Genomic DNA, 57671 nt, shown 5'->3' with positions numbered 1-57671 from the left:
CCGAGCGGTGCGATCCGGGCGGCGATCGCCGCGAGATCCTCTTTCGGCGCGGCGTCGACCAGACGCTTCAGGAAGTTGAACCGGACCCCGCGCACACCGGCCGCGTCCAGCTCGGCGAGCTCGGCGTCGGTGATGCCGGGACGGACCGTGGCGATGCCACGCGCCCGGCCGCCGGACGCGCGCACGGCGTCGACCATGGCACTGTTGTCGGCGCCGTGGCAGGTGGCCTGGACGATGACGTTACGGCTGCTGCCGAGGTGGTCACGGAGCGCGAACAGTTGGTCCTTGCTCGCGTCGCACGGGGTGTACTTCCGCTCCGGGGCGTACGGAAATTCGGCGCCGGGCCCGAAGACGTGGCAGTGGGTGTCGACGGTCCCCGCTGGGAGCGCGAATGTGGGCGTGGACGGGCCCGCGTACCAGTCGAGCCATCCGGGGCTCTTGGTGAAGGGACCGGACGGCCCGGACGGGCCCGGGAGAGTGGACGCCGTGCTCATGAGGTCCGCTCCGTCCGTCCGCCGACGTAGCGGAGCCCGGCGGCCCGCAGCGGCTCGCGCATCCCGTACATGTCGAGCCCCAGCTCACCCGCGGCGAACCGGCGCCGTTTGTCCTCCTCGTTCGCCTCGCGCTTGTGCCCCGCCTCCGCGACCTCGCCCGCGCGCCCGGCCGGTACGACGGCGACGCCGTCCGCGTCGGCGACAACAACATCACCGGGGTGGACCAGGGCGCCCGCACAGACCACGGGGATGTTGACGGACCCGAGTGTCGCCTTCACGGTGCCCTTGGCGTGCACGGCCCGGCTGAAGACGGGGAAGTCCATCTCCTCCAGGGCCGCGACATCGCGGCAGCCACCGTCGATGACGAGCCCTGCGGCGCCGCGTGCGCGCGCCGACGTCGCCAGCAGCTCGCCGAAGAAACCGTCCTCGTTCTCGGTGGTGCAGGCCGCCACGAGGACGTCGCCGGGCTCCAGCTGCTCGACGGCGACGTGCAGCATCCAGTTGTCGCCGGGCTGGAGCAGCACGGTGACGGCGGTCCCGCAGAACGCGGCACCGTGGTAGACGGGCCGGATGTAGGGGCGCATCAGGCCGGTGCGTCCCATCGCCTCGTGGACGGTGCTGACGCCCAACGGAGCCAGCGCCGCCACCTCCGTACCGGAGGCGCGGGAAATGTCCTGATGGACGACTCCCAATTCATACATGGTTCGTTGCTCCCTCTGCGTCAACGCCCCTGCTGCGACAGCAGGGCGTCGAGACGCGGGTAGACGGCGCGGACGTTGTGTTCCTGGATGTCGGCGACCTCGGCGGAGGTCAGCCCTGCGGTCTCGACGTAGCGGCGCGTGTCGTCGAAGTGGTGGCCCGAGCACGGGTCGATGTCGCGGACGGCGCCGATCATCTCCGACGCGAAGAGGACGTTGCGGCGGGGCATGACGTCGAGGAGGAGGTCGATACCCGGCTGGTGGTAGACGCAGGTGTCGAAGAAGACATTGCCGAGGAGGTGCTCCTCCAGCGGCGGCTTCTTCAGCGCCATCGCGAGGCCCCGGAACCGGCCCCAGTGGTACGGGACGGCGCCGCCGCCGTGCGGGATCACGAGGCGCAGCGTGGGGAAGTCGGCGAACAGATCGCCCTGGATGAGCTGCATGAACACCGTGGTGTCGGCGTTGAGGTAGTGCGCGCCTGTGGTGTGGAAGGCGAGGTTGACGCTGGTGCTGACGTGCACCATCGCCGGGATGTCGTACTCCACGAGCTTCTCGTACAGCGGGTACCAGGAGCGGTCGGTGAGCGGCGGCGCCGTCCAGTGGCCGCCCGAGGGGTCCGGGTTCAGGTTCACCGCGACGGCCCCGTACTCCTCCACGCACCTGACGAGCTCCGGCACGCAGGTGGCCGGGTCAGCGCCGGGCGACTGCGGCAGCATCGCGGCGGGCACGAAGCGCTCCGGGTGGAGTGTGGCGACGCGGTGGCAGAGTTCGTTGCAGACCGCCGCCCAGCGGGAGGACGTCGCCAAGTCGCCTATGTGGTGCGCCATGAAGGAGGCGCGGGGCGAGAAGACGGTGACGTCGATGCCCCGCTCGTCCATCATGCGGAGCTGATTTCCCTCGATGCTCTCCCGCAGCTCGTCTTCGCTGATGCGCAGGTCGGCGCGGTCGGGCACCGCCGAGGGGTCCGTGAGCCCGGCGATCTGCCGCTCGCGCCACGCGCCGAGAGCCGGCGGGGCGGTGGTGTAGTGGCCGTGGCAGTCGATGATCATCGCAGTTCTCTCTCGGGCGCGGGCTCGGGCTCGGGTGATAGGGGGCCGCCCGTACGGGGAAGTACGGTGCCCGTACGCGGAACGGAGTGCGGGAGGTGGTTCGGGACCATGGCGGCGCCGGCCATGATCAGGCGTGCGGTGCGCAGCAGCGCCGACCTCGTGACGCGCTGGGACGGGTCCAGGCCGAGCTGGACGCTGAACTCGCCGGCGGGGTGCTCGACGGACACGGTGATGTCGGTGGGCCGGGCGCCGGTGCCGCCTTCCGTGCCAGCGCCGCCGTCGGTCGCGACCTGGTGGGCGACCGTCCCTTCCAGTACGCATGCCGTGGCGACGGTGACGGCGGCCAGGACGCCGATCGACTCGTGGCAGACCCGCGGGATGAAGCTGCGCGTGGTGATCGTGCCTCCGTGGGCCGGGGGCGCGACGAGCGTCATCTTCGGATAGTTCTTCCCGGTCACGTCCCCCAGACCCATCAGCTTCCCGCAGGTCAGGCGCAGGTTCTCGACGCGCTCCTTGAGCTCGTCGTCTGCGTTGAGGTCGGCCACGGACTCGTAACCGCTGCGGCCCAGCGCGGCGGCCTCCACGATCACCAGGGGCTGGCCGTTGTCGATGCATGTCACACCGACCTGGCCGACGCCCGCGATCTCGACGCTGTCCCGGACTCGGCCCGTGGGCAGTAGGGACGCGCATACCGATCCGGCCGTGTCGAGGAAGTTGATCATTATCGGGGCGGCGGTGCCCGGGACGCCGTCGATGCGGGCGTCGCCCTCGTACGCGACAAAGCGGCGGCCGTCCTCGCCGAGCGGGGTGCGCACGGTGATATCGGCGGTCAGCCCGGTGTTCAGCGTCAGAACGCGTGCCGTGGTGGTCTCGCCGCCGGGTGCCAGCAGGCCTGACTCGACGGCGAACGGGACGACGGCGGCGAGCATGTTGCCGCAGTTCGGCGTGGTGTCCACGGTGTCGCTGTCGGGTTGCAGCTGGCAGAACAGGAACTCCAGATCGATGCCGTCCCGGTCGCTGCGGTCCACAACCCCGGCCTTGCTGGTCAGCGGGTGAGCGCCGCCGAGCCCGTCGATCTGGCGTGGGTCGGGCGAGCCCATCACGGCCAGCAGGACGGCGTCCCGGTCACCGGTCACGGTGGGCAGGTCGCCGGCGCGGAAGAACGGGCCGCGCGAGGTGCCGCCGCGCAGGAACCAGCAGGGGACCGCGATCTGCCCGCCCGCTGAGGGCGGTTCGGAGACGTCCGCAGGGCGGACCGTCGTGGGCTGCGTCATTGCTCTCCCGTCGCTGGTGATGGTCGTCAACTTAACCATCAACTAGATCGTTGACAATAACTTCGATGAAATAGTCACCATGGTGGAAGTGGATACACTTCGACGGACGTGAGTGTGACCAACCACGGAAGACCGAGGGGGAGACGCGTGGCGGACAACCGGGTGACCGGTCAGGAGGGTCGCCGCTTGGTGAGTTCGGGGATCCGCCAGGCGCTCTCGGAGGGGGATCTGGTGCCGGGGCAGCGCCTTGTGGAGCAGGAGCTCTCCGAGACCTTCCACGCGACTCGCGGCTGCGTCCGGGAGGCGCTACAGGACCTCGCGGCAGAGGGCCTCGTGGAACTCGTACCGCGCCGAGGCGCGCGCGTCCGAGTCGTCTCAGTCGAAGAGGCCATCCAGATCGCCGAGTGCCGGGCCGTGTTGGAGGGCCTGTGCGCGCGCCGGGCCGCTCAGCGCACCTCCACCGAGCAGCGCGAGAGCCTGCGGGAGATCGGCGACAGCATGCGGGAGGCCGTCACCGGCGGCGATCTCAACGCGTACTCCGCACTCAACCGCCGACTGCACTCGCGCATCGCCGAGATGAGCGGTCAGAAAGTGGCCGACGGGCTGCTGGACCGGCTCAAGGGCCAGATGGTCCGTTACCAGTTCCGGCTGGCCCTGCGCCCCGGCCGCCCCACCAAGTCACTGCCCCAGCACCTGGCGATCATCGAGGCGATCGTGGCGGGCGACGGCCCAGCGGCCGAGGCAGCGGCACGAGCCCATCTCGCCAGCGTCATCGAGGAGCTGCAGGCCACACCGGCCGTTACGAGCTGACCGGCCCGGCCGAGCGTCTGGCCGCCGCCCCCGGTCCGCCCGCACGGCCTGCGCCACGGCGCAGCCACCCTCATGCTCGCCGTCGGCGTCTTCGCATGATCTCTGGCGTGGCGGAGTCCGTAGCGCGACGAATCCGCCCCAGGAGGGCGTGCCCACGAACGCGGCTGCTCCCGGAGCCTTTGGGTGTCTGTCGCCCGCCGATCAGCCGATCAGGATGGCCTCCGCCTGTCGCGCAGGCCGATGTTCCGTTCAGCGTCGTGTACCGCCGGCCGTTCCTGCGAGGCGTCCGCTCCCCAACTGGTCAGCAGGCGCAGCGCCTCCTCCGAGGGGGAGCCGCGCCCGGCGTGGTAGGCCGTCAGCGACTGCTCCTGGTCGCCGGGGGAGCGCGAGAGTCTCGTAGCGCAGCGTCAGTTCCCCCACCAGCGGATGCGACAGGCGCATGCTGCCGTACCCCTTTTTCTTCACGTCGTGGGCGTGTCGCCTTCGGCGGCACGCCCACCCTGCTCATCGCGCTGCTCGCCGTGGTGATCAGCACACAGACGTAGCCGATACTGCGCCCACTCAGCTCCGACCAGGTTCCGCGCGGTCACGACCCGGCTCCCCAGGTGCCGCCCCGAGCAGCGGGGCGCCGCCCTTCGTCCGGTACCAGGCACGGCCACGGGCTGCCGGCCGGCACTGAATGCCCCCGACGTCTCCAGGAGGAGCCACCCGCGCTCCGCCAGACGTCTGGTCTTCGACCGCACCCCCTTGACCCTCGCCGGCGTCGTCCCAAGGCCCAGCTCCACCGTGATCTCCCTGGCTCGAAGCGACCCGTGACCCGCTGACCGCCGCTGTTCCAGCACGCCGAGAATCCGCTGACAGTCCGACGCCAGAGCCGTCACCGGCAGCCCCTCCCGCCAAGGCGGCACCATTGAGCCCGGCACCGGCGCGAGCAGGGGCGCCGCTTCCTTCTCCGCCTCGGACACGGCAGTGGCCTCGGCCGCGGAGACTGCCAGGGCCTCGACCAGTTCCTCCCCTGTGATCACCCGCCGGTCCAGCTCGATCTCCGCGGCCTCCAACACCTCAGCCAGCCGCGCGACTTCCTCCCGCAGGCCCTCCACCCGCACACGGGCAGCCGCCCCCTGCTCCTCCAGCATTCCCAGCACCGACGCCACCACGCACCCCTCGACCACGAAGCGGACACAAGACGGCGCATGCCTCCCTCACCCCAAGCGAAACCATGCCTGACCAGCAGGAATCAAACAATCAAGTTCGGTTGGGATACGGCTTCTGATGCCAGGCCAGATTCTCGACGGCGTTCAGGTAGTCGACGGTGGCCTGCTCAAGAACCAACAGCGCCCCGGCGTACCGCCTTCGTGATGCCCGGGTCCACCCGGTGCGGCGGCGCGACATTCTGGTGCGCGGCGAGCGCGCGGCGGTACCCGTCGCACGCCGTTTCCCGCGTCCTCACCGGGCCTGTGGAGGCGTCGGCCGTGGCCGCCGGGGTGGTGTCGGCGGGTCGGGCGCGGTCACCGAACCGGGCGCCAGGATCCGCACCGCGCGGACGACCGTCCGGCCCGCCGCGGCGTTGACGGCCTCGATGACGCGGGTCTGCTCCAGGCGGGCCTTCGTCGCCCAGGCCGACGACTCCGGGCACACGGTGAGCTGGCCGGAGTGCGCGTCGTACGCCGCGGCGGCGACGTGCCGGGCCAACTCGGGGGCGATGGCCGCCCATCGCTCCCGCAGCGTGGCGCCGACTGCCGGGAGCTCCCGGGCCCGCTCGGCCACCAGCCGGTGGCTGAACAGACGTCTTGCCGAGATCTCGCCGTACTGGTCGATGTGGTCGAACACGACCTGGTGGTCCTTCATCGCCCGCCCCCGCCACTCGCAAACCTCCTCGCGGGTCAGGTCCAGCCGATGAGCACCCGGTACGTGGCGGTGTTCGTCACCTCGGAGTATGCGTTGGACGGTTGCGGCGCTGGTTGTGTGACCGAGGCGATGTAGTTCTCCGTGAACACGGCGGAAACCCCACGATGGGTTCTGGGCGCCGAGACGGATGATCAGTTCGCGTAGTTCTTCCGGCAGGGGTGGGCGTCCTGGGGATGGTGGTTGGGTCCACTTCCGTTTCCCCGGACGTGCAGCGTTCGACAAGGCGCCGGCGGCCTTCGACCGACAGGGGCGCATTGCGGTGGTGCGTGAATGGTCTTTCCGGTCAGAAGCGCCTGATGGCCGTCAGCGGCACCATCGGATGCCCGATCATGCCCGATCGGTTCCGCGGCCCGTGCGCAAGGGAGGAACGGGCCGCTACACAGCAGCCGCACCGTCGGCGGCCACTTCCTTGCGCCCCCTCTCCGACCTCCTGACCTCCAAGGACAGTTGCCTTGTTGGTGGCGCCCGCGTCTGCTGTCCCAGGCCATATGGACGAGAATCACCCGCCGTCCCGATGACGACCAGGTCACCGGCTCAAGCAGATTCTCGCCCCCGCCGAAGCGCGAGCGTGTCGGGCGAGCGGCCCTCGGCTCTCGTCGGGCCGCTCGGATGCGGAACAGCGAGATCAAGGTGCTGTGGGCCACAACCGTGGACACACGGCGGGATCCGCGTAGTCGGGGGTGCCGTCGGGACGGCCCGCGGTCAGGTCGTCGTTGCCGTGCGTGGCGATGGTGCCGTCGGGGTTGTGCGCGGTGACGTGGTGGTTCTCGCCGGGCTGCAGGTGAATGGCGATCGACCGGCGTGGGTCGCCGCTGTGGTTGGGGCCACTGCCGTGGACGGTCCTGCAGTGGTGGAAGCTGATCTGCCCTCGGGTGAGGGTGGCGCTGACGATGCGCAGGTCGTGCTCGGCGGCGTAACGGTCGAACGTGGTCAGATCCTGGTCGAAGAAGCTGAGGTCCGTCTGCTCGTCCGAGCGGTGGCTGCCCGCTGCGAACATCACTGGTCCATGGCTCTCGGTGATGTCGTGGAACGGAACCCACGCGGTCAGCATCGCCTGGCTGGAGCAGCCACGCCAGTACTGCCGGTCCGTGTGCCAGCCCACGTTGCCCTGCCGCGCCGAGCCGCTTGGCTTGTACAGCAGTTGGTCGTGCCACAGCCGGATCTCCTCAATTCCGGCGAGCCGTGCGGCACACCCGGCGATGACGGACTGGCGGACCAGGAGGGCCAGTTCGTCAACCCTCAGCGACGCGTAGTCGTTCTTGCGCAGCACGTCGCCGTCATCAGATCGCCATCCCCAGCGGCCACTGTCTCGGTCACCGGGCAGCTGATGGTCCACATCGCCCGAGTGATGGCGGCGCATGCCCCGCTCGGCGGTGTCGAGTACGTCGTCGGTGAGGATCGGCGGGGAGATCCAGTACCCGTTCTCCCGGTAGAACGCCACGTCCTCGTCGGTCGGCAGGAAGGTGTCAGTCTTGTTCGCCATGCCCAGGACGCTACGAGGAGATCCCCTGCATCTGCGTGCAGGAGCCTTGGGCACTTGTACATAATTCTCGGGTGTCGATCGATCGCCCCACGGGACTCAGTGCCGGATTCCATGCTCATCTGCGGCACGCCGGAGTTCCCGGACTCCTCCACGCCGGCGATCAACACGCCCCGACCAGCTGGGTCATCCGCACGCACACCCACGAGGCGTGGGAGCTGTATCTGCAGTTGGCCGGCCCGCCGACGCAGTGGACCGTGGCAGAGCGGACCTGGCAGGTTCCTGCGCGTGGGCTGCTGGCGGTGCCACCGCACGTGCCGCATGCGATGACAGCCTCCAGCACGGCGCCGTACCACTTCTACTTCGCCGCGCTCGCGCCCGCGGAGATCGTGCCGCCGGACACCCTGCACCCGATCTGGCGGCAACGCCGGCCGCTCGTCATCACAGATGCCGGGTCGATGATCACGCCCTTCGAGCTGTTCCTGCGCGAGGTGACCACACACCAGCCGTTGCGCACGGCTGGACTGACGTACACCGCAGCCCTCCTTGTGACAGAGGCGTCGCGGTTGGCCGAGGGCCGGCCGCCAGGCCGCCATCTGGCCATGCACCCCGCCGTGGCAACGGCCAAAAGACTCATCGAGGACCGCCTTGCCGAGGGCGTCACGGTCGACGCCCTCGCCGATGCGGTACACCTGTCGCCGGCCCACTTCGCCGAACTGTTCCGCACGGAGAGCGGCGAGACACCGGGCCGGTACCGTGCCCGCCTGCGGATGGAGCGCGCCCGGCTGCTGCTGGCCGAGACCGACCTGCCGATCACCATGATCGCGGCCGACCTCGGCTACTCCTCATCGCAGCACTTCGCCACCGCCTTCCGCCGTGACACCCGCACCACACCGTCGCGGTACCGAGGCGCGGCTGCCGGCTCCCCGTCATCAGCCGGGTAGGGGGCCACGTGGTCGGCTCGCTGCCGATGATCCCCGGTGGCCTTCTCTCGCGCCGGCAGACGGTTGGCAAACAGCTCTGATTCGTCCTCTGCTCAACCTTTTTTGTTCGATGCGCTGACGGTGGACCAGTCCAACGATAAGTTCCACAACCAGCGTTGGACTGGTCCAACAGCCAAGTGACAGCGTCTCGTTGGACCAGTCCAACGGAAAGAGAAACGAATGGCAAAGCTGACGATCCGCGATATTGCCCGACTCTCCGGACTGTCGAAGTCCACGGTTTCCCTGGTACTGAACGAAAGCCCCAAGGTGGACCCGGCTACACGACGCCGGGTGCTCGCCGTAATGGAACGGCACAATTACGTGCCGAGCTTCGCCGCCACCGCGCTCGCCAGAGGAAACACCGGTCTGATCGGCATGATCGTGCCCGGTCTGACCTGGCGCTTCATAGCGGACATCAACTACGGCGTCGCGAAGGTGGTCGAGAACACCAAGTACGAGATCCTCCTGTTCACCAGCACCAACGAACGTGACTACGGAGGTGCCATCGACCGGGTCGTGAGCTCCGGCCTGTGCGCCGGGCTGATCGTGGTGGCCCATGACCAGCAACCGATGGACCGCCTGGTCGATCTGCACCACGGAGGGATGGCCATGGTCCTTGTCGACACCCTCGGCGCCGAGAGCGAGCTGCCCGCGGCCGGGGCCGACAACTACAGCGGGGGGCTGCTGGCCGGCCGTCATCTGCTCGGCCTCGGCCACCGCCGGATCGCCAGTATCCTCGGTCCCCTCGACCATCCGTACGTCCAGGAGCGGCGGCGCGGGCTGCGGGACGCCCTGCGCGAAGCCGGCCTGGAACCCGAACCCGAACTGGACGTCGACACCGGCTTCGAGGACGCGGTGATCCGCACCCGTACCCGAGAGTTGCTGCAGTTGCCGCCGGACCGTCGCCCTACGGCACTGTTCGCGTACCACGACTCGGCGGCCTTCACCGTGCTGGACGAGCTCGCGATGGCCGGCGTGCGGGTGCCGGAGGACATGTCGGTGATCGGGTTCAACGACATCGACGCCGCGGCCCATGTGCGTCCGGCCCTCACCACGGTCCGGCAGCCGTTCGCCGAGATGGGGCGGCGTGCCGCCGCCATACTCCTCACCGCGCTGGACGACAACCCATCCGGCGAGTCACAGCGCATTGTTCTGCCCATCGAATTGATCGTCCGGGACAGCACCGCTCCCGCACCGGAAATCCATTAGCCACCTTCCGCAGACTGAAATCCATGTACCGCCTCACACGTCCCACCGGTGGAGCCGCAGCACGATGCAATAGGGCATCGTGCCCACCAAATACCCGGAAGGGTCATCCATGAGGCATTGCATAAATCCCAGGAATGCCCGCCGCAGATCCCTGGTGGGAAAGCCGGTGTATTTTCTCGCCGCGCTGTTTCTGACCGTCTTCTGCCTCCAGTCGGTCCCGGGCGCGGATACCGCCGCCGCCGACCCGGTCGAGATCATGGGCTCGGACCCCTTGACCGGCTTCACCGAGGTGAAGGGAGATCCGGCCCCGCAGCACGAGATCGTTCCCGTCTCCGGCTCGCCCGACTTCGCCCAGGCGCTGCAGATCGCCACCACATCGGCCCCGAAGAGCGCGGGTCTCGACGGCGAGTACGAGATCACGCTGGGCGCGCCAACCGCCGCTGCGGTCAAGGCGGGGGACGCGGCCGTGGCGACGTTCTGGGCTCGCTCGGTCACAACGCCGGCCGGCTCGGATGCCGGCAGCGCCACCTTTGTCTTCGAACGTAACGGAGGTTCGTACAAGAAGTCCGCGAACGCGGCGCTGCGACTGACGTCCGCCTGGCAGAAGTTCACCTTCCCCTTCCGGATCGCCGAGGACTACGCGGCCGGCGAGGCACACGTCAACTTCTGGCTCGGCTACGGCGCTCAGACACTCCAGGTCGCCGGTGTCTCGGTGCGGGACTGGGGCCCGGGCGACCCGGCCGGCTTCCCGAAGGTGACCTACGAGGGCCGCGAGGCCGGTGCCGCGTGGCGCTCGGACGCGGACCGGCGGATCGACGAGTACCGCAAGGGCGATCTGAAGGTGAAGGTCGTCGACGAGAACGGCGACCCCGTGCCCGGCGCAACAGTCAAGGCGGACATGCAGCAGCACGCCTTCAAGTTCGGCACCGCCGTGGACGCCGCCCAGATGATGAGCGGGACCACGGACGGCCAGAAGTACCGCCAGGCCCTCAGCAACGGCGACTTCAACCAGCTCACTCTCGCCAACGACCTCAAGTGGACGCGTTGGGAGAACAGCGTCTACCAGCAGACCGTCACCCAGCCGGCCCTGAAGTGGATACGTCAGCAGGGCTTCGCCTTCCGCGGCCACAACCTCGTCTGGCCCTCATGGGGGTATCTCCCCGCCGATCTGCAGAACCTGCAGGACGACCCGACCGCGCTGCGGGCCCGGGTCGACGGCCACCTCGCGGACGAGACCGGCTCGCTCACCGGGAACGTCGAGAGCTGGGACGTCGTCAACGAGCCGTACTCCGAACACAATCTGCAGGACATCCTCGGCCCCGACGAGATCAACCGCTGGTACGTCCTGGCCAAGCAGGCCGACCCCAAGGCCCGCATGGTCCTCAACGACTACGGCCTGCTGGAGAACAACGGCTGGAGCAAGCGCCACCAGGACTACGTCTACAATCTGGTCAAGCGGATCAAGGACGGCGGCTACCCGGTCGAAGGGATCGGTCTGGAGGGCCACTTCACCGCTCTGCAGCCCACTGCTCCCGCGGACATCTACCAACTGCTGAACCGGTACGCCTCCCTCGGACTGCCCCTGGAAGCCACCGAGTTCGACATCACCACCGCCGACCAGCAGCTGCAGGCGGACTACACCCGTGACTTCCTGACCATCCTCTTCAGTCATCCCGACGTGACCGGGATCAGCACCTTCGGGATCTGGGAGAAGGGCATCTGGGACCCGCTGGCCGCGCTCTACAACGCGGACTGGTCCCTCAAGCCCAACGGCCAGATGTGGCACGACCTGGTGACCAAGGAGTGGTGGACCAACGCTTCCGGTACCACCAACGCCTCGGGTGACTACGACACGCGCGGCTTCGTCGGCGACTACCTGGTGACGGTGACGGCCAACGGTGCCACTGAGAAGGTGCGCGTCCGCATGGGGTCCAACGAGGGCAGGACGATCACCGTGGTCGCCGACGGCAAGCCGTCCGACGACTCCGATCTGCTGGGTAACGGCAACGCCGAGCTGGGCAGCGTCGGTTGGTACGGCTTCAGCCCGAGCACGGTGAAGCCCGACACCAGGAACGTCCACTCCGGCTCCGTCGCGATCCGCTCCACCGGCCGCACCGCCGAGTGGCAGGGACCGGCCGAAGGCGTGCAGGTCACCGACGGCGAGAGCTACACCTCCAGCGCCTGGGTGCGGCTGGCCTCGGGCGCCGACACCACCGCACAGGTCAAGCTGAAGCTGTCGTACACCGACGGCACCTCCGAATCGATCCCGCTCGCCTCCGGTACCGCCTCGACCAGCGGCTGGACGAAGTTGTCCACCTCCTCTGCCGTGTCGCTGGACTTCGACGGCAAGACCCTTTCCAAGGCCGAATGGTGGGTCAGCACCACCTCCGGCACCGGTGATCTCCTCCTCGACGACGCATCGCTCAAGAACGGAGCGTGAGCCCGCATGTCACACTTCTCCAGACGGGGCTTCCTGGCTGCCTCCGCCGCCCTCGGCGGCACCGCACTCACCACCGCCGTCGCGGGCTGCTCGTCGTCGTCCGGCTCCACGGCACCCGGCACCACGACGGTCAACCACTGGGACTGGTACGTCAGTCAGGCACCGTGGTTGGAGCGCGAGATCGAGCTCTTCCAGAAGAAGTACCCGAAGATCAGGATCAAGCGCACGGTCCAGGTCAGCGACAAGTACCCCGACCTGGTCAACCTCGCCTTCCGCGGCGGCAACGCCCCGGACATGCTGATGATCCCCAAGAGCCCGCAGTTCGACGCGCAGGTGAGCAAGGGCTGGCTCCGCTCGCTGGACAGCTACGCCACCACGCAGTGGCGCAGCCGATTTCCCGACGGGAGCTTCTTCAACGGCGTGAACATGGTCGAGGACAAGGTGTACAGCGCGCCGTTCGGCGGCACCTCGGCCTGGCTCCAGTTGTACATCCACAACGGCCTGTTCAAGGAAGCCGGGATCACCAACGCGGACGGCTCCGTGAGGATCCCCAAGACCTGGGACGACGTCACGTCCGCAGCGGATGCGATCACCAAGAAGACCGGTGGTAAAGCGTACGGCCTCGGATTCGGCAACGCGCAGAACGCCATGCTTCCCTGGTGGGTCGAGTTGTTCGTACGCGGCGCCGGCTCACCCGCCGGCTACGGCGTGGACGGCCTCGACTACCGGGTCGGCAAGTGGACGTTCGGCTCCGACCGCAATTACGCCGACTTCGTCGAGTTGCTGCTGGAGTGGAAGAAGAAGGGCTACATCTACCCGTCCTCGATGTCCATAGGCGACGAACAGGCCCGTGCGTTCTTCGAACGCGGCAAGTTCGGCATGATCGTCGGTGGCGTGTGGAACCAGTCGACCTGGACCGAACACAAGTTCACCGACTACAGCCTGACCACGCTGCCGTCGCCGACCGAGACTCCGGAGGCGTTCTTCTACTACCAGCCGGGCGGCCAGGTGTGGGCAATGTCCCAGGACTCGAAGGTCTATGACGGGGCCTGGGAGTGGTTCGACTGGCTGCACAGTCCTGCGGCCGGACAGCGCTGGGTGGAGGCGGAGCAGGGGCTGTCGATCTTCCCGCAGGCGAACCAGAGGGCCAGGATCGATTCCAAGGTCTTCCAGGCATTCGTCGACCTCCGCAAGTACGCGCTGCCGTGGCCCGTCCCCGCGATCCGCAATCCCGAGGTGTCGAAGGTCAGCATCGCCTCTGTCACACCGGACCTGCCCGACGTGCTCACCGGCCTGTACACCGGGCAGCTGAAGAACGTCAGCGACTCTCTCACCGCCCTGGAGGACCGCCGGAACAAGGCCCTCGCCGACGGTGTGCAGGCGGCCCGCGCCAAGGGTGCAAAAGTCAGCCTGGACGACTGGCTGTTCAAGGACTGGGATCCCACCAAGCCGTACGAGCCCAAGCCGGCGTAAACCGGAGGAAGTTGTGCAACTCCTTGACACCGCCGCCCCGAGCTCGCCCACCGGCGGGCCCGAGGCGGCCCTCCCGGCAGCAGCACCGAAGCCCAGCCTGTGGCACCGGCTCCGCGCGGGCGGGTGGAGCTACCTCTACCTCGCCCCCCTGCTGATACTGCTCCTGACCTTCGTCATCTACCCGATCTTCGGCTCACTCGCCTACACCTTCTACCACTGGAACGGCATCGGCTCACCCGGTGACTTCGTCGGCCTCGACAACTTCCGGCAGATCGTGCACGACTCGATCTTCTGGCGAGCCGTCGGTCACACCTTCGTGTACGCCATCGTCGTGGTGCCCGTGCAACTGGTCATCGCACTCGCGCTGGCGCTCGTACTCAACAACAAGAGCCTGCGCTTCTCCGCCTTCTACCGCACGCTGTTCTTCCTGCCGGTGGTAACCTCACCGGCCGTCGTCGGTGTCGTCGTCCAACTGATGCTCTCCAACTTCGGCGACACCCTGAACGGCTGGCTGCTGGACGCCCACCTCGTCGACCGGCCCGTCGACTGGCTCGGCAACCCGAAGATCGCGCTGGGGATCATCGTCGTGGTCGGCATCTGGCAGACCCTCGGCTACAACCTCGTGTACTTCCTCGCCGGGCTGCAGACCATCCCCGAAGAGGTCTACGAGGCGGCGAAGATCGACGGCGCGGGCCGCCTGCGCACCTTCGTGAACATCACGGTGCCGTTGCTGCGCCCGGTCGGACTGATGATCGTCATCCTCGCCTTCATCGGCGCGTTCCAGGTGTTCGACCTGGTGCAGGTGATCACAGGCGGCGGCCCGTACTTCGGCACCGAGGTGGTGAACACGTACATCTACCACCTGGCCTTCGGCGGCAACCAGGCCCAGGCCACCGAGCCGAACGTCGGCCTGGCCTCCGCCGCGTCCTTCTTCTACGGCCTGCTCCTCATCGTCTTCGCCGTACTGCAGGTGCTCATCTTCCGGTCCATCGCCAAGCGCCGCGCCGCCGGGCGCGCCTGAAAGGAGACAACGCAATGGCAGCTCTCGTCTCCTCTGCCCGCCGGGGCCGGACACCCGCGCGCCGCCGCGCGGTCGTCCGCCGCACGGCGGGTCGGTCCCTGACCCATCTCCTGCTCCTCGGTGGCGGTCTTCTCTGGCTCTTCCCGTTCCTGTGGATGCTGGGCAGTTCCCTCAAGAGTGCCGACGGCTTCTTCTCCAAGGGCCTGAACCCGTTCCCGGACGGAATAAATCTCTCCAACTACAGCAGCGCCTGGAAGGGCGCGTCCTTCGGTACCTACTTCTTCAACACGCTTGTCGTCGCGGGCGGTTCGGTCGTCCTGACCCTGTTCGCCACCTCCATGGCGGGCTACGTCCTGGCCCGCACCAAATTCCCCGGCCGCAAGGCCTGTCTCGGGCTGATCTCGGTCACCCTGTTCCTGCCGCACGGCTACACGATCATCCCGATCTTCGACATCGTGCGCGAACTCCACCTGCTCAACACACTGTGGGCCGTCGTCATCGTGCAGTCCTCCAGCGGCCTGGTGTTCGCCACCTTCCTGTTCATGGGCTACTTCTCCACCATGGACCGGGAGATCGAGGATGCGGCGAAGGTGGACGGTGCGAGCTTCCACCAGACCTTCTGGCGTGTGATGCTGCCGCTGTCCGGGCCGATGCTCGCCACCGTGGGGCTGTTCACCTGCATCAGCGCCTGGAACAGCTTCTTCATCCCGCTCGTCTTCACCCTTTCCACGCCCGAACTGCGCACGCTGCCGGTGGGGATGTACTCGTTCCTGGGCGAGAACTCCACGGACTGGACGTTCCTGTGCGCGGGCTCCGTGATCTCGCTCGTGCCGATCGTGGTGGTCTTCGTGCTGCTGCAGCGCTACTTCGTCAACGGCCTGGCCGGCGCTGTCAAAGGTTAAGGGCTGTCCCGTGATCCCTGGCGGGCGCACGGTGTCAGCTACGGCACCTCGCCGGGTTGTCGGAACGCCCGAATACATCCCGTACGCGGACGTCCCTCCGCCGTGCGACGCACCGCATCCGACGCCGTGCACTGATCCACCAGGGATTACGGGACACACCTCAGGAAGGAGCATTCGTGACCCTGCGCCTTGCCATTCTCAGCTTCTGGCATGTGCACGCCCGTGACTACACCCGCCAGGCGCGCGAGCACCCCGACACCGAGATCACCGCCGTCTGGGACGAGGACCCCGCCCGCGGGCGCGGCTGGGCCGACGAACTCGGAGTCCACTTCCACCCCGACCTCGGCGGACTGCTGGCCCGCGACGACGTCGACGCGGCGGTGGTCACCTGCCCGACCACCGCGCACCGTGAGGTCATCACGGCCGCTGCGGCAGCGGGCAAACACATCTTCACCGAGAAGGTCCTCGCCCCGACACCGGCCGAGTGCGCCGAGATCTCCGCCGCGGCGGAGAAGTCCGGCGTGGCGCTGATGCTCGCGCTCCCGCGGCTGTATGAGGGCTACACGGCGGCCGTCCGCCAGGTGCTGGCAGCCGGGGAACTCGGCCGCCTCACCCTGGTGCGGGTGCGCCTCGCCCACGGCGGCGCGGTCGAGGGCTGGCTGCCCGAGCACTTCTACGACCCGGCCGCCACCGGGGGAGGCGCCCTCATCGACCTCGGCTGCCACCCGATGTACCTCGCCCGGCTGTTCCTCGGCCGGATGCCCGAGACAGTGACCGCGACCTTCGGCCATGTGACCGAGCGCGCCGTGGATGACAACGCTGTCGCCGTGCTGCGCTGCGCGGACGGCGCCCTCGCTGTGGTGGAGGCGTCCTTCACCACACCCGTCTCCCCCTTCTCCATCGAGCTGCACGGCACCGAGGGCTCACTGGTGTACGGCACGCCCGAGCCCCGGCTGCTGCTTCGGCGTACCGGCGGCGACTGGCGCGAACTACCCGTACCGCAGGCCACCGGCACGCCTTTCGACCACTTCGTGCGCCACGTCATCGAAGGCACACGGGACGAGGAGAACCTCGCCCTCGGCCTCGACCTGACCCGCCTGATGGCCGCCGCCACCCGCAGCGGCCTTGAGGAAGGAAGCCCCCTATGACTGTTTCCGTCGGCCTCATCGGCTGCGGGAACATCTCCCGCTCCCATCTGCGGGGCTATCTCGCCGTCCCCGGCCAGGCCATCGTCACCGCCGTCACCGACGTCGACCCGGACGCCGCCCGCGAGCGCGCCCGGCAGGCCGGCGGCGCCCAGGCGTTCGACTCGTACGAACGCATGCTGGCCGAGGCCGACATCGACGCCGTCGACATATGTCTGCCCCACCATCTGCACGCCGCCGCCGTCATCGCCGCCGCCGAGGCCGGCAAACACATCTTGTGCGAGAAGCCGCTGTGCCTCACGCTCGACGAGGCCGACCGGATCGCCGACGCGGTGAACTCCGCCGGGGTCACCCTGATGTGCGCGCACAACCAGCTCACCCTGCCCGCGGTCGCACACGCCCGCGACCTCATCGACTCCGGCGCGCTGGGCCGGGTCTACGAACTGCGCACCACCGACAGCTTCTTCAACGACTTCGACCCCTCGACGATGGGCTGGCGCGCCCATGCGGCCACCAGTGGCGGCGGCGAGCTCATCGACACCGGCTACCACCCCACCTACCTGCTGCTGTACCTGGCGTCCGCCCGCCCGGCGGCGGTCACGGCGATGCTCAGCACCCACCGGCTGACGTTCATGGAAGGGGAGGACTCCGCCCGGGTGCTGGTGCGCTTCGCCGACGGCGCGGTCGGCGAGGTGGTGACCAGCTGGGCGTACGAAGCGGCTCCGCACACCGAGAAGTTCTCCGTGGTGGGCGAGAACGGCAGCTTGTGGAGCGACGGGACCACGCTGCACCACAAAGTACGCGGCGGAGCCACCACCATGATCGACTGTGCGGTGATCGACTCCCATGCGGCCGTGTGCACCGACTTCATCCACCGGATACGGGACCGCACCCGGCCGGTCCACACCCACGAAGAGGGCACGGACGTGCTCAAGGTGATTCTCGCGGCCTACCAGTCCGCGCAGCAGAAACAGGAGATCAGCCTGTGACAGGCTATGAGACCCGCGACTTCGACTTCGATCTGCGCCAGGGTGTCGCCGAGACACTGTGGACCGCCAGCGGCTGGTCCACGGCAGCACTCGCCCCGGGCACGGTGTGCGGGGTGGGCGCCTGCTACGCCCCGCCCTATGCCGCCCCTCGGGCGCGACTGGCCGTCGCACTCGAAGCCGACGGCATCCCCGTCAGCGACACGGGTGCCCCGGGCATGCACGGCACCGGACTGCTGCCGGCCGGCGGGACCTGGCGACTGCACGGCATCGAGCGGCGCGGCACCTACCACCGCCGACACGAGGGGCGGCTGGTGTCACTGCTGGTGCGCTCGGAACTGACACCCCTGCACGGCCTCCCCGGCTACGTGCTGCACATCGCCGTGCGCAACCGCTCCGGGCGGACGCTACCCCTGCGTCTGCTGCCCGAACTGACAACAGGGCCGGTCGGTGAGGTGCCGCTGGGGGAGTGGGGCTGGATGCCGCCCGAGCCCGACACGGCGGCGCGGGACCGGGCGACGCTCGCGCACGGGCCGCTGACCACACAGCTCGGCCCGGCCGACGAGGCCCACTTCGACCTGGCCGTACTGCTCGACGGCAGCAGCCCGGACGGCACCCCCGGCCAGTGGGCGGCCGACTCCCGCGCCCTGGTCGAGCAGCGCACCGCCGGCGCCCTGGAAAGGGTGCCCAGGCTGATCACGGACGTGCCGGGACTGGACGCCTACTACCGCCGGTCCCTCGCCAGCGGCCTGGTCTGCCTGTGGGACAACCCGGCCTTCGCCACCGTCCCGTTCCCCGCCACCTCCGGCATCGACGGCGGAGCGCTGTGCGCATACGCCTGGGACACCGGCGGCTACGCCCCGCACACCCTCTCCCTGATGCTCGGCCGCGGCGTCGCGGACATCGTGGAGGCCATGGTCAAGGCCGACCTGACGGACCATTACGCCATCGCCCCCGACGGCAGCGGCACCGGCGTCGCATACGCCTACAGCGGCTGGTCACTGGTGATGCTCGCGCACGCCGCGGCCTGCCACGACGGGATCGCCCCCGACCTGGTGGCGCGCCTGCACGAGACGGAGGAGCGGCTGGCCGACCGCTTCCCGGCCGTCGGCGAGTTGCGCGACTACGGCGCTCAGCAGCACCTGCTGGAGATGCGCTCCGCCGGCTGGGAGCACGTCGTCGCCAGCCCCAACGCCGAGCGGGCCTGGAGCCTCGACCTGCTGGCGGAACTGGCGGAGGTGAGCGACGCGCCGGTTCTGGCGGCCCCGCTGCGGGCCCGGGCACAGCTCATTCGCAAGGCCGTCGCGGAGGAGCTGTGGGACGCCGGGGCGGGCTGGTTCCGCAGCCGCTACCCCGACGGCCACAGCGAGCTCGCCTACTCGATCCAGGGCTTCGACGCGCTGCGGGCCGGCGCATGCACTCCGCCGATGGCCGACGCGCTCTTGGCGCACCTGCGTGAGGGTGCCTTCCTCGCGCCGTACGGGGTGAGCAGTGTCTCCGCCGAGGACCGGCTGCACTACGAGCTGGGCGACGTGGACTGGTCCGGCGGCGGAGCCTACACCGGCGAGACCCCCCAGCTCGCGCTGACCCTGTGGGAACGGGACGAGCCACGGCTGGCTTGGGACGTGCTGCGCCGGGTGCTGTGGATGGGGCAGCACTTCCCCTACTACCCGCAGGACCACTACTGCGACCGACCCGCCGCCCCGCCGAGCGGTCGCCGCTCCAACGTGATCGCCGGCCTGACCGGCGCGGAGGCCGTCCTGCTCGGCCTGGCCGGACTGCGTCCGCAGGCGGACGGCGCGCTCGACCTGAAGCCCCCCGTCTGGCTCCCCGGTGGCCTGGAACTTCACGGACTGCGCTACCGCGGCCACGAGATCGATCTGAAGCTGGCGGCCGACCACTGCGAGGTGGCGGTGGACGGCCATGCCATCCATACCGGGGCACCCGCCCCGCTGCGCATCCTGGGAGAAGTCCGATGAGCGATGCCCTTGACCGCTTCGACCGCGATGGCTACGCCGTCTTCCGTGAGGTCCTCGACCCGGAACTGGTGCGGGAGGCGGCCGGCCACGTCGACTGGCTGCAGCTGCGCCACCCGGACCTGCGGCCCGAACAGCTGGGCCACACCCTGCTGCGCGACGACCCGTTCTGGCTGCGGCTGGTCTCCGACGACCGGCTGCTGGACCTCGCGGAGACCTTCGTCGGCCCGGACATCGCGCTGTTCGCCTCGCACTACATCAGCAAGCCGCCGTATTCCGGACAGCCGGTGCTCTGGCACCAGGACGCGGCATTCTGGCCGCTGGAGCCGATGCGGGTGGTCACACTCTGGCTGGCCGTCGACCACTCCACGCCGGAGAATGGCTGCGTACGGCTGGTCCCCGGCAGTCACCGCGGCGATATCGAGGCGATGCGCGCCAACACGGCGGTGGACAACGTGCTCGGCGAGGAGATCGCAGTCGACGTCGACGAGTCGGCCGCCGTCGACATGGTGCTGGCGCCGGGCGACGTCGAGGTGCACCACCCCAACATCGTGCACGGCAGCAACGCGAACACCTCACCACACCGGCGGTGCGGGCTGACCATCCGCTACATTCCCACGTCGACCCGCATCACGGCGGACGAACAGTCCTATCCCAGCGCGTTCCACCTGCGCGGCGAGCCCGGCGTGAACACATATCAGCCGTGGCCCGAGTTCGATCCGGACCGGCACTACCGCTTCGACGGTGCCCGGCTACCGCAGCCGTCGGTACCGTCGGTGCCCGGCCCGCTGTCATACCACAGCCCGTTCGCCTGCTGGGCCAGGCAGTTGCCGTTGCCGGCCTGCCCCTCGTCGTTGTGGTGGTTCAGGATGACCTTCAGGAGGTGGCTCCTGGCCGAGGCGACGACTGCGTCGAGGCCGGCCAGGTAGGCGGCGGCGTTGCTGTCGTGCAGGCTGGCGTCGCTCCAGGCGAGCGTCACCGTGTTGAAGCCGGCGTCGCGAATGGCCTTCATGTTGGCGTCCAGCCCGGCAAGCGGCTGGTCCTGGTTGACTATCTCGGTCTGGTCCAAACGGGAGTTGCCGTGCAGGGCCGCTGCCGAGATACGCACCCGCTTGCCGGTCGAGTCGACGATCTGGCTGCCCAGCGTGCCCAGATACCCGGCCGGCAGCAGTTGCGCACCGGTGGCATCCTGGGTCGCGTTCGCGTTCGCGTCGGCGTTCGCGTTGACCCCGGAGCCCGCGAGCAGCACAACGGCTGCGATCATTGAAGCCTTCGCTCGGAATCTCACAGGCCGTCCTCCTTCTTCGTGATGGTCGGCCTTTACGGTTGGGTTCATCCGGCTGCCGGAGGATGCTGCCGTTCCGGAAGCCGGATTCGGCGGACCGCGGCGCCCGGGCGGGCTGCCGCGTCGCGCCGGCGGCGCCGGTGGTCAGGGCGAGCACCACGCCGCCGTGGCAGCCCGCTTGACGCGGCCGGGGCAGGAGACCGTCCGGAGGGGACGGCGGAGGAGGATGGCTGGAACGGTCCGATTCAGGCTGGGGCGGCTCATGAGAATTCCGTTCACCCGTGGGGGGCTCCGGACCCCTGAGATGTGGACACCTCGGCGGCAAGGAGGGACTGTCTGTGCGGCTCTCTGGGTGGGGGAGAGAGCGATTGCCGGATTGGGTGGCGGCCCAAGAAACCGGGTGTGGTCGGGGTCGCGGTGCGCCCGGCGTGGAAAGGCTTGAGGTACCGGGGGCGTGACGACGTCTGCTCAGTCGGCGGATGGTGCGTCCGCCAGGGGTTCGAGGACTCGATGCTGGTGTGCAACGCCGTTTTCGGCGAGGGCCGGATGCGGGCTGGTGTCCCTGGTGTGCTAACCCAGGTCCTTGACGCGGTTGCCTGCGCTCACGAGTTCGCGCCGTTCGGCCGCCCGGTCGAGGCGCGGACCACCAGGCTCGTGGGCAGCGCGGCGTGCCGGGGCTCGCCGTCCGGGTCCTTGATCCGCTGGAGCAGCAGGTCCACGCCCCGAGCCCCCATCACGTCGATGGGGATGTGCAGCGCGGTGAGCGCCGGATGGATCGTACGCGCCATGAACGTGTCGTCGACCGTCACCAGGCTGAAGTCCCCGGGCACCGTCCGGCCTTGCCGGGCCAGACCGCCGGCGACGCCGTGCGCCATCATCTCGTTGTGCGCGATGATCGCGGTCGCCCCGCTGGTGGGCACCAGGTCCGCCGCCGCCACCCCGTTGTCGAAGGTCAGGTCGAAGGGGCCCAACTGCTCGACGAGTTCCACCGTGTACTCGTCGCAGGCCTCCTGCACCGGCCGTCGGTGACCGTCCGTGCGGGCGGTGCGCGTTCCGTTGACGTACACGATCCGGGTGTGGCCGAGCGCTGCCAGGTGTCGGACCGTCTGCCGCATACCGGTCGCCAGCTCCGCATACGCGCTGTCGGTCCCGGGCAGCCGGGCGCCGATCGCCGCCACCGGACCGGCCTCGGCCAGCTCACGCACCATCTCGTCGGTCATCCGAGGACCGGCGAGCAGCAGGCCGTCGGTCTGCCGGGCCATGGCCTGCGCCAGCTCGAAACCGTCGGCCGGGTCGTCGCCCGTGTCGGCCAGGAAGAGTGCGTGGTCCTTCGCGCGAGCCCGGTGCTGCACGGTCTTGATGATCTCCGCGTAGTACGGGTTGACCACGTCCGGCACCAGCAGGCCCAGGGTCCCGGTGCGGCCGCGGGCGAGCGAGCTGGCCGCCCGGTTGGGTGTGAAGTCCAGCCGCCGCGCGACGGCGAGCACCCGCTCCCGGGTGTCGGCGCGTACCGCCTCCGGCAGGCTGAAGACACGCGAGACGGTGGAGGCGGACACCTCGGCCTCGCGTGCCACGTCGGCCATGGTGGCGTTCACTTGATGCGGACCACGTCGTCGATGTTCACGGGCCTACCCTGCTCGAACGCGGAGTTCGCGGCAAGTCCCGTGGCCAGTGCGAGCGCGCCGTCCACCGCCGTGGCGGTCGGCGTCGTACCGTCCTCGCTCTTCTCGCCGTCGAACAGCGTACGCAGCATCCGCGCATCGCCGCCGCCGTGCCCGGTGTGGTCGAACTCCGGGATCTCCAACTCACGGTGCGGCTCCCACAGCGGCCGTACGAGGATGCGCGCGCCACCCGCGTTGTCCAGCGCGGTGTCGCCGTGCACGGCGCCCTTGGCGGAGGTGAGCTTCGTGTGGGGGCGCTGCCACTTGCTTTCCTCGACCTCCAACTCCAGTCGGCCACCGGTGCCGTTGAACATCACCCGGTAGCCCTCCCAGGGGGAGTAGGCGGTGAGGTGGTATGACATGGACGCACCCGTGTCGTAGCGCACCAGGACCGCCATGTCGTCCTCGATGGTGATGCCGTCGCCGAAGACGTTCCGGTCGCGGTGGTAGCCGTCCTCCCCCTCGGCGTCCAGGTACAGGGTCCGCAGGCCCTCGTTGTCCTCCAGGTGCAGGGCGAAGGGGTCGTCCGCCGCGGCGGGTGACCCGTGGGCGCGTTCGTAGTCTCGGCGGTAGCCCGTGCGCTCGCCGTTCTCGCGTCCGTAGAAGCCGAGTTGGCCGATCCCGAAGACCTGTTCCGGGCGGGCGCCCAGCCACCAGTTGACGAGGTCGAAGTGATGGCCGGCCTTGTGCACCATCAGGCCGCCGCTCTTGTCCTTCTCACGGTGCCAGCGGCGGAAGTAGTCGGCGCCGTGGCGCACATCCAGCAGCCACTCGAAATGCACGGACAGCACGTCGCCGATCGCGCCGCGGCGCAGCTCCCGGTGCACCAGCTCGTGCACCGGGTTGAAACGGTAGTTGAAGGCAACCGAGAGGTCGCTGCCGGTCTCGGTGACGGCGTCCAGGATACGGCGGCAACGCTCCGCGTCGGTGGTCATGGGCTTCTCGGTCACGACGCGGCAGCCTGCCCGCAGCGCCGGGACGATGTACGCGTCGTGCAGCGCGTCGACGGTGGTGACGACGACGGTGTCGATGCGTTCGGCGTGCAGCAGCTCCGCAAAGCCGTCCGGGGCGTAGGCGCGGGCCCGGGGCCGTCCCGCGGCGGCCAGCAGCTGGTTGTGGTGCGCCATGCGCACCGGGTTGGGGTCGCAGAGGGCGGCGACCTCGATGTGCGCGCGTTCGGCGAATCCTTCGGTGAACTGCTGAGCGCGACTTCCGGTGCCGACGATGGCGACACGTGCGTTGGTGGGCATCGCTCACCTCCTCCTGCCGCAACGCTTGCATGCGCTTGCAGAGCGGTCAAGGGCTGTACCGGAGCAAGGCGTGACGGTATTTCTCCGGGGGAGGGCGGTAGACGGGCAGCTGTTGAGATGCATACAGTGGTTGCGCGTGCAGATCCTTCACCACGCCTGCCACCCCTGGGAGCCCTGCATGGCCCTGTTCGATATGCCGCTGGCCGAACTCCGCACCTATCGTCCTGAACAAGCCGAACCCGAGGACTTCGACGCCTTCTGGAAGAGCACCCTGGACGAGGCCGCGGGCCACGACCTGGCAGCGGAGTTCCGCCCGTACGACGCGGCGCTGACGGAAGTCGAGGTGTACGACGCCTCGTTCACGGGGTGGGGAGGGCACCGCATCTCCGGCTGGCTGATCGTGCCCAAGCACGTGGCGGGTCCAGTGCCCTGCGTCATGCTCTACGTCGGCTACCAGCGCGGTCGCGGCACCCCGCACGACCACCTGCTCTGGCCGGCCTCGGGCCGTGCGGTCTTCGTCGTCGACACCCGAGGGCAGGGCGCGTCGGGCGGCGACCACCCGGGCGCCACCGCGGACCCCTACGGCGGCGCGAACCCCCAGAGCCCGGGCTTCATGACACGTGGCATCCTCGCCCCGGAACGCTACTACTACCGCAGGGTCTTCACCGACGCCGTGCGGGCGGTGGATGCTGCGAAGGCGCACCCCGCCGTGGACCCCGACCGGGTGTGCCTGAGCGGCGCCAGCCAGGGCGGAGGCATCGCCACCGCGGTGGCCGGCCTGCGCGACGACGTGGCCGCGGCCCTGGTGGACGTGCCGTTCCTGACGCACATCCGTCGCGCTCTGGAGATGACGGACAGCGATCCCTACCAGGAGATCGTCCGGTTCCTGAGGACCCAGCGGGGCACGGACGAACAGGTCTTCCGCACCCTGTCCTACGTCGACGGCCGGCACTTCGCGGCCCGGGCCGCATGCCCCGCGCTGTACTCCGTGGCGCTGATGGACCCCGTCTGCCCGCCCTCGACGGTCTTCGCCTCCTACAACCACTGGGCCCACTCGGAGAAGTCCATCGAGGTCTACCCATGGAACGGCCACGAGGGCGGCACCGCCGAACACCGCTTTGCACAGCTGAAGTGGCTGCGGACCGCGGGCGTGTGACGCCGGAACGAGAACCAAGGCCCAGGTCTCCCCGAGGGCCGGCGCCGACCGCCCGTCCACCGAGCAGCACAGGAGACATCGCCATATTCCATCAGATCCTGCACGACGGCTGGCGGCTGTCGTCCACCACAGGCCCGGTTCCCGCACACATCGCGGGCAGGGTTCTGCCGGCGCGGGTGCCCGGCAGCGTCCACCTCGACCTGCTCGCCGCCGGGCTCATCCCCGACCCGTACCTCGACCGGACCGAGGAGGAACTGGCCTGGGCGCACCGCACCGGATGGCACTACACACTCACCTTCGACGCGGCGGCGCCGGCCCCCGGCGAACGCGTCGACCTGGCCTTCGACGGACTGGACACGGTGGCCACCGTCGAACTCAACGGCCGGCCGCTGGGGTCCACCGCGAACATGCACCGCGCGTACCGGTTCGATACGCGCCAGGCACTGCGGTGCGGGACCAACGAACTCGTCGTCGCCTTCCGTCCGGCGCTGGAGTACGCGGAAGAGGCCGAGCGCGAACTCGGACGCCCCCACAACTACCCGCACCCCTTCAACACGATCCGCAAGATGGCCTGCAGCTTCGGCTGGGACTGGGGACCAGACCTGCAGACGGCGGGCATCTGGAAGCCGATACGGCTGGAACGGTGGGCCACCGCGCGCCTCGCGAGCGTTCGCCCGCTGGTCACCGTCGGGGACCACGGCATCGGACGGGTCGAACTGCACGCCGAAGTCGAACGGGCAAAGGCCGATGACGACAGCGACCTGGTGCTGGCGATCCAAGTCGCCGGCCGCCAGGCGCACGTCCAGGTGCCTGCCGGAAACACCTCCGCCACGGTGACCCTGGAGGCCTCTGACGTGGCCTTGTGGTGGCCCCACGGATACGGTGACCAGCCCCTGTACGACCTGGACGTGGAACTACGCGACGCAGCAGGCAGGCAGCTGGACACCACGACTCGCCGCATCGGTTTCCGCACCATCACCGTCGACGTCGCACCGGACGAGACCGGCACGCCGTTCACGGTCGTCGTCAACGGCAGGCCCGTCTTCGTCAAGGGCGCCAACTGGATACCCGACGACCACTTCCTCACCCGCATCACCCGCGAACGCCTGGCCCACAGGGTGGACCAGGCCCTCGGCGCCCACATCAACCTGCTGCGTGTGTGGGGCGGCGGCATCTACGAAACCGAGGACTTCTACGACGTGTGCGACGAGCGCGGCATGCTCGTCTGGCAGGACTTCCCCTTCGCCTGCGCCGCATACCCCGAGGAGGAGCCGCTGCGCTCCGAGATCGAGGCCGAGGCGCGCGAGAACGTCACCCGGCTTGTCTCCCACCCCTCCCTGGCCCTGTGGAACGGCGCCAACGAGAACATGTGGGGCTACCGCGACTGGGGCTGGCGCGCGGAACTCGACGGCCGCACCTGGGGACACGGCTACTACACCGAACTGCTCCTGCGGATCGTCGCCGAACTCGACCCCACCAGGTTCTACGCCGCCAACAGCCCCTACAGTCCCGGCCACCCGGTCGACCAAGTGCACCCCAACGACGCCGACCACGGCACCCGGCACGAATGGCAGGTGTGGAACGAGGTCGACTACACCGCCTACCGCGAACACGTTCCGCGGTTCTGCTCCGAATTCGGCTTCCAGGGTCCGCCTACCTGGGCCACCCTGCAGCGCTGGATCCACGACTGGCCGCTCACCCCCACCTCGCCCGCCTTCCTCCTGCACCAGAGGGCCGAGGACGGCAACGGCAAACTTGAGCGAGGCTTCGCCCCGCACCTGCCCCGGCCCACCACCTTCGCCGACTGGCACTGGACCACCCAGCTCAACCAGGCCCGAGCAGTGGCCTTCGGCATCGAGCACTTCCGCTCCTGGTGGCCGCGCACGGCCGGCGCCATTGTCTGGCAGCTCAATGACTGCTGGCCGGTCACCTCCTGGGCAGCCATCGACGGCGACGGCCGGCCCAAACCGCTCTACTACGCGCTCCGCCATGCCTACGCCCCGCGGCTGCTCACGATCCAGCCACGCGACGGACGTCGCGTACTCGTCGCCGTGAATGACACCGACGCCGGGTGGAGGGGGACGGCGAGGGCTGAGCGGCAGTCTTTTGACGGCCATGGGAAGGACACGGCCGTCATCGAATTCGACGTGGCTCCCCGGTCTGTGACCCACCTGGATCTGCCCGGCTCGCTGCTGGAGCCGGATGCCCCCGAGCGGGAGGTCCTCGTGGTAACGAGCGGCGCGGTCCGCGTCGTTCAGCCCTTCCTGGAGGACCGCGAACTTGCCTACGAGGCAAAGGCATTGACCGCACATGCCACCGCGGTGGAAGGCGGCTACCGGGTGGATGTGCACGCCGCATCCTTCGTCCGGGACATAGCCCTGCTCGCCGACCGGGTCGCCCCCGACGCCGAGGTCGACGACATGCTCGTCACCCTTCTCGCCGGCGAGTCCCACGCCTTCCTCGTACGCAACGCGGCACACCTGGACCCCGCGGAGCTGACCGCGCCACCAGTGCTCCGTACGGCCAACGACCTCTGCCGCCCCTCCTGACCGCACCGAACGATATGTGGTCCCGCCGAGCCGCGGAACCGCCGAGCCGCCGCACCCCCGGGCGGAGGCGCGCGATATAAAATCCCGACGCCGTCGGAAAGCTACTCCACAACTGAGCCGGCCGGGTCAGCCGTTCCCCGTCTGTGGATGCGCGGCCCGGTACTCCGTCGGCCGCAGTCCCTTCAGCTCGCGGAAGCGGCGGTTGAAGTTGGAGAGGTTCCGGTAGCCGCTGCGGGCGGCGACCTCCGTGACCGGCAGGGAGGTCGCGGTCAGCAGTGAGCACGCCGTCTCGACCCGGAGTTGATTGATGTAGTCGGTGAGCGTACGTCCCATGACCCGGCGGAAGAAGCGGCTGAAGGACGTCGGTGACATGTGTGCCAGCGCCGCCACCTCCGCCAGCTCCACCGGCTCGGTGTGGGCCTGCTGAAGGTAGCGGCACACGGCGTCGATGCGATCGCGCACCGCAAGGCCCGGGGCCATGACGTATCCGGGCCCGGTGATCGGCGAGGCCGTGGCGTCCTCGGCGAGGTGGCGCAGCACGTCGAGGAGCGACACGGTCCGGGTTACGGCCTCCAGGTGGGGGAGCCGGGTCACGTGCGCGCGCACCTCGTCCGAGACATGATCGAAGCGCAGCCCGTGGGCCGAGCGCGCCAGCAGGCCGTCGACGACACGGAATGGGGGCAGGGCGAAGAATTCCGGGCCGAGGAAGTCGTACCGGAACTGCGTGACCACCGCTTCGGCGTTCGCCTCGGACTGCTCGGAGGCGAAGGTGTGCGGCAGATCCGGGCCGAGCAGCACCATGGCACCGAGCTGGTAGCGCTCCACGGTGGTACCCACATAACGGGTGCCGATACCGGCGGTGATGAGTGTGAGTTCGTACTCCTGGTGATGGTGCCAGGCGAAGTCGAAGGTGCTCTCGCTGCGGACGAAGCAAGTGAAAGTGGTCCCGTCGGAGATGCCCGGCTGCTCGTAGCGCGGCTTCACACGGGGAATGCTAGCTCCTGGTCGGCCATATGCGTGAGAGACAACTGAGTACCAGAAGTGGGCAACAGCGGCGTGGCGAAGCTCCGTTCACCCTGCGACGGTGGAGTTCGGCAACCGGCCCTTTCCCTCCCTTACGCATGAGGAGCAACGCAACATGACCATGCCTGCGCACGCACCCACATCCGAACTGGACGTCCCGTACGAGGGCCTGGGCCCGTCCGCGACCGCCGACTTCAACCGCGACGGCTTCGTCCGTCTCTCCGGCGTGCTGTCTCCGGAGACGATCGCACAGTACGGGCCGACGATCACCACCGAGGTGATCCGGTTGAACACCCAGCACGTGCCGCTCGCCGAACGGGACACCTACGGCAAGGCATTCTTGCAGGTGTCGAATCTGTGGCGAGAGAACGAGAAGGTCAGGCAGTTGGTGTTCGCACGCCGGCTGGCCGGGATCGCCGCCCGGCTCCTGGGCGTGCACGCCGTACGCCTCTACCACGACCAGGCGCTGTACAAGGAGCCCCGCGGCGGCATCACCCCCTGGCACGCCGACCAGTACTACTGGCCGCTGTCCTCCGACCGCTGCCTGACGATCTGGCTGCCGTTGCAGGAGACTCCGCTCGACATGGGCCCGTTGGCCTTCGCCCGGGGCAGCCACAACTTCTCCTACGGCCGCGACCTCCCGATCTCCGACGAGTCCGAGGCACGGCTCAAGCAGGCTTTGGCCGAGCAGGACTTCGAGGACGTCGTCGAACCTTTCGCTCTCGGTGACGCCAGCTTCCACCGCGGCTGGACCTTCCACCATGCGGGCCCGAACCACGGCACGGTGCCGCGCCGCGTGATGACCGTCATCTACCTGGACGCCGACATCCGGGTCGCCGAGCCCACCAACGAACACCAGGCCCGCGACCTCGGCTGGATGCCCGACACGGAGACCGGCCATGTCCCTGAAACACCGCTGAACCCCGTGCTGTACGACCGCCGGACCGCCTGACGACCGGCGACCGTCTCGCCGGAACCACAGGGAGCCGAGCTGCCCGCGCGCCGTCGTCGTGGCGCAACCATCTGACTGGCGGGGTACTGAGCTGAGGTTCCTCCTAGATGCGGAGGATGCTGACAGAGGGTTCAGATGGTTCTCATGAGAGGAACATCGACCATGGCCGCTCCCAGAAAGTATTCGCTGGAGTTGCGTGAGCGTGCGGTGCGGATGTATCGCACGACCGAGCCGAAGCCGCAGATCAAGAAGCTTGCCATCGACCTCGGTGTACATCCCGAGGCCCTGCGTGGCTGGATCCGCCAGGCCGAGGCGGACGCCGGCGAGCGCGACGACCTGCTGACCACCGACGAACGCGCCGAGCTCGCCGCCCTGCGCAAGGAGAACATCCAGCTCAAGCGGGCGAACGAGGTCCTGCGGACGGCCTCGGCGTTTTTCGCGGCGCAACTCGACCCGACCCGGCCCAGGTGACCGCGCTCGTTGACGAGCACCCCCACCTGGGAGTCGAGTGCGTACTTCGGGAACTGCACATCGCCTCTTCGGCCTTCTACCGGTGGCGCCGACGCGAGAAGGAGCCGTGCGAACGGCAGCGCTGGGACGTTGAGCTGACCGGGCAGCTCAAGAAGATCCACGCCGATTCCGGCGGGATCTACGGCTCGCCGCGCGTGCACGCAGTCCTCAGGCGCGAGGGCACCCGGGTCGGCCGCAAGCGGGTCGAGCGATTGATGCGTGAGGCCGAGCTGGCGGGCGTCAGCCCGCGCCGGAGCGGCTTCACGCGCCGCGACCCGAAGGCCACGCTCGCCCCCGACCTGGTCAACCGCGACTTCACCGCGTCGGCGCCGAACCGGCTGTGGGTCACCGACCTGACAATGATCGCCACCGGCGAGGGCCCGCTGTGGCCGTCGGCGATCCGGGACGCGTTCTCCTGGACGGCGACGCAGAAGCGCACCCCCGCCGTTGGACCGGGCCACCATGCGTCTGCTTCAGACGCAAAAGGGCCGCTGCCAGCTCTGCGGGCAACTGCTCCTGCACGCCAACCGGCCCCCGCAGTCCCCGACCGGGTGGGAGCAATGGCTCCGCACCACCCGGAAGGCGAACAAGGCACGACAGGGGCGGCATGCGCATGGCGTGGCCACACGGTGCACCGTCACCCACGACGGCGTGAAGGTCACTGGTCCGTCCGTTTCAGCGAGCCGGCCGGGACTTGCGACCGTACGAAATCACCAATGCGGGGGAGGGAGGCCGTGCTGACGGCGAAGTCTGTCCACGGGGAGTTCTGGGGAGAGGTGCAGCCAGGTCAGCGGGCATCTGCGCTGAGGCAAGGTGCCGGACCTCGAACTCGTCGCGTACAACCGGGACACCGGTTACCGCTGCCACTACGCCTCGTCCGTCGACACGAATGTCGACAATGTGAACCGCCAGGTCCGCCTGAGCTTCCTGGGCTGATCACAGGAGTGTGTTGGGGCCGGAGCTTCGAGCGATCGGGATGAGTCCTGAGTGCTTGAAGGCGATCACCCCTCTTCGAAGACGAGATCCTCCGGCGGGCGGTTCAGCCGTACTGTGCTGCCGTTGGTGACGTCCACCACCGTGTCGAAACCGGTCGACTGCCCATTGGACAGGATGAGCAACCGGTCGTCCCGCTGCTCCAGATAGCCCGGGAACCCGGCCAGCGAGGGGTCGCCGTCGTTGAGCACGAGGTAGTCCGCCAGCCGCCGGAACAGCTTGGGCAACATCACCGAGGAGTTGGTCAGCGAGGTCAGCCCATTGAGCTTCGCCCCGCTCTCGGTCTCGTCCTTCGGCCACAGGCCCTTATCGGCCGTTCGGGCAGCCTGCGCCGCTTTGGTCATCTCCTCACGCAGGTCGACGTAGAGCTTGCGGTAGAAGGTCGGGTAGGCCAGGCCCTCGGTGAGCTGGTGGTAGTTCGCGGTTCTCTTCAGCGAAGCGACGTCGACGGCGATGCGGCTGCCGCTGGTACCCGGCGCCTCACCGCGGCCGGCGAGAGCCACGCACCGCCCGTACTTGTCAGCGGCGCGGGTCAGGATGTAGCCGGGCACATCGGCCGGGGCCGCGTCCGTGACGATTCCCCGTTCATCACGAGTGATGTCTCTGAAGCCCAGCCACGTGAGCAGCTCGTCCGCCGCTTTCCCGGCGAACGGTGGCGGCTGATGAAGTTCGGGGCCGTGGGGCGGGTGGTAGTGAGTCTCCAGGGTGTCGACGCCATCCAGGCGGAGTTGCGCGCCACCGGCTCGGTTGCGCCGCACCCGTCGGCCTCTGAGCAGGTCCCACTCGTCAGGGTCGTTCGGGTAGAAACGAACTGAGTCTCCGTCGGGGCTGGCCCCGAGCACCTTGTACGTGCCCTCGATCAACAGCATGGGCATGTGTGCTCTCCATTTCGGTTGCGTGCGCTGTTCGGTGGACGGGCACTGAGACCAACAGCCTCCTTACCGACCGCATTAATATGACCGGCAGTCGGCCCGGCCATGCCGTGATGGGCCCCCACGAGCACGGATTCACCCGGACGGTGGCGCCGGGTCCCGGGCTTGTGGCTCCCGCCACGCCCCCGGGTTGCGGAGCGCGGCGCCCAGGGTGACCGTGGAAGGGGGGTTACCGAAGAGGCAATGAACTGCAAACGATGGCACCGCGCCGGTGCACGGCAGAACTGCCCAATGATCCCTGGCATCTGATATCCCGCGACTCGGTGCGTGTCCGCTCGGGGGCGCACAGAAGCGGAGAAGCGAATGGCGAACGGACCAATGGGCAGTCGCCCCTACGGTGAGCAGCCGGAGCGGGCCGACGCGCATATCGTGAAGCAGGCCGCGGAGTACACCGGCCGGTATGTGATCCTGCTCAACCAGCAGGAACCGGAACGCGGCATGGACGCACTGCGCTCCTCCCTCGGCATCGCGTCCGTCGAACGTGTCCGCGGAGCCGAGGCCGCCGGCGCCGCCGAACTCCTCCAGCGCCCGGATGTCTCGGTGCTCTTCGACGAACTCGGAGTGGCCGTCGTGGATGTGCAGCCGGACCAGCGCCATGCGCTGGTGACCATGGCCGAGACAGAGCCCACGATCATCGCGGCAGAACCGGAACGTCTGGTGTACGCCTCGGTGATCACCGAGCCCCAGCGGACGCTGACCGGATTCTTCCCGACCTACCGCAGCGACGAGGGCGAGGTGGACCGCCACACCAGGGCCGAAATGGCTGCCTCGCTGGGCCCGGCCTGGGACGAACAGAACACGACCTGGGGGCTTCAGGCGATCCGGGCCAACTGGTCCACCCTGACCGGGCGCGGCGTGAAGATCGCTGTTCTCGACACCGGCGTGGACTCCGACCACCCGGACCTGGCCGGAAGCATCGACGAGACGGCCTCCTTCGTACCCGGCGAGAGCGCGGAGGACGGCCACGGCCACGGCACGCACTGCATCGGCACCGCCGCCGGTCCGGTCAAACCGGAGCACTCCCCCCGCTACGGCGTGGCGGGCGAGGCCCGGATACTCGCCGGCAAGGTGCTCAACAACCGCGGCAGCGGCTCCGACGGCCAGATCCTGGCAGGCATGGCCTGGGCGGTCTCGCGCGGTGCACGGGTGATCTCCATGTCGCTCGGCGCTCCGGTCCAGCCGGGTGAGCTCTTCCCGCAGACGTACGAGAACGTGGCCCGGCGTGCGCTCCAACGCGGGACAGTGATCGTCGCCGCGGCGGGCAACGAAAGCGAACGGCCCGGGTCCGTCGCGCCCGTCGGCCGGCCCGCCAACTGCCCGTCCATTCTGTCCGTGGCCGCGCTCGGCAAGGACTTGGCGACCGCGTGGTTCTCCTGCGGCGCCCTCAACGGCGCGGGTGGCGAGGTCAACATCGCCGCACCCGGCGTCGACGTGTTCTCCGCCGCCCCGGACGGTACGTACCAGACGATGAGCGGTACCAGCATGGCCACCCCGCACGCCGCCGGTGTCATTGCGCTGCTCGCCCAGGCCCATCCCGACGCCTCCGCGGCCGACCTCAGTGCCCGTCTGCTGGCCGGGGCGTATCCACTGTCGCAGCCCGCCACGGACATCGGCTCGGGTCTGCTCCAGGCCCCGTGAGCCGGATGTCCCGGTCCGGGCCGGTCGGGGTCATCGTCTCCGTCGATCCCGACCGGTTCGCGCAGGCGGTGGAGGCCGCGCGCCGGGCCGGCCTGACCGTCACCAGCGAGCAGCCGGTGCTCGGCACGCTGTCCGGAACCATCGCCGAGGACCGGATCCCGGCCCTGGAAGCCATCGACAGTGTCGAGTCCGTCGACCGGGAGCGCATCATCCGCCTCCCCCCGCCCGACTCGCCGATCCAGTGAGCGGTACCGCACCCCCCACCGCGAGAGCGGGCCACCTTTGAGAAAGAAGCAATGATGAAAGAGGCCGGTCAGTACGAACGCTACGCGGGAGGGACCCCCGAGGCCGAGCGGCTGCTCATCGAAGGGCTCGTCCGCGACCTGACGCGCGTGCAGATGAAGGCAAGGAAGCGGAGCGGAGCAGCCGACATCGCACGGACCTTCCACGCGAAGGCCGTTCTCGGTACCGAGAACGCCCGGCTGACGATCCGCGACGACCTGCCCGACGCCCTGCGGGCGGGTTTCGTGCGGCCCGGCGCCGAGTACCCCGTCACCGTACGGTTGTCCAACGCGAGCGGTGCCCGGCAGCCCGACTTCACACCCGACCTGCGTGGTGCGGCGCTGCGGATCCGGGCGGGATCCGGAGAGGACCATGACCTCCTCATGACGAGTTTTCCGGTCTCTCACGCCCGTAACGCATACGAGTTCGTCGCGTTCGCGAAAGCCATGGCGGGTGCCGACTCGACGCTCCGAAAGGCGTTCGCGCTGTTCGTCAAGCTGCCCCTCGCGCTCGGTTGGCCCACGGCTGCGCGCATGCGGCACAACGTACGCGCCGGAACCCGGCGCGAGGTGCGCAGTCTCGCGCTGGAGACGTACTGGAGCCGCGGTGCTGTCCTGTGGGGCGGTGCGGGACCGGTGCGTTTCCAGCTCCGCCCCGCCGCGGACGCGTCCTCGGCCCCTCCCCCCTCCCGTACCGACCCCGACCACCTGCGACGCGAGCTCGCGCGGCGCCTGGACGCGGCGGACATCGTCTTCGAGCTGTACGTGCAGCGCTATCTGGACAGCAGGCGTACGCCCATCGAGGACGGCGCCGTCGAGTGGAGGGAGGACGACACGCCGGTGGTCCCCGTGGCGACGCTGACCATCCCGCGTCAGGATCTGGACTCCGCCCCGGCGCGTGCCGCCGCCACACGCGTCGAGCAGCTCGCCTTCAACCCGTGGAACACCACCGAGGAGTTCCGTCCCCTGGGCAATCTCAATCGGGCCCGCAAAGCCGCCTATGAGGCCGGCGGCGCCCTGCGTCTGGGGTATCGCTTCGTCACTGAGGAGCCACGCCGCAACGCCGTGCTCGGTGTCCCGCTGCGCGCCGGTTTCCGTGCCCTCAACCGGTTCGTCCCCTGGCATCGGCTGCCGACATCGCTGGGCGTGCTCAACCTCGTGGCCCTCCGGCAGGCGCTGCGCCGGGACAACCTGATCGACACCGAGATCCACGAGGCTCCGCCGACGGCACAGCCGGTGCCCGAGCCCGTCGATGAGCAGTCGCGGATCGCACGCAGCTACGACGGCACCTACAACGACCTGTCCGCACCGAAGATGGGCGCTGTCGGTGCCACGTTCGGCCGCAACCTTCCACCGGTCTACCGCCCCGACCGGTTCAACAGCCCCAATCCGGTCACCGTCAGCAGAAGGCTGCTCCACCGTGACGCGTTCATCCCCGCCCGGTCGCTGAACATCCTCGCCGCGGCGTGGATCCAGTTCCAAGTGCACGATTGGGTCAATCACCAGCGCTACCCGGCCGGCACGCGAAGCGTGGAGGTGCCGCTCCCGCCCGGCATGAGCTGGCGCAACACCCCTGACGGACCGCCCGAGGAGGTGATGCGCTTCGCCGAGAACAAAGGCGTGCACCCGCCCGGCGGCCTTGAGCCGCCCGTACTGTTCTCCGATTCCGCGTCCCACTGGTGGGACGGATCGGAGGTCTACGGCGGCGATCAGCAGGTCGCCATGTCCCTGCGGGAGCCGGACGGTGGCCCCGGGCTGCGCCTGGAGGAGGGGCACTTGCCGCTCACCTCCAACGGCATTCCGCTGACCGGCTTCAACGAGAGCTGGTGGCTCGGCCTCAGCGCCATGCACACCCTCTTCGCGCGCGAGCACAATGCCGTCTGCGAGGCACTGCGGCAGGAATACCCGCACATGGACCGGGACCGGATCTATCACACGGCGCGGCTCGTCGTCTCCGCTCTCATCGCCAAGATCCACACTGTCGAGTGGACCCCCGCGATCCTGGCCACGGAAGCAATCAGGATCGGTTTGACATCCAACTGGCAAGGACCGCCGAAGAGCTGGCTCAACCAGCTCGGACTGTGGTTGTTCGAGGCACACGCGCTCACCGGCATCCCCGGAACCCTGCCGGATCACCACGGCGTTCCGTACTCCCTCACCGAGGACTTCGTCGCCGTCTACCGGATGCATCCGCTGATCCCGGACGACTACGAGATCGTCGACCACCGGTTCGGCCACCGGATCGAAACCCTGGGCTTCAAGGATGTGCAGGGCACCGCCGCTGAGCCCTTCATCCGCAAGACTGGCCTGGCGAACTCGCTGTACTCACTCGGCATCGCCAACCCCGGGGCGATCACACTGAACAACTACCCCCGGGCGCTTCAGGCGTTCGAACGGGACGGCGAGGTGATCGATCTGTCCGTCGTCGATCTGGTGCGCACCCGGCGCCGCGGTGTTCCCCGCTACAACGACTTCCGAAGCGGTCTGCACAAGTCGCGCATCCGGCGGTTCGAGGACCTGTCCTCCGATCCGGAGACCGTCGGACGGCTGAAGGACGTCTATCGCACGGTCGACGAGATCGACACCATGGTCGGACTCTTCGCCGAGAATCCGCCCGAGGGCTTCGGCTTCAGCGATACCGCCTTCCGTGTCTTTATCCTGATGGCCAGTCGGCGGCTGCAGAGCGACCGCTTTCTTACGGTCGATTTCCGGCCCGAGATCTACACACCGCTCGGCCTGGACTGGATCGAACGCAATGGGATGACGAGCGTCCTGCTGCGGCACTGCCCCGAGCTGAGGAACTCCCTGCCACGCTCGGGCAGCGCGTTCGCGCCGTGGCGCCCGGTCCTGCCGACCTGGAACAACTCCGTGGCCGACCGCGGCTGAGTGTCATCCGGCCGAGTGCCAGTGCTGATCGTGCGTCCGGTGGGCCTCGGTCAGCCCGTTGCGGAAGAATCGTTCGTAGTAGTCGTTCTCGACGTGATGGGCCTGCAGCCAGACCCCTGGCACGTGAATCGTGTCGCAATGGGCGGGGAATCGCCCATGTGTCTCGTAGATATAGGTGCAGATGTCGCGCGTGCAGGCGATGACGTCGGCCGAGTAGTCGCTCGCCTGGCGCAGGTACTGGGCGCCGAATTCGCCTCGGTAGATGCGCTCGAAGAGCCCTTTGTCAGCGTAGATGCCCTTCGGTCCGAACTTGTCGGCCACGACGGTGTCGACCGCGTCGCCCATGGTGTCGTAGTTCGGTGGGCACATCGCCTTGATCAGATGCTCCCCGTTGTGACGCAGGCCGACGGCGGTCGCTCGCAGGTTGGAGTAGCGCGGCAGTGGTACATGCCACCGCAGGAGGTCGGCCGGTCTCCACCGGGGGATGGTCCAGTCGAAGTCGAGCATCGGACCGTAGGTGGTGCGGAACTTCGGGTCGCCCAGCATGATCGGCGGGGCCAGCGAGGCATGGATCCACGCCCCCAGCCCCATGGCATCGGCGGTAAGCATGAGGTTCTGCAGCAGCAGGTCGGCCTCGATCTGTGTGCGCATCGCCCAGATGGCGCCGAGCGGGAGTTTGTTGTCCTTGTTCAGGAAGCCTGACTTCACCCACTTCTGCACACCCGCGGAGCGGTAGAAATTCCGGTCGTCGACGATCGCCGGTCGTGCTCCCTCGGGTTGGGTCAGCAGATACATCATGCCGTTGATGTACTGCCGGGACAGGTCCACCACCGGGAACAGGACGGTGGTCCCCGGCAAATTCGAGAGAAATCGGTTGGAGTCGAGGTAGGCCGGGAAGTCCCGGTTTCCGTGCGGTACGTCGATACGGTGGTCGAGCAGCCGCACCTTCGCCTCGGCGGCGCGTGCACACAAGGTCTCCGCGTCGAACGCCGCTGCTGAGCCATCGGTGGGGGGAGGCAGGCCGCGCAGGAAGTACGTGCCGGTGTCGTTGATCAAGAAGAAGTGTGTGCCTTGGGCATTGTCGGGGCTGCCCGCGGTCCGTCCGGCCATGTTGAGATTGGGCTTGGCCATGATCGGCTTGCCGTCACGGGGATCGCTGAACGGGCGGTCCGGCATGGTGAGGCCGGTGCACCCCGTCATGGCGACAAGGATGGCCTCTTCGAGGTCCGTCAGGGGTGCGCGCGGCTCGGTGGAGGCCCAGCTCATCGAGCCGGCCTCGACGGAACTGCCACGGCTGACCCGGTGGGTGCGGCGGCGCCGGATCGACTCGATCAGCGTGCGGTTCAGGAGGGCGTCGAGCCCGGCCCGGCTGTGTGTCTTCATCTGGTCGGTCATGTTTTTTGTCCTTCTCCCTCGTATGAGTACGGGTCAATCGGTTTCCGGCCGGCGCTGGGGCAAGGCGTCGGCTATCGGGCGCGGAACCGCGCTTCTACGGTCTCGACGAGACCGGCGATGACACCGTCGGGTGAGGGGCTGTAGTGAGGAACGGCCCATCGCGTGATCCTGGCGTCGATGATGGTGGGGCGACCGGAGGCCAGTGCCGCATGGAACGCGTGCTCGAACTCGTCGAGCGTCTCGACGAGGTAGCCGTCAGCTCCGCAAGCACGCGCGTACGACACGAAGTCCGGATTCTGGAACTCGACGAGACCGGTCTCCCCGTACGTCGTGAGCTGAAAGAGCTTGATCAACTTGAACTCCTGGTCGTCGAAGATGACCCAGATAACGGGAATCCCATGCTCGACGGCAGTCATCAGCTCAAACCCGGACAGCGAGTAGCAGCCGTCGCCGCAGCCGACGACGACTGTCCGCTCCGGGTGCGCGACCTTCACCCCGATGGCACCGTTGACATGGCCCGCCATCGGTCCGAACGAACCGGCCTTGCGGAAGTTCTGCCCCTCCTCGAGTTCCACGTAGTACCCGAGCCAGGCCAGGTGGGCACCTGCGTCGGCGAGCAGAACACCTTGCGGAGGCAGCATCCGGCCGATCGCCTGCGCGAGCTCTCCCGGGTGGATCTGCCCGCTCAGATGGGTGATGTGCCGGGCCTCGTAGTCCCGGCCGTCGACCTCGACCGCCGGCACCTCGCCGACCTTTCTCTCCAGCACGTCGACGAGGGCCGCCACCGCCGGACGCGCGTCGGACAGGAGCGTGTAGTCGGGCCGGTACGCCTTGCGGAACTCGGTCTCGGAGATGTTCACGTGGATGAGCAGCTTGTTCTTGAACAGATCTTCGCGATAGTTGAATGTGGCGTGCTGGTTGAGGGAGTTTCCGATGCACAGCACGACATCCGCCTCGCGGAAGGCCTTCCACGCACTCGAGTGGCCACTGTCGGCGAAGACGCCCACCGAGAGTCGGTGTCCCTCGGACACGATGCCCTTGCCGTCCAGTGTGGTGAGCAGTGGGATCTGGAACCGCTCGATCAACCGCTTGATCTCCGGTCCCGCTCCACTGCGGACAGCGCCGAAGCCGACGAGCGTCACGATCCGCTGCCGCCGGGTGAGGGCGTCCGCCAGCACCGATGCGATCTCCTCCACGCGCGCCGGGTCGGGCGGCACCGGCGCGACGTCAAGCCGGATCGGTCGGAAATTCGTAACCTCTGCGCCCCGGTGGGTCAGGTCCTCGGGAACGTGGATGTGCACGGGCCCGGGCCTCCCCTCGAATGCGATGTTGACCGCTTCCTCCAGGACGTCGCACGTGTCGGCGATATCGGTGAGCAGGAAGGACTTCTTGGTCGTGGCCGCGAACATGGCCCGTGAGTCGGGTGTGCCGTTCACGCCCGAGGTCTCGTTGAGCGAGCCCCAACCTTGCCATTTCATCGTTGCGTATCCCGAGACGGCGAGGACCGGGTAGGAGTCGGACATCGCCACGGCCAGTCCGGAGAACAGGTTGAACGCGCCGGGTCCGGCCGTCGCGAAGCAGAAGCCCAGCCGGTTGGTGTACATCGCGTAGCCACAGGCCATGAAGGACGCGGCTTGCTCGTGTCGCGTGATCACCGGCCGGATCTGCCGGGAATGCTTGAGCGCCAGCATCAGGCCGGCGGCGTTCTCCCCGGCACCGCCGAAAGCGGCCCGCACCCCGATGCCTTCAAGCCCTTTGACGATGGCTTCATAAACTCTCATCGACCCTCTCTCAGTTGTGCCGCTCGTTTCTCCCGCTGCGCCGTCGTCTCGCATTGTTGTTCACAGCCGTCGGTGCGTCCTGCTCCCGCACGCGGATTGGGCCTCTCGGGCGATCTGCCCGTGACACTCTGTAATTGCCGATGCCGCAAGCTGTTTTCCCTGTTGAGTGGGGGCTTGCCGGCCGACGCGCTCCTGAGGGGGTGAGGCGAAGGGATGCCCGCATGACCTGGTTCTCCGGTTCCCGCCGCATTACCGCCTGGCAGGGCTTCCTGCTCGGGCTGGTGAGCGTGGTACCCGGCATCGCGGCCGGGCTCTGGTTCTCCTCGTGGGCGCCGCATGTCGACGACGTAGGGCTGCAGTTCGCCGGTTCCGGGGCAGCGGCTCAAAAGGTGCTCGGCGGGTACGCCGCAGACTTTCAAACAGCGCTGCATGCGGACTACGCGGTCATCGCCGGTTACTCGGCGACCCTGCTCCTTGTTCTTCTGCTCGGCCGATACGTCTTCGCCGGCCGCCGGGGTCGCCGGATCGGCTGGTGGGCGATGGCAATGACGCTGCTGGGCGCCGCGTGCGACGTGACGGAGAACGTACTGCTCAGCTATGGCCTGCGTCGTGGGGCTGTCGGCAGCGACCGGCTCTTCGCGCTCGCGACCGGGTTCTCAACCGTCAAGTGGCCGCTGCTGGCCGCGGCGGCTGTCATCGCGTCGGCCGTGTACACCACCACGATGGCCCGCGCCGGCAGAGCCGTCCCGGGGGAGCTGGGGCGGAGGCTCGCGCCTCGTGTGCCGCAGGTCCTGCGACGGCTGCTCGCTCGGCTCACCAGCGGAGGAACCCCGCCTGCCCCACGGTGTCCGGACCATCCGGGCGTACAGGGTGTCGCTCCACCGTGGCCGGTGCTGCGCGCCGACGGCGCGCGCTGGCCGACGTACACCACAGGACGGAGCAGCGGCGATTCGCATCGGAAGGATTCCCCGCTGCCATCGACTCAGTGGCGCAACGAGGGCACGCGCGCGCCCGGGCGGAACAACGCCGCACTCGGCTTCTGCGTCTCGGGGGGCGGCATCAGGTCGGCGTGTGTGACGCTCGGTGCTTTGCAGGCCCTGCGCGCTCCACTGCTCAAAGCTGGATACCTGGTGTCGGTGTCCGGCGGTGGGTACACGGTGGGGGCCATGAAGCTCGCCCTGGCCGGCCGGGGCACCACGCCGCCCGGCGCCTCACCTGACAACGTCTTCGAGCCCGGCTCGCCGGAGGAAGCCCACCTGCGCCGGCACTCGAAGTACATCGCCGACGGAACCGGCGAGTGGCTGGTCGCGCTCGGTGTTCTGCTGCGCGGCCTGCTCGCCTCGCTCTTCCTGCTCACCGCCGCCACGGCGACCCTCGGGCTGGCTCTGAGCTGGGCCTACCACGCGGTGCCGGTGACCGACCTGGCCTGCCTCACCGAGCGACGTACCCGGTACGCCGTTCACTGCCCCCACCCCGGCTCGCCGCTCTTTCACGGACCCGCGGTCCGCGCCGTCCTGGCTGTGCTCGGCGCGGCAGCCGTCACCTGGCTGCTGTGGCTCCTGACCTATGCCTCGTGCCGCTCCGACGCGCCGGCTCGGACTCTGGCCAAGGCGTTCCAGGCTTTGGTACTGCTGACCGTCGGCCTGGCCGCGGTGGTGCTGCTCATCCCCCTCGTGGCATGGGGCGCGGTGTTCGTGCAGGCCCGGCTCAGGGTGAGCCGCCCGGACGCGGCCGTGAGCGCCGGGATCACCGTGCTGCTCACTTACATCGCCGCTCTGGTGAGCACGTTGTGGCGGCGCCGCAAGACCGTCCAGCGCGGCCTGTCCAAACTGCTTGCTCTCGCCCAGGGCAGAGCGGAACTCACCCGAGCCGTCCCCAACGGATTCACCCAGTACCTCGTGGTGTGGACCGTGCTCATCTTGCTGGGGGCCGCCTTTCTGCTCATCCTGGGCTGGACCACGGCCACGGGCCGTTCATGGCCGCACTTCCAGCAGATCGCCATTCCCAGCGCACTCGTTGTCATCGGCACCTGCCTCGACCAGACCTGGATGAGCCTGCATCCCTTCTACCGACGCCGGCTCGCCTCGGCCTTCGCGGTGCGCCGCTTCACCGACGTCGACGGCGCCCAGATGGCCAAGCCGTACGACTTCAATACCGAAACCACCACCCTCAGCACCTATGGCGCACCACAGGACACCGCGACAGGTGAGAGGTTCCCGCATGTCATCTTCGCCGCCGCGGGGAACCTGTCCGGCAGCGACCGTACACCCCCCGGGCGACGAGTGGTCTCCTTCACCCTCTCCCACGACTACGTCGGCGGCCCCGATGTCGGCTACGTCTGCACTCGATGCCTTGAGCACCGCACCAAGCGCCACATCGTCCGGGACCTCACCGTCCAGTCCGCCATGGCCGTGTCCGGCGCTGCCTTCGCCTCCGCCATGGGCGCCCAGGCCCGGACCTTCCAGACCCTGCTGGCCCTGTCCAACGCACGGTTGGGTACCTGGCTGCCCAACCCCGCGGCGATGGGTGAGCTGTGGCAGAACCAGGGCCGCTGGGAACTGCCCCGGTTCCCCGCGATTCGTCGGTTGCCGTATCTGCTGCGGGAAGTCTTCGGCCGTTACCCGATGGAAGACCGGCTACTCCTCACCACCGACGGTGGTCACTACGAGAATCTCGGGCTGGTGGAACTGCTGCGGCAGGGCGTCCGTACCGCTGTCTGCATCGACGCCAGCGGAGACACCCCGCCCTTCGCCACCACCTTGGCCCAAGCCATCACCCTGGCCCATGAAGAACTGGGCATCATCATCACGCTCCACGAACCTGCCGCGCTGATCCCGGGCAGCGGCACCCCACTCGAGCCGGCGAGCATCCTGTCCACGCTCAATACGCGGTTGTCCAAGTCGGCGGTCATCACCGGCGACATCATCTACCCAGAACCGCTGGAGATCGACGGAGAGTTGCACGACAATACTGGGCAACTGATCGTTGCCCGTGCCACCTTGACCAACGACCTTCCCTACCAGCTGCTCGCGTACGCATCAGCCAATCCGGTCTTTCCCCGGGACAGCACGAGCGACCAGTGGTTCGACCATCGACAGTTCGACGCCTACCAGGCCCTGGGCCACCATATCGGCACGCACGTGCGGGAACTTCTCGAATGATCTACGGTCATTTGCTGCGGGGGTCGATGTTGACAAGGAACTTCCAGATCGTCAGAACCCCGACCGCCTGGGCGGTCAGATAGGCGATCTGTACGGAGAAGCCGCGCATCTGATAGATCGAGACCAGGAGTCCGATCCGGCTGGACCAGAAGCGCCGCTCCCTGCGGAAGGTGTCGGCGTCCATCGCGAGACTGGTCAGCGTCAGCACCAGGAGCATCAGACAGATACTCATGGCTGCGTTGCCGAGCTCCTGGTCGGTGGCGTGGTTCGCCAAGGTGCCCAGGCCGATGAGCAGTCCATAGGTGGCCCCCAGACTCAGCGCACGTGCCGGACCCCGGCGTCCGGGGAGCAGACGCCACAATGCCCCCAGGACGAGCCCGGCACCGGCCCAGGTGAGCTGTAGGCCGATGAACGTCCACACCAGGTCGGGCACACCCATGGAGTCGTGCAGCAGCTTCATCCACCAGTACTCCTGCCTCGCGGCCAGCCAGACGAGGAACAGGCTGAAGGGAATTCCGATGGTGTGCGCCAGGAGCGCGGCGCGCCGGGCGTTGTCCCACCAGTTGGCATGCGGACCCCAGCTCAGGGCGACGTCCACAACCGTCACCTGGCTGGGAAGCCAGGGCCTGGCGGCGTCCGCGGGCCCGCCCGGAGGCCGCCAGCGGTGCAGATTGCTGAGCTCCCGCTCCATGGCGTGCCGTGTGGGCGTGCCGCCGCCGTCCTGCCCCTGTTCCAGGCGGCGTAGCTGGGTGTGGAGTTCGCGGTAGCGGCGTGCACGCCCCGTCAGTTCGTTGTGACTCGCCTCGGAGATGGCCTCGCCCACGGCCGGAGCGAAGGCTCCCCCTTCCAGGCGCTGCATCAGCACCGCCAACCGCTGGCCCACCGCCAGCAGGGCATACAGCGCGGCGACGCCCAGAGCTAGCCAGAGACCGGCCAGCGCGTTGTTGCCCGCGTACGAGGTGGAGATCTGCCTGCCCACCACCACGACACTGAACAACACGGCTGTCAGCAGCCGCTCGAACCCGTTCGGCCCGGAACAGGGCACCGGCCGGGCCAGCGCCCGGGCGCGGAGCAGCGCCGCGATCGCGATCCCCGTCAGCACCCAGGTATGGGTATACCCCCAGGTGGGAATCTGGATCGGGAAACTGACAAGGCCCTCACCGATGTCCAGGACGTACAGTGCCTCGTACTCGGGTGCGGTGCGGTCGCTGAGCCAGGTGGCGCGCTCCCAGGTGCGCTGACCGGCCCGTACGTACCAGCCGAGGGTCAGCAGCGTGACCAGGGCCAGTACGACCCCGGTCCCGCGCAGGCGCATAGGGGCCGGGAAAGCGCGGAGCATTCCGCCCTTCCGGGCGAGGTGCCACAGCCACGCCGCGATCCCGGTCAACCACAGCCACAGGACAGCCGTTGCCACCGCCGCCAGTGTGATGATGCCGTAGTCGGGCGGCCGCTTCGCCAGGAGCAGCGCGGGGGGAAGACCGAAGAGCGAGGGTGCCGACGCCACCAGCACACATCCCGCCGCTGCCAGCGAGGCCGCCACCAGCATGGAGCGCCGGGGGCGGGCCAGAACCACCAGCGCCCACCCGGCGAGTGCGCCGATGAGGACCTGCCAGCGTTTGTCGTAGTCCCACCAGCCAGGACGTCCCATCACAGCGGTGATGACGTTGGGCGTCCCTGTGAACAGCAGCACGGCCACACCGATGGCCGCGCTGAGCAGCCCCCATTGCAGGAGCGACCGTCCGGCGCTCTGCTCCGTCGCGGCGGGCGTCGTACCGGCAGGCTGGCCGCGGGCACGCAGCGCGGCCAGCGCGATCAACACCGAAGCGCCCACCCACGAGCTGGCCAGGCCCGCGTGGCTGACGATATGCCACGGCTCCACCGCCCCGCTTGCTGCCCAGGCCCGCTGCCACGGCGGCGCCAGCAGCACCGTCACCGCCGGGCGCGGCTTCCCGGCGGTTCCCCGCCACACCAGTTTCCCCTTGCCGACGGTCGACGGCGTGGGTGAGACCTGATGGGCGGCGAGCCCGGCCAGGTCGACCTCGATACGCTCCCAGTGGGCGTTCTTGAGCGCGGTCGGCTCTTTGAGGACGAGCTTCCAGTGGGCCGCGCCGACGTCCATGAGCCATGGCCCCACCTCGAAATGCCCACGGTGACTGATCCAGGACAGGGTCTCGTACCGCACATTGACCCTGGAGTCTTTCGTCACCTGCGGACTGTGCACGCGCCACTCGTCGGGCCGGTAGTACTGGCGCTTTTCCTGTTCTCGCAGGAGGCAGCGCATCGCGCGTTGGTACCGGGCGGAGTCTTCGCCCAGCAGCAGGTCATTCGCGTGGACCCAAGCCATCGGCACCCGTACCGTCATGGTCCCCTGCATCAGGACGTAGGTCCGGCCGTGGTAGGTGAACCGGACCAGGGCGTCCGTACGGGCATGTTCGAGCTGCTCCGCATGGCAGCGGTCACCGGCGACCGCCGTGGCCCGCGCCGACCAGGATCCCCACCATGTGAACGCCAGAAGCACCAGCACCGCGTACCGTGCCCACCGGTTCATGCCGCGGATCCGGAGGCAGCCGCCGAGTGGCCTGTGCGCCCCTCGCCGGAGCGGTACCGGGCGGTGGACCGTTCCGCTGAATCGGTTGCCATCGGCCTTCCTGCCCCACGTCCGGATTGCTTCGTCGCACAGGGCGGGGTGCGCCCCCCTCCGCGAGGGGCGCCGCCTGTGACCGCCGAGACGGGATCGTTCAGAACACTTCTACGCGGGACATCCGCTGGAGGGTGTGCACAGCAGGATCGCCCGGTACGGCTCTCCTCCGGACTCCCCGTCAGAGGAATTGCCGGCATTCGGCAGGAACTGCCATTGCGAGGGCTTGGCGTGCGTGGTCCGGTCCGCCTTCTCCACCTGGGTGCGGAGCGTACGAGCCTCGGGGTCGTTCGTCTCCACCAGGACTTCTCCGTCCTCGAGTGCGAAGTGGTCGTGCAGGAGGCACAGACCGAAACGGTCGAGGTTTCCGTGCTGCTCCAGCAGGACGGCCAGGTCCTGCACGAACTTCGCGTCCTGCGGCCCGAGCCCCTTGGCTTCTTCGAACCGGGGGAGCGTCTGTGTCTGGGTGACTGCTTGCTGCGGCATAGCTATCTCCATTATCGCTTTTTGTGATGATGTGACTACAATAAGTCACCATATGTGGGTCCGCAACTTAGCTTGTCCTACCTTCCAAGCGTGGGCCTGAGTCGATCATTCGTAAGATCGGCGGGCCCGGGGGGTCTGGGTATGGCTGTGAGCTTGTCGCCGTTGGATTCTTCACTGACCCACCTCGGCGAGCAGGGGACGAGCCTGCTGATGGCCAAGTCCCGGCACAAGAAGCCCGAGAGCTGCGCCGCTACTTCAAGCCATCCCCAGAGGCGATCGCCGAGGTGACCAGTCTGCTGGCCCCTGGCGACCGCCGACGCTGAGCCATGGTCAACTGCTGGCCAGGCGTCAAAGCGATGTGACCTCCGCGGCGCGGGCAGCGTGGAGGGGATCAGTGGTATCCCAAGCCCGTGGGTGCCGCGGCCTGGTGTCGATCTTGTCCACCACGTGCAGTCCCGCTGTTTCAATGACGGTCAGCAGTTCGCGACGTGTCCTGAGTCCGAGGTGTTCGGCGAGGTCCGAGAGGATGAGCCATCCTTCACCTCGTGGTTCGAGATGGGCGGCCAGCCCGTCCAGGAAGCTGTGGAGCATGGCGCTGTTCGGGTCGTAGACGCCTTGCTCGACAGCAGAGGTCGACCGGGCGGGAATCCAGGGCGGGTTGCAGACGATGAGGCCGGCGCGGCCCTCGGGAAACAGGCCAGGACCCACGACATCGATGCGCCCGGTGAGATTCAGTCGGCGGACGTTTTCGCGGGCGCAGGTCAGTGCGCGCGGGTTGATGTCGGTGGCCACGATGTGGTCGAGTCCCCGGTGGGCCAGGAGGACGGCGAGCACGCCTGTCCCCGTGCCGAGGTCGAACGCGGTACCGGGACCGTGGGTCACCGACGCAGGGAGCGGCGTCCGTGCGACCAAGTCGACGTACTCGCCCCTGACTGGTGAGAACACGCCGTAGTGCGGGTGGATGCGAGCGTCGAGGGCCGGCACCTCCACGCCCTTCTCCCGCCACTGCTGCGCGCTGATCACGCCCAGCAGTGGGAAGGAGACCACCACAGGTTCGTGCGCCGGGCCGTATGCCTCGGTGCACGCCTGACGCACATCGGGAGCTCTGCGCAGGGCCAGGGAGTAGTCATCCTCCAGCAGCACGAGGAGTCTGCTCAGGACGTGGGCCCGGTGGCTGCGGGCCCGGCGGTGCAGATGGAAGGACTCAGCCGGGGTGAGGTCTGGCATCCCGCCCTGAACCAGGACGGGACATTGCGGGCCGGGGCCGAGGTCGCCGAACTGACCGGCATGGTCGACCTGAACGGCTACCCGGCCGGCACGCGCATCATCGTCCGGCGGGAACGTCCGCACCCCGGTGCCCAGCTCTCGCTGTTCGGCCAGGATGAGGGCCTGCGGCGTCAGGTATTCCTCACTGACACCTCGTTCACCAGCGGCTCCGCCCAGTTCCTCGAAGTCCGCCACCGCGGGCATGCCACTGTCGAGGACCACATCCGCATGGGCAAGACCACCGGCTTTGGCCGCTTTCCCTCCCGCCACTTCACCATCAACTCGGCCTGGCTCGAACTCAGCCTCGCGGCAATCGATCTCCTCACCTGGACGCGCGTCCTGCTACTGGACGGCGAGCCGGCCACCGCCGAGCCGAAGAAGCTCCGCTACCGCCTGCCGCACGTCGCCGCGCGCCTCACCCGAGGCGGCCGCCGTCTCCGCCTGCGGATTTCCGCAACCTGGCCCTGGAGAAACGAGCTGGTCACCGCCTTCCAGCGCCTCGCAGCACTGCCCCGCCCAGCAGGCTGACCAGCCGCCCTGACCCTACGACCCGAAAGACCTCGGAGAACCCGACCACCGCGCCGGGACCATTGCATACCCGTGAAACAAAAACGCGTCAGACACCCAACAGCTGACGATCACCAACGCCTCGCCGTCACAACCGAAACAGCGAGGTTAGAGACATCTCCGTCGACGAGCGCGACTACATCCTGCTCAGCCGCCACTCTCGGCGCCGTGTCCGACTCAAGCAGTCCGCAATCGGGGCGCTGACCGTTCTCACCGTGCTCGCCACGGTATTGGCGCTCGCCATTTGATCATCCATGGGCACCGGCGATGCTCCGGCCTTGGCACCGTATTAGTTTCTGTCAGTGATCAGGCGTACACACCGATGGGGAACGGAATGCCGTGACAACATTCTTAGAGGGCGAGTCAGCCGCTCCCCGACTATCTTGACGAGGGCCAGCACATCATTCACGCCGCCCGCCGACGCTCGGACCGCGGCCGCTACACCTACGCCGCCCACAAAGGCGACTGCGGCAACATCCGCGCCGCCATCGACTTCCTCAACTGGCTGGAGACCCGTCACCTGACATTGCAGACCCTCGAACAAGGGCACCTGGACGCCTGGGCAAGCGCCAGGCCGACCCTGCGCGCACGTGGGGTCGATCGAGGAGAACGGGGACGATCTGCTGCGGCTGCCGGGGTCGATCAAGTTCGGGCACGCCACAGCCTCGTTGATCGTGGGAAAGCTGTCCGCCTCCTCCGGGCAGAACACTCCGGCGGCGGCGCTGAAGGGGTACGGAGCGCTTCGCCGTACTGTCTACGCCGCCGCCATCTGGCGGACGAGACCTACCCCAGGAAGATCGCCCGGGAGCTGAACAAGGGCGAGTCTCTGCACTCCCTTCGCCGCAGCCTGCTGTACGCGCACGAGGGCACGATCCGGCCGCCACTTGGCCGCGCAGACCGAGCAGGCGTGGTGCCTGACGCCGCTGACCAACTCGGTGGTGACGTGGACGACGGAGTACTACGGATTGGCCATCGCGCAGATGCGGGCCGAGGGCCGGGCGGTCGACGACGAACTCCTCGCGCACATGTCCCCGGCCCACTCCGAGAACGTGGACTTCTTCGGCACGATCGCCGTGGGAGTCGACACCGAACTCGCCAAGCTCGATCCGGCCGGCTACCACCCGCCGAGGTCTCGGCGCCCGGACCGGCCCTGAGGGGGCAATGCCCTCGTAGCAGCAGTTGAACCGGCATACAGCACCGGTCAGCCCTCCGGCACCGGTTGTGGCCCGGGGCTGGTACCGGCACAACGCCTCTATCAAGGCTGACCGCTCCCGTTGTCCGTGAACAGGTCCCGGGCACGGCGCAGCAGTGCCTCCCGTACATCGTCCGGGGACAGGACCCGGAGCGGGGTGGCCAGGCTGAGCAGGTATCTGGCGAGCCCGTCCGCGTCGGGGCCGCCGATGTCGACGATGGTGGCGTTCGGGCCCTCCGGGCGGTGGGTGCCGACCGTCGGCGGGACCAGCCGCAGCGCTTGCTCCATGGGCAACGGGAGGCGGACGGTCACATAGAGCGGGTAGGCGCCGGTTGCGATCGATCGGGAGACGAGCAGTACCGGGTCGGGCGGATCGAGGAGTTGCACAGCATGCCCGGTCGGCCGTATATGAGCCACCCGGTCGGCCCGGAACGTCCGCCACTCGCCCCGCGTCACATCCCGGGCGACGAAGTACCAGCGGCGTCCTGTGTGCACGAGCCGGTACGGGTCGACGTCCCGGGTGGTGGCCTTCCCTTCCCTGTCGCGGTACGACAGGTGGGCGCGCTCGCCCCGGCGGCACGCGGTGGCCAGTTCCAGCAGCATGCCGGGCGCGATCTGCGGCTCGTCGGGCCTGGGGGTGTGCACAAAGGCGGCGTCCATCTCACCAAGTCGGTCCGCGATCCGCGGTGGAAGGACCTGCCGCAGTTTCAGCAACGCCGACAGCGCGGCTTGGTCGCCGCCGAGAACGCCGCTGAGCGCTGCCTCGCGCAGCCCGACGGCCACGGCGAGTGCCTCTTCGTCATCGAGGATCAGTGGCGGCACCCGGTTCCCGGCCCTGAGGCGATAACCGCCCCAGGGCCCGGGGTCGGACTCGACTCCGTAGCCGAGTTCCCGGAGCCTGGCGACGTCCCGACGCACCGTGCGCTCGGTGACCGCCATCCGGTCGGCCAACTCACCGCAGGTCCACGAGGGTCTCGCGGACAGCAGTGAGACCAGTCGCAGCAGGCGGGCCGAGGTGCTGATCACATTGTGAAGTGTCCCGCATGACCAGGACCGAACCTGTCCTGGTCCCGTCATAGCGTCTGCCCCATGAGCACTGGAAAAACATCCGCACCCGCGATCCGCTATTCGGCCATCACCTTCGACTGCCCGGATCCCGCCGATCTGGCCCGCTTCTATGGCGACGCCCTTCGACTGCCCGTCGCCTACTCCACCGACGACTTCGTCCTGCTCGGCCAGGAGGGCTCGGCCGGACTGGGGTTCAACCGCCTGGCCGACTACCGACGTCCCACCTGGCCAGACCCCTCCCAGGAGAAGCAAGCCCACATCGAACTGGGGGTTGATGACTTGGATGCCGCCCAGGCCCGGCTGCTCGCCCTGGGGGCAGTCGAGCCCGCAGTCCAGCCGGAACCCGACCGGTGGCGGGTCCTGCTGGACCCCGCAGGCCACCCGTTCTGCATCACCACCCTGGTCTGAGCGTGATCGGCAGACTGATGACCATGACAGCGCACGCAGGCAGAGGCGGCGAACTCGCCACTGTCCTGCTGGGGTGGCGGAGAGGCTGCACGGCTTCCCCGGCTGTGAGATCTACCTGATCAGCCAGGACGCAGCCGATCCGGACACCGTGCATGTCACCGGAGTCTGGCGGGACGATGCCAGTGCACAGGCAGCCCTCGCCGCTCCGTCGCCCGCCAACGGTCCCGCCCCGCAGATGTCCTCGCGCTGCTGTCGACTTCGCCACACCGCACGGACCTCACCATCCTGGGCGGGGTAGGTCTCCCGCCCGACGGCCAGCCCTGACGAACAAGCCTCCGACCATGGGCATGGGGCCCCGCTCCGGGACCATGCCCATGGTCGGTGCCCGGGAGCGCGCCAAGCAACGGCTCGCGTCTGCGTGCCCCGGCTTGCGAGAGTGCCGGCTATCGAGGGCCGGAGTGCCGCTTTCGCCTGTCTCACAAGCACGTCGACAAGCGCACCGGCACGAACATGGACCGCGAGGGCCTGACCGCGCTGCTCGGATTCGCCCGGCCCGGCGACCGGATCAACGTACTCACCCTGGACCGGCTGGGCCGGAACATGCGCGAGACCCTCAACCTCGTGCACGACCTCACCGAGCGCGGCGTTTTCCCGCGCACCCTCGGCGACGTACTCGCCGTGGAGACCAGAGAGCCGGGCCCGGGACGGACATGGCCATCGCGCAGATGGAACGGATCTACATGCTGGAGCGCGCGGCCGGTGCCCGCGCGGCCGGAAAGTCACGGCCACCGCGTCCGGCCGGCGGGCGGGGCTGGACGACCCGCACGGCCCGCACGCCTGGCCGCTGTCTGTCACCTGAGCGGTCTCGGGCACCGGCGACGGCGACCGCCGCCGGCGCGGCGCAGCCGGCGATCGGGACGGCTCATGCCGGGAGCGCGGCGGGCGGGGCGTCGTCCGTCTCGCGCCGCCAGAGGTATTCCGTGACGTGCTCGCCCCCCTGGTGAGATGCGTGCGGTAGGTGCTCATGGAGAGGTCCAGCCGCCTCGCCGCGGCCTCCTGAGTCACCGCCGGTCCCTGCACGTAGGTGGCGATGAGGACGCGGTGTGCCTTCTCGCCCTGGGCGTCGCCGCGCAGGCTGTCGGCGGCCTCCGCCAGCAGCTCCCGAAGTCGGTCGCCCGCCTCGCGGGAGGCCGCTCCGGCCACCAGCCTCGTTCGGGTGAGGACGCTGTGCGCCAGCACCTCGGGGGTCCGCCACGAACGGAGCGCGTCCTGCGCCGCGGCGGCGAACTCGCTTCTGGCCAGTACCTCGAACGCGGCGGCAGAGGTGGAGGGAGCGGCCGCCGGCCGGCGGCCGAGGATGTCCTCGGTGCCCACGAAGTCCAGCCACTGGGGAAGGGGCATGGCCCGCCAGTCGTGCGCGAACAGGCCGTTGGGCCTGTCGTCCAGGGGGATCGCCTCACCGACGGGCTCGTGGGCGCAGTAATCCATGAGCGGCCGCCAGAACTCGGGATCCGTCCAGACGGAATAGGTCCAGGCCACGTTCCGCTGCCGCATGTACTGGCCGACGGACCGTTGCAGCATCACGTCCGTGGCGGGCGAGGGACGCCTGGGGGACGCGGGGTCCATCAGGAAGCGTGTCACGGCGAACTGCTCGTCGCCGCGCAGCGGGCCCGCGGCGCGGCAGTGGGCCCATGCCGCCGCCACCAGCGGATCCGCCGCGAACAGGTCTGCCTGCCCAGCGTCGAACCGCAGCCATGTCATGAAGGCGACGGGCTCGTCGGTGTCGGAACGGCGCTGGACGTAAAAGCTCTGCGGTTGCTGCCCGATCCAGTGGTCGACCAGCTCCGCGGTGCGCGGTCCCTCCGCGCGCCGGGCCATGTCGACAAGAGCCCCCCGGTCCGTCGGTCGGTAGGAGTCCTCGCGGGTGCCACCGTCACCGCCGAAGGTGTAGAAGACCGGTGTGACCGTCCCCGTACGGTGCAGGTACTTCATCTCGTCCACGGAGGCCAGCAGGCCGGTCTCCGCGACCGTCAGGGCCCGTTCGACGAGATGCGCACGGATCATGCGGTGCTGGTGTTCGTATCCCTGCCGGTCGCGCCACCGCAGTTCGGCGTCGAGGGCCTCACGCACCACGTCGTGGGGGAACAGCCCGTGCCGCCCCGATCCGACGAACGGCAGCGCGCGCAACCAGCCGAACAGCTCCTCCGCGTCCGCGTCGCCCGGGTCCGGCAGCGCCGTCCGCAGCAGGTCCTGGGTGGTGGTGCGGGCGTGCGCGCACACTTCCAGCGCGCGGCGGTGGAAGGCCGACGGAACCTCGTCGACGAACGCCCGCAGGAGTGCGGTGGTGACCTCGTACGAGGCGTCCCACCGCCCGTCGCGCCTGGCGGTGTCCCCCCGCCAGGCACAGTGCCAGCGGGTTCCCCTTCGCGTATGAGAGCACACCTTCCCGCAGGGCCGCGGGGACCTGCCGCGCGTCGAGCAGGGCGGCGGCCTCCCGGTGCGACATCGCGGAGAGTCGCAGATGCCTCAGGAGCGGAGCCCAGCCGGGATCGCTCCGCCAGTCGGGACTCAGCGGACGGCGCCCTGCCACGACGATCAGGGCACGGTCCGGCAGGCGCGGCAGGAAGCGCTGCCGCAGCCACCCCTCCAGGCCCTGGCAGTGCTCGAACCCGTCCACCAGGAGCAGCGGATCGTCGCAGTTCAGCGCCTCGGCCGCGGCGCTCTCGAAGGCAGCGGGCGCAAAACCGGAGCGTCCGTCGACCTCCACCACCACGCGCCCCGCGCCGTGGGCCTCGTCGGCGAACCGCCGGAGCAGCGCCGACTTGCCGATTCCGCCGAGGCCGTGGACGTACAGCATCGCGGGTGCTTCCGGCCCGCCGGCCAGCGCCGTCCGGAAGACGTGCAGTTCTTCGGCCCGGCCCACGAAGTTACGACTGCGCGCTTCCCGCAGACGATCTTCCAGCCGTCGAGCGCGCAGGTCACCGGTGCTAGACATATGAGAACGGTAACAACCGTGCCAAGATCCCGACCGGAGGCCCCGGCGGGCGGGCCCGGCCCGCCCGCCGGCCCCCCGCTGAGCGCGTCTGGACAGTGATTGACCGGACATTGGACGCGTTGTGGTGCCGAACTGGTCTGGAGCGCGGGCCCCGGCCTCGGGACACTGGGATCACCGTCCCGCATCAGCGGGAGATGACGACCACAGCACGACGGACCGATGCCTCCGCGTGAGCGGCGGAGCCACAGGGCCCCCGGCCCCCGGCGCCCGGCGGCAACCGCACGCACCGCCCGTCGGCGCTTTGAAGGAACACCATGGTCGCGGATGCCACCGGGGGCGAGGCGTTCCAGGCGGATCTCTCGTCGCTGGCCGAGGTGAGCTCGCTGGCCGCGAAGATCGCCGCCTCAAACGACCGGCTGGACGTGCTCGTCAACAACGCCGGCATCGGCTTTCACACCGACGGCACCACACGGGAACTGTCGGCCGACGGCTACGAACTCCGCCTGGCCGTCAACTACCTGGCACCCGTTCTGCTCACCCGCAAGTTCCTGCCCCTGCTGCACCGGGGCGCCTCCCCGCGGATCGTCAACGTCGCCTCCGTCGGACAGCAGCCGATCGATTTCGACGACCCGCAGCAGGAACGCGGGTACACCGACGTGGCGGCGTACTGCCGGTCCAAGCTCGCCCTCGTCAGCCACACCTTCGACCTCGCCGAGGAACTCGCGGGAACCGGTGTCACGGTGAACAGCCTGCACCCGGCCATGTACATGCCGACGACGATGTCGAAGAGATCGGGCATGGAGATCGTCGACTCCCTGGAAACGGGGGTGGCGGCCACCCGGCGCCTCGTGGACGCACCCGAACTGGCCGACGTCACCGGCCGCTACTTCGAGATCGAGGAAGAGGCACGGGCGTCCGAGGAGGCCTATGACCCCGAGTACCGCCGGCGCCTCGCCGAGCTGACAGATGACTTGCTGAACAGCTACTGAACAGGACTCCGGACCGCCGCCTGTTCACACGGGTCCCGAACGGGTCCGGTGGACAGGCAGGGCGTACTCACCACAGCGCCGTCCGCCCGACTGCACGGCTTCAGCCGACGCTGACCACCCCCACCACCACTATGTACTGCACACCCCCTGTCCCCCTCACCCTCGACCGGCCCGGCAGGCTGCGCGGCCGCGGCTTCAGCGCGGGCCTGCGCTGCGGCGGCCTGCCGGGCACGGACCTGCTCCCACTCGTACGCCTTCGCCCACTCCCGGGTGACACCGCCGCGTATTGCCCACGCCGCGCCGGCGGTTGTCGGTATGACGGCCGCATGATCCCTACCTTCGTGTGCGGCCTCGCTGCCGTTTCTCTCCTCGCCCTGCCGCTGAGCGCGTCGGCTACTCCGGCCTCCGCCGACGCCACACCGGCCCTTGTCGCTCCGATGACGCTCGCTGAGGGCATCAGTCTCCTGCCCGTCGCCGAGGAGGTTCGCAAGGGCTACAAGCGGACCTCCTTACAAGCAGTGACCTGGACGCCGACCGCTCGCTGGTGGCGGTGACCGCGAAGACAAACCGCAGCAAGGCGGACCAGGCCCCGCAGGACTGGCTGCCGCCGCCGGCCGATGCCCGCTGTACGTACATCTCAGACTGGATCAGAACCAAGCTCCGCCGGCAGCTGTCCGTCGACGCGGCGGAGCGCAACGCGCTGACCCGGATCGCCGCTGGCTGCGGTCGGGAGCGGGTGGAGTACACGTCGGCGTCGTAGCCTGACACACCAAGATCGCCCGCCTCGTGCCCCGGGGGGCGGGCGGTCGTGCGTCTGCGAGATCCTTCTCGGCGCCAACCACGGCCCGGCGGATCCGAGACCGGTCAGGGATGGGGCGCGGCGTTCCAACTGGCCAGGATGGGCAGGAGGCGGGTGGTGGGGGAGTCGGGCTCGTTCGTGTAGACGACGAGCCGCTGGTCCGGCTCGTGCGGCGCGCAGACGATCTCGATGTCGAAGGATATTGGGCCGGCGGCGGGGGTGCTGGATGCGCTTGGTCACCGACGCGTAGTCGCGGACGGCGTGGTCGTCCCACCACCGGGCGACGTCGTCGTCGGTGGTGCGCAGCTCGTCCACGAGCTCCGCGAGGCGGTTGTCGTATGGGCGGCGGGCGATTTCCCGGCGCATCGTGGCGACGGTGGCCGAGGCGAAGTCCGCCCAGTTCACGATCCGTTCGCGGGCGACCGGGTCCTGGAACATGAAGCGGACGAATGACGTCCCCGGCTCCAGCGGACGGCCCAGCACCTCCGCCAGCAGGGCGTTGCGGGCCAGGACCTCACCGCGATAGCCGAGCAGCAGCACAGGGACGTGGTCGAGCGTATGCATCAGCCGCAGCAGCCCGGGATCGGGGCGCTGGGCCGCGTGCGGGATCGCGGCGCGGTGCCGCGCGGTGGGCGCGGCGAGGTCGCGGAGATGCGCGTGCTCGACCTCATCCAGGCGCAGCGCCCGGGCCAACGCGTCGAGCACCTCGGCGGAGATGTTGGCCTGGCGTCCCTGTTCGAGCCGGCTGTAGTAGTCCGGGCTCAGGCCGGCCAGCACGGCCAGCTCCTCCCGCCGCAGCCCCGGCACCCGCCGGGCGCCGGGAAAAGCTTCGATGCCCGCCTGGGAAGGGGTGAGGCGGTCCCGGCGGGAGCGTAGGAACTTCCCGAGCGCGGCGCGGTCGCGTGGCATTGCTCCAGGGTAGGCGGCCCACTGGCGCCCTGGGTGGTCCTGCTGTGCCCAGGTTCGTCCTGTCCTGGCCCGGTACCCGGGGCTGCCATAGAAAGGTACCCATGACTTCCCTTCACACAGACGACAGCACACCCACCACCCCCGGCTCCCGGCTGGCCGGCCGCACCGCCGTGGTCACCGGCTCGACCAGTGGGATCGGCGCGGCGATCGCCCGCGTACTGGCCGGCGAGGGAGCACACGTCATCGTCAGCGGCCGGCAGGCAGCCCGCGGGGAGTGGGTCGTCAAGGAGATCGAGCAGGCCGGCGGGCACGCCGACTTCGTCGCGGCGGACCTGGGAGGCAGCTACGAGCAGCTGCGCGCCTTCGCCGCACAGGCCACGGACGCGCTCGGCGGACGCGTCGACATCCTGGTCAACAGCGCGGGTATCTACCCGGCGACGCTGACCGAAGACCTGCCGGACACGGACCTCGACGCCATGCTCGCGGTCAACGTCCGCGCCCCCCACGTCCTGGTCGCCGCGATGGCACCGGCCATGGCCGAGCGCGGCAGCGGCGTCATCGTCACCATCGGCTCCTGGATGGCCCGGGTCGGCAGCCCCTATGCGGCGATGTACACGGCGACCAAGGCGGCTGACGAGCAGCTCACCCGCAGCTGGGCCGCGGAGTACGGGCCGCGCGGCGTGCGGGTGAACACCGTCGCGCCCGGGGCGACCCTCACACCGGGCAACGAGGCGGCCCGCGCACAGCTCGACGCGATGACCGCCACCACCCCGGCGGGCGTCGTCGTCCAGCCGGACGACATCGCCAAGGGCGTCCTGTACGTCGTCAGCGACGACGCGGCCATGGTCCATGGCATCACGCTCTACGTAGACGGCGGAATCTCCGCCACCCGCCTGGCCTGACCCCCGGCCAGCGGTGAGCAGGCAAGGCGGGTGGCTCACCACGCCGCGCGGCTCCTCGCCCGCGTCAGGGGCGGGGGGGGAGCCGCTCCGGCGGCCTAAATAGCGACCACGTAATACGCGGTGCTGTTTGGACAGTAAGCCGCCAGCAGCC

45 protein-coding genes and 5 pseudogenes (1 of these 50 cut by a window edge) are annotated in these 57671 nt (G+C 68.9%); 29 read left to right on the top strand and 21 right to left on the bottom strand.

The features are described from left to right. The 4 genes in view from ACIRQP_RS32235 to ACIRQP_RS32220 are tightly spaced (at most 20 nt apart) and all read right to left on the bottom strand, a layout consistent with a single transcriptional unit that may run on beyond the window. A protein-coding gene (locus ACIRQP_RS32235; RefSeq protein ID WP_403896328.1) for an amidohydrolase family protein crosses the window boundary here: on the bottom strand, positions 1-494 show its 5' portion. The gene continues 463 nt to the left of window position 1, outside the view; 494 of the gene's 957 nt are visible here — the first part of the coding sequence; it begins with the start codon at positions 492-494; the stop codon falls past the left edge of the window. After that, positions 491-1195: a 4-carboxy-4-hydroxy-2-oxoadipate aldolase/oxaloacetate decarboxylase gene (gene ligK / locus ACIRQP_RS32230; RefSeq protein WP_403896325.1), complete on the bottom strand. Its 705-nt coding sequence runs from the start codon at positions 1193-1195 to the stop codon at positions 491-493. The genes ACIRQP_RS32235 and ligK overlap by 4 nt, the downstream gene beginning before the upstream one ends. Before the next feature lie 20 nt (positions 1196-1215). Next, on the bottom strand, positions 1216-2241 hold the full coding sequence (locus ACIRQP_RS32225) for an amidohydrolase family protein (protein ID WP_403896322.1): 1026 nt from the start codon (positions 2239-2241) through the stop codon (positions 1216-1218). Continuing rightward, entirely contained in the window at positions 2238-3515 is a 1278-nt protein-coding gene (locus ACIRQP_RS32220; RefSeq protein WP_403896321.1) for a 4-oxalomesaconate tautomerase, read from the bottom strand. The genes ACIRQP_RS32225 and ACIRQP_RS32220 overlap by 4 nt, the downstream gene beginning before the upstream one ends. Before the next feature lie 189 nt (positions 3516-3704). Between ACIRQP_RS32220 and ACIRQP_RS32215 the strand changes: the two genes are divergently transcribed. After that, entirely contained in the window at positions 3705-4325 is a 621-nt protein-coding gene (locus tag ACIRQP_RS32215) for a GntR family transcriptional regulator (RefSeq protein ID WP_403896399.1), read from the top strand. Positions 4326-4534: 209 nt separating this feature from the next. Here ACIRQP_RS32215 and ACIRQP_RS32210 read toward each other — a convergent pair. From ACIRQP_RS32210 to ACIRQP_RS32195, 4 genes and pseudogenes are all read right to left on the bottom strand, one after another. Continuing rightward, positions 4535-4814, bottom strand: a pseudogene (locus tag ACIRQP_RS32210) (hypothetical protein); the annotation flags it as partial. After that, entirely contained in the window at positions 4787-5479 is a 693-nt protein-coding gene (locus tag ACIRQP_RS32205) for a hypothetical protein (RefSeq protein WP_403896319.1), read from the bottom strand. The gene ACIRQP_RS32205 and the pseudogene ACIRQP_RS32210, both read right to left, overlap by 28 nt. Before the next feature lie 292 nt (positions 5480-5771). Then, positions 5772-6173: a DUF721 domain-containing protein gene (locus tag ACIRQP_RS32200; RefSeq protein WP_403896316.1), complete on the bottom strand. Its 402-nt coding sequence runs from the start codon at positions 6171-6173 to the stop codon at positions 5772-5774. Positions 6174-6858: 685 nt separating this feature from the next. Next, a complete protein-coding gene (locus ACIRQP_RS32195; RefSeq protein ID WP_403896313.1) occupies positions 6859-7716 on the bottom strand; it encodes a phytanoyl-CoA dioxygenase family protein in 858 nt (285 codons plus the stop codon). 71 nt (positions 7717-7787) lie between these two features. On the opposite strand from ACIRQP_RS32195, the gene ACIRQP_RS32190 reads away from it, so the two are divergent. The 10 genes and pseudogenes from ACIRQP_RS32190 to ACIRQP_RS32145 all read left to right on the top strand — a co-directional run. After that, on the top strand, positions 7788-8657 hold the full coding sequence (locus tag ACIRQP_RS32190; RefSeq protein WP_403896310.1) for a helix-turn-helix domain-containing protein: 870 nt from the start codon (positions 7788-7790) through the stop codon (positions 8655-8657). A gap of 219 nt (positions 8658-8876) precedes the next feature. Then, positions 8877-9905, top strand: a complete 1029-nt coding sequence (locus tag ACIRQP_RS32185) for a LacI family DNA-binding transcriptional regulator (RefSeq protein ID WP_403896308.1) — start codon at positions 8877-8879, stop codon at positions 9903-9905. A 154-nt stretch (positions 9906-10059) separates the two neighbouring features. Then, positions 10060-12345: an endo-1,4-beta-xylanase gene (locus ACIRQP_RS32180; RefSeq protein WP_403896305.1), complete on the top strand. Its 2286-nt coding sequence runs from the start codon at positions 10060-10062 to the stop codon at positions 12343-12345. A 6-nt stretch (positions 12346-12351) separates the two neighbouring features. Further along, entirely contained in the window at positions 12352-13818 is a 1467-nt protein-coding gene (locus tag ACIRQP_RS32175) for an ABC transporter substrate-binding protein (RefSeq protein WP_403896303.1), read from the top strand. A 13-nt stretch (positions 13819-13831) separates the two neighbouring features. Next, positions 13832-14839, top strand: a complete 1008-nt coding sequence (locus ACIRQP_RS32170) for a carbohydrate ABC transporter permease (protein WP_403896300.1) — start codon at positions 13832-13834, stop codon at positions 14837-14839. A gap of 14 nt (positions 14840-14853) precedes the next feature. Beyond that, on the top strand, positions 14854-15741 hold the full coding sequence (locus ACIRQP_RS32165; RefSeq protein ID WP_403896297.1) for a carbohydrate ABC transporter permease: 888 nt from the start codon (positions 14854-14856) through the stop codon (positions 15739-15741). Between the two features lie 176 nt (positions 15742-15917). Continuing rightward, positions 15918-16889, top strand: coding sequence for a Gfo/Idh/MocA family protein (locus ACIRQP_RS32160; protein WP_403896295.1), 972 nt, complete (start codon positions 15918-15920; stop codon positions 16887-16889). Beyond that, positions 16886-17875, top strand: a complete 990-nt coding sequence (locus ACIRQP_RS32155) for a Gfo/Idh/MocA family protein (RefSeq protein ID WP_403896292.1) — start codon at positions 16886-16888, stop codon at positions 17873-17875. The genes ACIRQP_RS32160 and ACIRQP_RS32155 overlap by 4 nt, the downstream gene beginning before the upstream one ends. Then, positions 17872-19851, top strand: coding sequence for an MGH1-like glycoside hydrolase domain-containing protein (locus ACIRQP_RS32150; RefSeq protein WP_403896289.1), 1980 nt, complete (start codon positions 17872-17874; stop codon positions 19849-19851). The genes ACIRQP_RS32155 and ACIRQP_RS32150 overlap by 4 nt, the downstream gene beginning before the upstream one ends. Then, positions 19848-20426 (top strand): annotated as a pseudogene (locus tag ACIRQP_RS32145) (phytanoyl-CoA dioxygenase family protein); the annotation flags it as partial. The gene ACIRQP_RS32150 and the pseudogene ACIRQP_RS32145, both read left to right, overlap by 4 nt. Positions 20427-20578: 152 nt before the next feature. Here the strand turns inward: ACIRQP_RS32145 and ACIRQP_RS32140 are convergent. The 3 genes from ACIRQP_RS32140 to ACIRQP_RS32130 form a co-directional block, all read right to left on the bottom strand. Continuing rightward, entirely contained in the window at positions 20579-21112 is a 534-nt protein-coding gene (locus ACIRQP_RS32140; RefSeq protein WP_403896287.1) for a cellulase family glycosylhydrolase, read from the bottom strand. A 623-nt stretch (positions 21113-21735) separates the two neighbouring features. Further along, positions 21736-22716, bottom strand: coding sequence for a LacI family DNA-binding transcriptional regulator (locus tag ACIRQP_RS32135; RefSeq protein ID WP_403896284.1), 981 nt, complete (start codon positions 22714-22716; stop codon positions 21736-21738). 8 nt (positions 22717-22724) lie between these two features. Continuing rightward, positions 22725-24044, bottom strand: coding sequence for a Gfo/Idh/MocA family protein (locus ACIRQP_RS32130; protein ID WP_403896282.1), 1320 nt, complete (start codon positions 24042-24044; stop codon positions 22725-22727). A gap of 178 nt (positions 24045-24222) precedes the next feature. Between ACIRQP_RS32130 and ACIRQP_RS32125 the strand changes: the two genes are divergently transcribed. Continuing rightward, entirely contained in the window at positions 24223-25200 is a 978-nt protein-coding gene (locus ACIRQP_RS32125; protein WP_403896396.1) for an acetylxylan esterase, read from the top strand. Next, the gene (locus tag ACIRQP_RS32120; protein WP_403896280.1) at positions 25197-27749 is read left to right on the top strand and encodes a glycoside hydrolase family 2 protein; all 2553 of its coding nucleotides are present in this window, start codon (positions 25197-25199) and stop codon (positions 27747-27749) included. Before ACIRQP_RS32125 ends, ACIRQP_RS32120 begins: the two co-directional genes overlap by 4 nt. A gap of 126 nt (positions 27750-27875) precedes the next feature. Here the strand turns inward: ACIRQP_RS32120 and ACIRQP_RS32115 are convergent, their stop codons facing one another. Further along, on the bottom strand, positions 27876-28733 hold the full coding sequence (locus ACIRQP_RS32115) for an AraC family transcriptional regulator (protein ID WP_403896278.1): 858 nt from the start codon (positions 28731-28733) through the stop codon (positions 27876-27878). 154 nt (positions 28734-28887) lie between these two features. On the opposite strand from ACIRQP_RS32115, the gene ACIRQP_RS32110 reads away from it, so the two are divergent. The 4 genes and pseudogenes from ACIRQP_RS32110 (at position 28888) to ACIRQP_RS32095 (ending at position 31170) form a co-directional block, all read left to right on the top strand. Next, complete coding sequence (locus ACIRQP_RS32110) at positions 28888-29724, top strand: phytanoyl-CoA dioxygenase family protein (protein WP_403896275.1); 837 nt, start codon at positions 28888-28890, stop codon at positions 29722-29724. A 162-nt stretch (positions 29725-29886) separates the two neighbouring features. Further along, on the top strand, positions 29887-30195 hold the full coding sequence (locus ACIRQP_RS32105) for a transposase (protein WP_403896272.1): 309 nt from the start codon (positions 29887-29889) through the stop codon (positions 30193-30195). Further along, positions 30192-30476: pseudogene (locus ACIRQP_RS32100) on the top strand (IS3 family transposase); the annotation flags it as partial. The gene ACIRQP_RS32105 and the pseudogene ACIRQP_RS32100, both read left to right, overlap by 4 nt. Positions 30477-31047: 571 nt before the next feature. Next, positions 31048-31170: a hypothetical protein gene (locus ACIRQP_RS32095; RefSeq protein ID WP_403896403.1), complete on the top strand. Its 123-nt coding sequence runs from the start codon at positions 31048-31050 to the stop codon at positions 31168-31170. 65 nt (positions 31171-31235) lie between these two features. On the opposite strand, the gene ACIRQP_RS32090 is transcribed toward ACIRQP_RS32095, so the two are convergent. Next, entirely contained in the window at positions 31236-32102 is an 867-nt protein-coding gene (locus tag ACIRQP_RS32090; RefSeq protein ID WP_403896269.1) for a nuclease, read from the bottom strand. A gap of 360 nt (positions 32103-32462) precedes the next feature. On the opposite strand from ACIRQP_RS32090, the gene ACIRQP_RS32085 reads away from it, so the two are divergent. Genes ACIRQP_RS32085 through ACIRQP_RS32075 form a run of 3 tightly spaced genes read left to right on the top strand, consistent with a single transcriptional unit; the run spans position 32463 to position 36964 of the window. Further along, on the top strand, positions 32463-33797 hold the full coding sequence (locus ACIRQP_RS32085; protein WP_403896266.1) for a S8 family peptidase: 1335 nt from the start codon (positions 32463-32465) through the stop codon (positions 33795-33797). A 5-nt stretch (positions 33798-33802) separates the two neighbouring features. Continuing rightward, on the top strand, positions 33803-34042 hold the full coding sequence (locus ACIRQP_RS32080) for a hypothetical protein (protein ID WP_403896263.1): 240 nt from the start codon (positions 33803-33805) through the stop codon (positions 34040-34042). Between the two features lie 54 nt (positions 34043-34096). After that, positions 34097-36964 carry a peroxidase family protein gene (locus ACIRQP_RS32075; protein ID WP_403896393.1) on the top strand — a complete coding sequence of 956 codons (2868 nt, stop codon included), beginning with the start codon at positions 34097-34099 and terminating at the stop codon, positions 36962-36964. Positions 36965-36967: 3 nt separating this feature from the next. Here the strand turns inward: ACIRQP_RS32075 and ACIRQP_RS32070 are convergent, their stop codons facing one another. Then, positions 36968-38359 (bottom strand): hypothetical protein, encoded by a 1392-nt coding sequence (locus ACIRQP_RS32070; protein ID WP_403896260.1) that lies wholly within the window; start codon positions 38357-38359, stop codon positions 36968-36970. Positions 38360-38430: 71 nt separating this feature from the next. Continuing rightward, the gene (locus ACIRQP_RS32065) at positions 38431-40194 is read right to left on the bottom strand and encodes a thiamine pyrophosphate-binding protein (RefSeq protein ID WP_403896257.1); all 1764 of its coding nucleotides are present in this window, start codon (positions 40192-40194) and stop codon (positions 38431-38433) included. Positions 40195-40361: 167 nt separating this feature from the next. Between ACIRQP_RS32065 and ACIRQP_RS32060 the strand changes: the two genes are divergently transcribed. Beyond that, positions 40362-43301, top strand: coding sequence for a hypothetical protein (locus ACIRQP_RS32060; protein WP_403896254.1), 2940 nt, complete (start codon positions 40362-40364; stop codon positions 43299-43301). Positions 43302-43308: 7 nt separating this feature from the next. Here ACIRQP_RS32060 and ACIRQP_RS32055 read toward each other — a convergent pair whose 3' ends face one another. Continuing rightward, complete coding sequence (locus ACIRQP_RS32055) at positions 43309-45849, bottom strand: DUF6185 family protein (protein ID WP_403896251.1); 2541 nt, start codon at positions 45847-45849, stop codon at positions 43309-43311. Between the two features lie 201 nt (positions 45850-46050). Beyond that, positions 46051-46425, bottom strand: coding sequence for a hypothetical protein (locus ACIRQP_RS32050; protein ID WP_403896249.1), 375 nt, complete (start codon positions 46423-46425; stop codon positions 46051-46053). Between the two features lie 168 nt (positions 46426-46593). Between ACIRQP_RS32050 and ACIRQP_RS32045 the strand changes: the two are divergent. Further along, positions 46594-46748 (top strand): annotated as a pseudogene (locus tag ACIRQP_RS32045) (site-specific integrase); the annotation flags it as partial. A 25-nt stretch (positions 46749-46773) separates the two neighbouring features. On the opposite strand, the gene ACIRQP_RS32040 reads toward ACIRQP_RS32045, so the two are convergent. Next, positions 46774-47652, bottom strand: a complete 879-nt coding sequence (locus ACIRQP_RS32040; protein ID WP_403896246.1) for a methyltransferase — start codon at positions 47650-47652, stop codon at positions 46774-46776. Between the two features lie 60 nt (positions 47653-47712). Between ACIRQP_RS32040 and ACIRQP_RS32035 the strand changes: the two genes are divergently transcribed. Together ACIRQP_RS32035 and ACIRQP_RS32030 are read left to right on the top strand one after the other, a co-directional pair. Beyond that, a complete protein-coding gene (locus tag ACIRQP_RS32035; RefSeq protein ID WP_403896244.1) occupies positions 47713-48219 on the top strand; it encodes a transposase in 507 nt (168 codons plus the stop codon). Positions 48220-48848: 629 nt separating this feature from the next. After that, positions 48849-49412: pseudogene (locus ACIRQP_RS32030) on the top strand (Tn3 family transposase). A 101-nt stretch (positions 49413-49513) separates the two neighbouring features. On the opposite strand, the gene ACIRQP_RS32025 reads toward ACIRQP_RS32030, so the two are convergent. Then, a complete protein-coding gene (locus ACIRQP_RS32025) occupies positions 49514-50476 on the bottom strand; it encodes a helix-turn-helix transcriptional regulator (RefSeq protein WP_403896241.1) in 963 nt (320 codons plus the stop codon). Between the two features lie 63 nt (positions 50477-50539). On the opposite strand from ACIRQP_RS32025, the gene ACIRQP_RS32020 reads away from it, so the two are divergent. Beyond that, positions 50540-50926, top strand: coding sequence for a VOC family protein (locus ACIRQP_RS32020; protein WP_403896239.1), 387 nt, complete (start codon positions 50540-50542; stop codon positions 50924-50926). Positions 50927-51436: 510 nt separating this feature from the next. Next, positions 51437-51910, top strand: coding sequence for a recombinase family protein (locus ACIRQP_RS32015; RefSeq protein ID WP_403896236.1), 474 nt, complete (start codon positions 51437-51439; stop codon positions 51908-51910). Positions 51911-53048: 1138 nt separating this feature from the next. On the opposite strand, the gene ACIRQP_RS32010 is transcribed toward ACIRQP_RS32015, so the two are convergent. Then, on the bottom strand, positions 53049-53921 hold the full coding sequence (locus tag ACIRQP_RS32010; protein WP_403896233.1) for an ATP-binding protein: 873 nt from the start codon (positions 53919-53921) through the stop codon (positions 53049-53051). Between the two features lie 314 nt (positions 53922-54235). On the opposite strand from ACIRQP_RS32010, the gene ACIRQP_RS32005 reads away from it, so the two are divergent. Together ACIRQP_RS32005 and ACIRQP_RS32000 are read left to right on the top strand one after the other, a co-directional pair. Continuing rightward, on the top strand, positions 54236-54910 hold the full coding sequence (locus ACIRQP_RS32005; protein ID WP_403896230.1) for an SDR family NAD(P)-dependent oxidoreductase: 675 nt from the start codon (positions 54236-54238) through the stop codon (positions 54908-54910). A 326-nt stretch (positions 54911-55236) separates the two neighbouring features. Next, a complete protein-coding gene (locus tag ACIRQP_RS32000) occupies positions 55237-55464 on the top strand; it encodes a hypothetical protein (protein ID WP_403896228.1) in 228 nt (75 codons plus the stop codon). Positions 55465-55547: 83 nt separating this feature from the next. Here ACIRQP_RS32000 and ACIRQP_RS31995 read toward each other — a convergent pair whose 3' ends face one another. Beyond that, positions 55548-56618, bottom strand: a complete 1071-nt coding sequence (locus ACIRQP_RS31995; protein WP_403896225.1) for a helix-turn-helix domain-containing protein — start codon at positions 56616-56618, stop codon at positions 55548-55550. Positions 56619-56719: 101 nt separating this feature from the next. Here ACIRQP_RS31995 and ACIRQP_RS31990 point away from each other — a divergent pair, with 101 nt between their 5' ends. Continuing rightward, positions 56720-57520 (top strand): SDR family NAD(P)-dependent oxidoreductase, encoded by an 801-nt coding sequence (locus ACIRQP_RS31990; protein ID WP_403896222.1) that lies wholly within the window; start codon positions 56720-56722, stop codon positions 57518-57520. Positions 57521-57671: the final 151 nt, after the last annotated feature.

The organism is Streptomyces sp. NPDC102274, assembly GCF_044766385.1.
Taxonomy (GTDB): Bacteria; Actinomycetota; Actinomycetes; order Streptomycetales; family Streptomycetaceae; genus Streptomyces.
This window is presented reverse-complemented; position numbering and strand designations above follow the sequence as displayed.

Coding starts and splice junctions, on each gene's coding strand:
- ACIRQP_RS32065 (WP_403896257.1), bottom strand. CDS start 40,194: ATGCGAGACGACGGCGCAGCGGGAGAAACGAGCGGCACAACTGAGAGA.
- ACIRQP_RS32060 (WP_403896254.1), top strand. CDS start 40,362: ATGACCTGGTTCTCCGGTTCCCGCCGCATTACCGCCTGGCAGGGCTTC.
- ACIRQP_RS32050 (WP_403896249.1), bottom strand. CDS start 46,425: ATGCCGCAGCAAGCAGTCACCCAGACACAGACGCTCCCCCGGTTCGAA.
- ACIRQP_RS32195 (WP_403896313.1), bottom strand. CDS start 7,716: ATGGCGAACAAGACTGACACCTTCCTGCCGACCGACGAGGACGTGGCG.
- ACIRQP_RS32165 (WP_403896297.1), top strand. CDS start 14,854: ATGGCAGCTCTCGTCTCCTCTGCCCGCCGGGGCCGGACACCCGCGCGC.
- ACIRQP_RS32070 (WP_403896260.1), bottom strand. CDS start 38,359: ATGACCGACCAGATGAAGACACACAGCCGGGCCGGGCTCGACGCCCTC.
- ACIRQP_RS32125 (WP_403896396.1), top strand. CDS start 24,223: ATGGCCCTGTTCGATATGCCGCTGGCCGAACTCCGCACCTATCGTCCT.
- ACIRQP_RS32130 (WP_403896282.1), bottom strand. CDS start 24,044: ATGCCCACCAACGCACGTGTCGCCATCGTCGGCACCGGAAGTCGCGCT.
- ACIRQP_RS32085 (WP_403896266.1), top strand. CDS start 32,463: ATGGCGAACGGACCAATGGGCAGTCGCCCCTACGGTGAGCAGCCGGAG.
- ACIRQP_RS32015 (WP_403896236.1), top strand. CDS start 51,437: ATGGACCGCGAGGGCCTGACCGCGCTGCTCGGATTCGCCCGGCCCGGC.
- ACIRQP_RS32080 (WP_403896263.1), top strand. CDS start 33,803: ATGTCCCGGTCCGGGCCGGTCGGGGTCATCGTCTCCGTCGATCCCGAC.
- ACIRQP_RS32035 (WP_403896244.1), top strand. CDS start 47,713: ATGGTCGACCTGAACGGCTACCCGGCCGGCACGCGCATCATCGTCCGG.
- ACIRQP_RS32075 (WP_403896393.1), top strand. CDS start 34,097: ATGAAAGAGGCCGGTCAGTACGAACGCTACGCGGGAGGGACCCCCGAG.
- ACIRQP_RS31995 (WP_403896225.1), bottom strand. CDS start 56,618: ATGCCACGCGACCGCGCCGCGCTCGGGAAGTTCCTACGCTCCCGCCGG.
- ACIRQP_RS32020 (WP_403896239.1), top strand. CDS start 50,540: ATGAGCACTGGAAAAACATCCGCACCCGCGATCCGCTATTCGGCCATC.
- ACIRQP_RS32105 (WP_403896272.1), top strand. CDS start 29,887: ATGGCCGCTCCCAGAAAGTATTCGCTGGAGTTGCGTGAGCGTGCGGTG.
- ACIRQP_RS32135 (WP_403896284.1), bottom strand. CDS start 22,716: ATGGCCGACGTGGCACGCGAGGCCGAGGTGTCCGCCTCCACCGTCTCG.
- ACIRQP_RS32040 (WP_403896246.1), bottom strand. CDS start 47,652: ATGCCAGACCTCACCCCGGCTGAGTCCTTCCATCTGCACCGCCGGGCC.
- ACIRQP_RS32055 (WP_403896251.1), bottom strand. CDS start 45,849: ATGAACCGGTGGGCACGGTACGCGGTGCTGGTGCTTCTGGCGTTCACA.
- ACIRQP_RS32005 (WP_403896230.1), top strand. CDS start 54,236: ATGGTCGCGGATGCCACCGGGGGCGAGGCGTTCCAGGCGGATCTCTCG.
- ACIRQP_RS32175 (WP_403896303.1), top strand. CDS start 12,352: ATGTCACACTTCTCCAGACGGGGCTTCCTGGCTGCCTCCGCCGCCCTC.
- ACIRQP_RS32140 (WP_403896287.1), bottom strand. CDS start 21,112: ATGATCGCAGCCGTTGTGCTGCTCGCGGGCTCCGGGGTCAACGCGAAC.
- ACIRQP_RS32185 (WP_403896308.1), top strand. CDS start 8,877: ATGGCAAAGCTGACGATCCGCGATATTGCCCGACTCTCCGGACTGTCG.
- ACIRQP_RS32155 (WP_403896292.1), top strand. CDS start 16,886: ATGACTGTTTCCGTCGGCCTCATCGGCTGCGGGAACATCTCCCGCTCC.
- ACIRQP_RS31990 (WP_403896222.1), top strand. CDS start 56,720: ATGACTTCCCTTCACACAGACGACAGCACACCCACCACCCCCGGCTCC.
- ACIRQP_RS32090 (WP_403896269.1), bottom strand. CDS start 32,102: ATGCCCATGCTGTTGATCGAGGGCACGTACAAGGTGCTCGGGGCCAGC.
- ACIRQP_RS32225 (WP_403896322.1), bottom strand. CDS start 2,241: ATGATCATCGACTGCCACGGCCACTACACCACCGCCCCGCCGGCTCTC.
- ACIRQP_RS32010 (WP_403896233.1), bottom strand. CDS start 53,921: ATGTCTAGCACCGGTGACCTGCGCGCTCGACGGCTGGAAGATCGTCTG.
- ACIRQP_RS32000 (WP_403896228.1), top strand. CDS start 55,237: ATGATCCCTACCTTCGTGTGCGGCCTCGCTGCCGTTTCTCTCCTCGCC.
- ACIRQP_RS32200 (WP_403896316.1), bottom strand. CDS start 6,173: ATGAAGGACCACCAGGTCGTGTTCGACCACATCGACCAGTACGGCGAG.
- ACIRQP_RS32220 (WP_403896321.1), bottom strand. CDS start 3,515: ATGACGCAGCCCACGACGGTCCGCCCTGCGGACGTCTCCGAACCGCCC.
- ACIRQP_RS32110 (WP_403896275.1), top strand. CDS start 28,888: ATGACCATGCCTGCGCACGCACCCACATCCGAACTGGACGTCCCGTAC.
- ligK (WP_403896325.1), bottom strand. CDS start 1,195: ATGTATGAATTGGGAGTCGTCCATCAGGACATTTCCCGCGCCTCCGGT.